The following is a 56,473-nucleotide window of genomic DNA, read 5'->3' as shown; positions in this document are numbered from 1 at the left end:
GCCCCGGCGACGGCTGGCTCCCCTGCGCGTGCGGGCGCGAGCACTGGGGCCTGCACGGGGCTGCCGGCCTCCTCCTCGCCCGCACGGTCGCCACGGGCGGCGGCGCGCCGCGCGTCGAGGTCGTCCTGCAGCACCGCGCGGTGTGGTCGCACCACGGCGGCACGTGGGGCATCCCGGGCGGAGCGATCGCTCCCGACGAGACGCCGACCGAGGGCGCGCTGCGCGAGGCTCAGGAGGAGGCCGGGATCGAGCCCGCGGACGTCGTCGTCCGGTCGACCCATGTCCTCGATCACGGCACGTGGGCGTACACGACGGTGCTCGCGACGCTCCGTCCGGGCGCGCCGGGCGCGGTCCGCGAGGCCGACGACGAGAGCCTCGAGGTGCGCTGGGTGCCCGTCGACGAGGTCACCGCGCTCCCCCTCCTGCCCGCGTTCGCCGACGCGTGGCCCGTGCTGCGGGCGAAGATCGAGGCCGGGTAGCGGGCGTCGACCGCGCGGACGGACCGGGCGACCCGGCCGCAGCAGGACACGGTGGTGTCCAATAGGCAACAAGGACGTGCGCTAAATGCCCTGACAGGAGTACGCTCTCGATCGTTCGGTAAGGCTTCCCTTAGAAGGCGCGCCGGCATCCCTGCCCCCGTCCGAAGGACAGCTCCCGTGCTCGCGAACTTCCTGATCGGCCTGCGCGAAGGCCTCGAGGCTGCGCTCGTCGTCAGCATCCTCGTCGCCTACCTGGTCAAGACCGGCCGGCGAGACCTCCTCCCCGCGCTCTGGACCGGGGTCGGCGTCGCAGTGCTCGTCTCGCTCGGCTTCGGCGCCGCGCTCACGTTCGGCCCGAAGGGCCTGAGCTTCGAGGCGCAGGAGGCGATCGGCGGAACCCTCTCGATCGTCGCCGTCGGGCTCATCACCTGGATGATCTTCTGGATGGGCAAGACTGCCCGCCACCTCAAGGCGAACCTGCACCACCGCCTCGACGACGCCGTCGCGGCGGGCAAGGGTGCTGTCGTCGTCATGGCGCTCCTCGCCGTCGGGCGCGAAGGCCTCGAGACCGCCCTCTTCCTGTGGGCAGGCGCGAAGGCGACGGGCGCGAGCACGAACCCGCTCGTCGGCGCCGTCCTCGGCCTCGCGGTCGCGGTCGCGCTCGGCTGGGCCGTGTACCGCGGCGCCGTCCGGCTCAACCTGCGCCTGTTCTTCGCGTGGACCGGCGTCCTCCTCATCGTCATCGCCGCCGGCGTGCTCGCCTACGGCGTCCACGACCTGCAGGAGGCGCGCCTCCTGCCCGGGCTGCACTCGGTCGCGTTCGACGTGTCGGCCCAGGTGCCGCCGTCGTCCTGGTACGCGACCCTGCTCAAGGGCGTCTTCAACTTCTCCCCCGTCACGACGTGGCTCGAGGCCACGGCCTGGGTCCTGTTCGTCGTCCCGGTCATGACGCTCTTCGTCCGCAGCGTCTGGTTCACGCCCACGCCCGCACGCGCCCCCGCGCCCGTCGGCGTCGCCGCCGCCGCGCACTGACCGAGACACGCACCCGAGGCACACCACCTGCGCGGTCGCGGCGGCAGAGCCGCCCGACCCGCCGCGCCCGCTCCACCCTCAGCACACCACTGCCCACCTGACGCCCCGCGCGGCCACCCGCCGACCGGCACGACCCGAAGGACAGCCATGACCCACCGCACCGGACGCCGCCGCGCCGCCCGCCTGCTGCCCGCGCTCGCCGCCGTCGCACTCGTCGCCCCCCTCTCCGCGTGCGTCGACAACGCACCGAGCACGGACGCGACCGGCACCGCGGGTGCGCCGTCGTCCCTCACGGTCGACTCGTCCGCAGACGCGTGCACGCTCTCCGCGACGACCGCGCCGTCGGGCAACCTCGTCTTCACCGTGACCAACACCGGCGCGGACGTCACCGAGTTCTACCTGCTCGCCGACGACGGGCTGCGCATCGTCGCCGAGGTCGAGAACATCGGCCCGGGCCTCTCCCGCGACCTCGTCACGGTCGCGAAGCCCGGCAGCTACTTCACCGCGTGCAAGCCGGGCATGGTCGGCGACGGCATCCGCGCGCCGTTCACCGTCACGGACTCCGGCGCCGACGTCGCGCCGACGGGCGAGCTCGCCGACCAGATCGCCGCCGCGACGACCGGCTACGTCGCCTACATCAAGGACCAGACCGAGCAGCTGCTCACCGGTACGGAAGCGTTCGTCACGGCGTACACCGCGGGCGACGACGACGAGGCGCGCGAGCTCTACGCCCCCACGCGCGTCCACTGGGAGCGCATCGAGCCCGTCGCCGAGTCGTTCGGCGACCTCGACCCGCGCATGGACCTGCGCGAGGCCGACCTCGCCGAGGGCGAGGAGTGGACCGGCTGGCACCTCCTCGAGAAGGACCTGTGGCAGCCCGACGCCGCCGCGAACGGCGGCGAGGAGTACGTCCCGCTCACGGACGCGCAGCGCCAGGAGTACGCCGAGCAGCTCCTCGCCGACACGCAGGAGCTGTTCGACCGCACCCACTCGGCTGAGTTCGCCGACGAGATCACCGCGGACTCCATCGGCAACGGCGCGAAGGGGCTGCTCGACGAGGTCGCGACAGGCAAGGTCACGGGCGAGGAGGAGATCTGGTCGCACACCGACCTGTGGGACTTCCAGGCGAACGTCGACGGAGCGCGCGTCGCGTACGACGGGCTGCGTGACGTCGTCGTCTCGAAGGACGCCGCGCTGACAGAGGACCTGGACGCACGCTTCACCGAGCTGCAGGGGCTGCTCGACGAGCACCGTGACGGTGACGGTTTCGTCCTGTACACCGACCTCGACGAGACTCAGGTCAAGGAGCTGTCCGTCGCGGTCGATGCCCTGAGCGAGCCGCTGTCGCGCCTGACGGCTGCCGTCGTCCTCTGACACCCTGCTCAGCCTCGAGGTGACCATGAACACGGAGAAGGACCCGACGCCCTCGGCGGACGAGTCGCCGTCGGCCCTGTCCCGGCGTGGCCTCCTCGGCCTGGCCGGGGCGGGGCTCGCCGCGGTGGGCCTCGGCGGTCTGGGCGGGTACGCCGTCGCGGGGGCGCGCACGGGTGACGCCGTCAGCACGACGGCGCCCGCCGGGCGGACCTACGCGTTCACCGGGGCGCACCAGGCGGGCATCGTCACGCCTGCCCAGGACCGGCTGCACTTCGCCGCGTTCGACGTCACGACGGCGAGCCGCACGGCGCTCGAGACCCTGCTGCGCCGATGGACGTACGCCGCGGACCGCATGGTCCGGGGTCTCCCGGCCGGCGACCTCGGTCCGTCGTCGGGCCCGTACGACGCGCCGCCGGACGACACGGGCGAGGCGGACGGCCTGCCGCCCGCGGGCCTGACGATCACGTTCGGGTTCGGCCCGTCCTTGTTCGTCGACGCCGACGGCCGGGACCGCTTCGGTCTCGCCGCACGGCGGCCAGCCCTCCTCGAGGACCTGCCGCACTTCCCCGGCGACACGCTCGATCCCGCTCGCACGGGCGGCGACCTGTGCATCCAGGCGTGCGCCGACGACCCGCAGGTCGCCGTGCACGCCGTGCGCAACCTGTCGCGCCTCGCGTTCGGCACGGCAGCGATCCGGTGGAGCCAGCTCGGGTACGGCCGCACGTCCTCGACGTCGACCGCGCAGACGACGCCGCGCAACCTGTTCGGCTTCAAGGACGGGACCGCGAACATCATGGCGGAGGAGACGTCCGAGCTCGCCACGCACGTGTGGGTCTCCCCGGAGGACGACCCCGCGGCGGCGTGGCTCGCGGGCGGCTCCTACCTCGTGGCTCGCCGCATCCGCATGACGATCGAGACGTGGGACCGGGCGCCGCTGCGCGAGCAGGAGACGCTCGTGGGGCGCACGAAGGGCTCGGGGGCGCCGCTCTCGGGCGGCGAGGAGCACTCGGAGCCCGACTTCACGCTCGCGGGTCGGGGCGGTGCGCCGCTCATCGACCCGGCGTCGCACGTCGCGATGGCCCACCCGAGCAACAACGGTGGCGTGCGCATGCTGCGCCGCGGGTACAACTACACGGACGGCTCCGACGGCCTGGGACGGCTCGACGCCGGGCTGTTCTTCGTCGCGTTCGTCCGCGACCCGGCGACGCAGTACGTGCCGATGCAGACGGCGATGGCGCGCAGCGACCTGCTCGTCGAGTACCTCCGCCACACGGGCTCCGGGCTGTTCGCCGTCCCGCCCGGTGTGCCCGACGGCGCGCGGCTGTCCCCGACCGACGGCGCGTTCGTCGGGCAGCAGCTCTTCGCCTGACCACCAGCCGCACGGTCGACGGCCGTGCCGTCCCGACCGGCGGCGCGGCCCCCGGTACGCTCGCGCCCATGACCTTCTCGCGCAAGGCCACCGCCACCTTCACGCTGCTCGCGCTCGTCACGGCGGTCGCCGTCGAGCTGGTCCGCGCTACCGGTCCGATGTTCGACCGTGCGTTCACCGCGGGCATCGTCGTCGTCGCGCTCACCGCGCTCGGGACGTACGTGGCCCCTGGCCTCGTCGCCGCTCTCCTCGTCCGGGGCCGGCCGGTGACCGGGCGAACGGTCGTCCAGGGTGTCGCGCTGCTCGCGGTCGCGCGGGCGGCCGTCCAGGTGCTCGACGGCGTCGCGCGCTACTGGGTGACGCTCGCGGCGGCGGCCCTCGCGATCGGTGTCCTCGTCGTCGTGCTGGTGCGGTCGGTCCGCGTGCTCGGCGCGGCGACTGCGGCGCTCGCCGTGACGACGGGCGGCGCGCTCGCGACGGGCGTCTCGCTCGTGCTCGGCACGTGGGACGCGATCTGGCGCGGCGGCGCGAGCGGCTGGGTGCCGACGGCGCTGACGCTCGTCGCCGCGATGGCGTGCGCGTGGGCGGTCCGGTCCGACGACGCGGCTGACACCACGGGCGCCCGCCCAGCCCGGGTGTGGGTGCTGGGCCCGTACCTCGGCGTCGCGCTCATGGTCGTCCTCAACCCTGCCTACCTGGCGTCGCAGCTCGGGCTCTCGCTGACCGTCGCCGCGAGCGCGCTCGCCGCGGGCGTGGTCCTCGCCGCGGCCCTGACGCTCTGGTCGTTGCCGCGCCAGTCGGCTCTGCTCCCCGCTGCGCTGCGGGCGGTCGTCCTCGTCGCGGCAGCCGCTCTCGTCCTGTTCCCGATCACCGCGGAGGGCGAGGATGCTGGCACGCTCCTCGCGGTGGGGCTCGGCGTCGTCGTGGCCCTGCTCGTGGCCGTGAGCACGACGTCGCTCGCGACCGCGTGGGACGCTCCGGCGAAAGACCGCGGCCCCCGCAGCGCGGGCGTCACCCTCGCTGGGACCGCGAGCGCGGTCGGTCTCGGCGTGATCCTGCCGCTGCTCGTCTACCAGGTCGACTACGACGTGCCGCTCGGCTTCCCGAACGCGTTCGTGATCCTCGCGGCGGTGGTCGCGGTCGCGCTCGGCGGTCTGCGTCGCAGCACGCCGCCGACGGCCGGCGACGCGGCCCCGCCTCGCGCGGAGGCGCGCGCCGCCTGGCTGCACGCCGTCCCCGCCCTCGCCGTCACAGCCGCGCTCGTCCTCGCGGGCGCCGCCGTCAACCGCGTGCAGGTCGAGGAGACGGTGCGCGTCGCGGGCGGCCAGCCGGACGCGCCGCTGACCCTGCTCGACTGGAACCTGCACTACGGCGTGACGCAGGAGCCCGGCCTCGACCTCGGTCGCATGGCCGACGTCATCAACGCGTCCGGCGCGCAGGTCGTCGCGCTCCAGGAGGTCTCCCGCGGCTGGATCATGGGCGGTGGCGCGGACATGGCGACCTACCTCGCCCGCGCGACCGGCATGCGCGTCGTCTCCGCCCCCGCGGCCGACCGCCAGTTCGTCAACGTCCTGCTCGTCTCGCCGTCGGTCGGCGAGCCGCAGCACGTCGTGCGCACCCGCCTCCCGTACGGGGACGGCCCGCAGCAGCGCTCCGCGGTCACCGCGACCGTGCGCAACGCCGCAGGGACGCCGTTCGTCGTGACGAGCGCGCACCTGCAGCACCGCGAAGAGAACACGCCGACGCGGCTGCAGCAGCTCGACGTGCTCATGTCTGCGGACGTCGCGTCCTCCCCTGCGGCCGTGATCGCGGGCGACCTCAACTCCGAGCCCGGCTGGGCGGAGATCGCCTACGTCGAGGCGGCGGGCTACGTCTCGGCTCAGGACACGGCGGGCGACCCGGCCCAGCGGACGTTCCCCGCGCACGCGCCGGAGGTGCGCATCGACTGGATGTTCGGGCGGGGCGTCACCTTCTCGGACGTCCAGGTCCTGCCCGACGGCGGCTCGGACCACCTCCCGATCCTCGCGACCGTGCACCCCGTGGTGGACTGAGACCATGTGGGTCACCGCACCGCTCGACGAGCTGCTGCACCTCGCGCTCCGGGGCGAGGGGCTGCCGCCGTTCGTGACGTCCGCCGAGCTCGTCGGCTCGCTCCTGCGGGCGGAGGTCGACGTCCGCGACCTGCCGGGCCTCACGGGAGCGGCGCGGCTCGCTGCGCGGGCGGTCGGGACGGTGCACCTGGACGTGGCTCTCGCGGGGTACCGGGATGGCGTCGCGCACCTCGCGGTCGAGGCGCACGCCCGCTCCGTGCCCGCGCACCGCCTCGCGGCGCTCTTCACCGGGCCGCTCGACGCCGTCCTGGCGCGGACGCTCACCGACCGCGGCCTGCCGCCGGGCCTGACGACGGTCGGCGAGTCGGGTGGCGTGCTGACGGTCGCGGTACGGGTCCAGGACGCGCTCGACGCGGCGCCGCTGCCGCCGTTCCTGCGCGGCGCGGTGGTCGACGACCTCACCCTCGCGGACTCGCAGGTCGCCGTGGCCCTCACGCTGCCCGCCTGATCGGTCGTCGCCCGCACCGCCGTCTTCTGCACCGCAGGCGCCCGCAGGACGGCGGCGCCCCGCCACCGCGACCTCTGGGAGCATGGGGATGTGCGACACGACCTCATCCTCCTCGACCTCGACGGCACCCTCATGGACTCGGCGGCCGGGATCATCTCGTCGATCCGGCACACGTACGTGACCCTGGGCGTTCCCGCGCCGCCCGACGACGACCTGCGCCGCTTCGTCGGGCCGCCCATCACTGAGAGCTTCCTTGCGCACGGCTTCACGCCTGAGACGCTGCCCGAGGCGATGCGCGTCTACCGGGCGGACTTCGCGGCGCGCGGCATGCACGACAACCGTGTGTTCGACGGCATCGAGGAGACTCTCACCGCGCTCGTCGCGGCGGGCGCGACGCTCGCCGTCGCGACGTCGAAGCCCGAGGTCTACGCGCGCGAGCTCACCGCGGAGTTCGGCCTCGACCCGTACCTCGCGGGCACGTACGGGGCGACCCTCGACGAGCACTCGCGTGCGTCGAAGGCGGCCGTCATCTCGTACGCGCTCCTCGAGCTCGAGGAGACGGCGTTCGCGGAGCGTGGCCTGCCCCCGCTCGAGCGGATCGTCATGGTCGGCGACCGGTCGCACGACGTCGACGGCGCGCGTCTCAACGGGCTCGCGTGCGTGGGCGTCGCGTGGGGCTACGCCGACGAGGGCGAGCTGGCCGCGCACGGCGCGTCCACCGTCGTCGAGACGCCGCACGACCTCGCGGACCTGCTCCTCGGCTGACCGCCGCCCGACCGCCGGGTGGCCGGTGTGCTGCGGCGGCCCGGCTCAGCCTGGCGCGCCGGTCAGTCGAGCCGGCGGTGGTGGCCCATGCGGGCGACCTCGCCGATCGAGCCCGTCAGCGACGGATAGATCGTGAACGCCTCCGCGACGTCGTCGACCGTGAGGCGGTGCTGGACGGCGAGCGTGATCGGGAAGATGAGCTCGCTCGCGCGCGGCGCGACGACGACGCCGCCCAGCACGACGCCCGCGTCCGGGTGGAAGAACAGCTTGACGAAGCCGTGGCGCATGCCGAGCATCTTGGCGCGCGCGTTACGGGCGAGCGGCAGCATCGTCACCGAGTACTTGGACTTCTGCGCCTGGAGCGCGACCTCGGAGTATCCGACCGTCGCGATCTCGGGCGTCGTGAAGATGTTGGCCGCGACCGTGCGCAGGCGGATCGGCACGACCGTGTCGCCGAGGACGTGCGACATCGCGATGCGGCCCTGCTGGGCCGCGACGGACGCGAGCGGGAACGTGCCCGTGCAGTCGCCGGCCGCGTAGATGCCGCGGACCGTCGTGCGCGAGACGCGGTCGACCTGGACGTGACCCGACTCGGAGAGCACGACGCCGGCCTCTTCGAGGCCCATGCCTGCTGTGTTCGGGATCGAGCCGACCGCCATGAGCACGTGCGACCCGGTCAGGACGCGACCGTCGGCGAGCGTCACCTCGACGTGCTCGTCGTCGCCCTCCCCCACGACCTGGGCCGCGACCGCGCGCGAGCGCGGCACGAGCTCCATCCCGCGGTCGCGGAACACCTCCTCGATGACGGCGGCGGCGTCGGCGTCCTCGTTAGGCAGGACGCGGTCGCGGCTCGAGACCAGGACCACGGGCACGCCGAGCGCGTTGTACGCGCCCGCGAACTCGGCACCCGTGACGCCCGAGCCGACGACGATGAGCTTCTCCGGCAAGACGTCGAGGTCGTAGAGCTGCGTCCACGTGAGGATGCGGCGCCCGTCGGGGCGCGCGGCCTCGAGCTCGCGGGGCGTCGCGCCCGTCGCGACGAGGACGGCGTCGCAGCCCACGACCGTCTCGGTGCCGTCCGAGCCCGCGACGACGACGCGCGACGCCGACTCGACGCGTCCCGTGCCGTCGAGGACGCGCACGCCCTCGCGCTCGAGTCGCGTGCGGATGTCCTGGGACTGCGCCTGGGCGAGCGAGCGCACCCGCTCGTTGACGACCCGGAGGTCGACGACAGGGCGCACCGCCCCGCTGCTCGTCCCCGGCACGTCGCCGGTCGGCAGGGAGATGCCGAGCTCCGCGGCACGCTCGGCGATCGTCATCCAGTCGGCGGTCGCGATGAGGGTCTTGGACGGCACGACGTCCGTGAGGACCGCCGCACCGCCGAGCCCGCGACGCTCGACGACGACCACCTCGGCGCCGAGCCGACGGGCCACGAGTGCGGCCTCGTACCCACCGGGACCACCCCCGACGATGACGATCGTGGTGGCCTGGAGATCGCGTGACTGAGTTTCCACGGTGCCCATCGTGCCACCATGCGGACAACCGCACGATCAGGGGCGGCCACCGCCCCGGAGCCGCCAACGCTCTCGGTAAACTTCGCTCATGACGGAACTCGACGCCCCTGGCACCAACCCCTTCGACGTCGCCCGCGAGGCGGCCGCACACATCGCCGAGGCGACCGGAGTCGCGAAGCACGACGTGGCCCTCGTCCTCGGCTCCGGCTGGGGAGGCGCGGCCGACCTCCTGGGCGAGACGGTCGCCGAGATCCCCAGCCACGAGATCCCCGGCTTCTCCGCACCTGCTGTGGCCGGACACGTCGCGACGACGCGATCGATCCGCATCAACGGCACCGACAAGCACGCGCTGGTCCTCGGCTCGCGCACCCACCTGTACGAGGGCAAGGGTGTGCGTCGCGTCGTGCACGGTGTACGCACCGCGGCCGCGACGGGCGCGACGTCCGTGATCCTCACGAACGGCTGCGGAGGCCTCAACCTCGACTGGGCGCCCGGCTCGCCGGTGCTGATCAGCGACCACATCAACCTGACCGCGACGTCGCCGCTCGAGGGCGCGACGTTCGTCGACCTGACCGACCTGTACTCGTCCCGCCTGCGCGACCTCGCCCGTGAGGTCGACCCCTCCCTCCCGGAGGGCGTCTACGCGCAGTTCCCCGGCCCGCACTACGAGACCCCTGCGGAGGTCCGGATGGCTGGCCGCATGGGTGCCGACCTCGTCGGCATGTCGACGACGCTCGAGGCGATCGCGGCGCGGCACGCCGGCCTCGAGGTGCTCGGCATCTCGCTCGTGACCAACCTGGCTGCGGGCATCTCCCCCGTCCCGCTGTCCCACGGTGAGGTCATCGAGGCGGGCCAGGCTGCAGGGCCGCGCATCAGCGCGCTCCTCGCCAAGATCGTCGAGAGGATCTGACCCATGTCCACGCAGGACTCGCTCGTCCCCGAGCTCTCGGACGAGCTGCGCGCCCAGGTCGAGGCGTGGATCGTCGACGACCCGGACGAGGCCACGAAGAACGAGCTGCAGGACCTGCTGTTCGTCGCGTCGGGCCGTGAGCCGAGCACCGGCCCGGTCGCCGACCCGGCTGCCGCTCAGGCGGCGGCCGTCACGGAGATCCAGGACGCGTTCTCGGGGCTGCTGCAGTTCGGCACCGCCGGGCTGCGCGGCCGCATGGCGGCAGGCCCGAACCGCATGAACCGCGCGGTCGTCATCCGCGCGGCCGCAGGTCTCGCCGCGTACCTCCTCGAGGCACGCGCCGCCGTCGGCGACGGCGGCCGCCCGTCGATCGTCATCGGCTACGACGCCCGCTACAACTCTGCGACGTTCGCCCAGGACACGGCGGCCGTCATGACGGCCGCCGGCGTCGACGCGCACCTGTTCCCGGGGCACTGCCCGACGCCGGTCGTCGCGTTCGCGGTGCGTCACCTCGGCGTGGACGCGGGTGTCGTCGTCACGGCGAGCCACAACCCGCCGCAGGACAACGGCTACAAGGTCTACCTCGGTGGCACTCTCGTCACGGACGAGGGTCAGGGTGCGCAGATCGTCCCGCCGTACGACGGGCTGATCGCCGCGAAGATCTCGGCCGTGCCGTCGGTCGCTTCGGTCGCCCGCGCCCACTCGGGCTGGCAGACCGTCGGCGACGACGTCGCCGAGACGTACCGTGCGACCGTGTCGAGCAACGCCCTGCCCGTCGGCCCGGAGGCGCCGCGCGACCTGCGCGTCGTCTACACGCCCATGCACGGCGTCGGCGCGAAGACCGCCGAGGCGGTCCTCGCCGCGGCCGGGTACACGGACGTGCACGCGGTCCCCGAGCAGGTCGAGCCTGATCCGGACTTCCCGACCGTCGACTTCCCGAACCCCGAGGAGCCCGGCGCGATCGACCTGTCGCTCGCGCACGCGCGCCGCGTCGGCGCGGACCTCGTCATCGCGAACGACCCGGACGCCGACCGTTGCGCTGCGGCGGTCTACGACCCGCGCTGGGAGCGCGGGGCCGACGGTGACACCCCGGCGCGGGACGGCTGGCGCATGCTGCACGGCGACGAGGTCGGCGCCCTGCTCGGGTACACGGTCGCGGAGCGTGCGGCGCGTCAGCGCATCGCTCCGGGGACGCTGCGCCTCGCCAACTCGATCGTGTCGTCGCGGCTGCTGGGCCGCATCGCCGCGCACCACCACCTCGAGTACTCGGCGACTCTCACGGGCTTCAAGTGGATCTCCCGCGCGAAGGGGCTCGTGTTCGGGTACGAGGAGGCGCTCGGCTACTGCGTCGACCCCGCCCAGGTGCGGGACAAGGACGGCATCAGCGCGGCGCTCATGCTCGTGCAGATCGCTGACGGTCTCAAGGCGCAGGGCCGCACGCTCGTCGACCTGCTCGACGACCTCGCGCGGCAGCACGGCCTGCACCTGACGGACCAGCTCTCGGCCAGGTTCACTGACCTGTCGCAGATCCCCGCGACGATGGAGCGGCTGCGTTCCAACCCGCCGGAGACCCTCGTGGGGTCGCCCGTCCTGAGCGTCGACGACCTCGCGGACGGTGTCGACGGGCTGCCTCCGACCGAGGGCCTGCGCCTGCTCATGCAGGACGGCTCGCGCGTCATCGTGCGTCCGTCCGGCACCGAGCCGAAGGTCAAGTGCTACCTCGAGGTCGTGTTCCCCGTCGAGATGGACGCGTCGTTCGACATGATCACGCGCGCTCGCGCCGAGGCGCGCGAGCACCTCGAGTCCATCAAGGCGGAGATGCGTACGGCGCTCGGCCTCTGAACCGGCTCGTCGCCCCCTCCCCTAGACAGATCGCCCGTAGGCACACGTCACGTGTGCCTACGGGCGATCTGTCGTTCCGGAGGGAGCGTGCGCGGCGGGCGCGAGCGCGCAGCGCGAGGGGCGGGTAGCGCCGGAGCGCTCAGGTGAGCGCGGCGTCGTCCTGCTCGACCGCGGCCTTCCAGTCGGCCTTCTCCGCGCGCCACGCCTCGTCGGCGCGCCCGAGGCGCCAGTAGCCCGACGCCGACAGGTCCTCGCGCGCGACCCCACGCTCCGAGCGCAGGTGACGGCGCAGCTCGCGCACCATGCCCGCCTCGCCGTGCACGAACGCCTGCAGGCGCCCGGACGGCAGCGGCGCGCGGCGCACCGCGTCGATGAGGGCTGCGCCGAACGACTCGCCGCGCACGACCCACGTAAGCTGCGCGCCGTCGGGCACCGGAAGGTCCTGACGCTCGAGCGCGTCAGCCACCTCGACGAACGCGAACGCCCGCACCCCGGCGGGCAGCCGCTCGAGGGCGACCGCGATCGCAGGCAGCGCCGACTCGTCGCCGACGAGCACGGTCGCGTCGCACGCAGGGTCAGGCAGGAAGTCGCCGCCCTGCCCGCGCAGGACGACCGGGTCGCCAGGACGTGCAGCGCGCGCCCACGGCCCCACGAGCCCGTCGTCTCCGTGCACGACGACGTCGAGCGTCACCTCGTGCCGGTCCGGGTCCCAGCGGCGCACCGTGTACGAGCGCGCCGCACCACGCACACCAGAGAGCGGGGGCACGCCAGCGGGCGCGTGCCCGCCGTCGGGCACCTCGACCTTGACGTAGTGGTCGACCCACGGCAGGTCGACGAAGTCGACGAGGCTGCTCCCGCCGAGCACGAGACGGACGAGCTGCGGTGTCACTCCTGTCGAGGACACCACGACCGCCTCGTGCTCGGCACGCACCCGGGTGGGCGCGGCAGCCGTCACTCAGTAACCGCCGGAGCCGTCGCCCGCGGCGTCGGCGGCGGACTGGCCCGCCGCGATGCCGTCGAGCACGGCAGCGGTGCCGGAGAGGCCGAGGCGGGTCGCGCCGGCCTCGATCATGGCGAGCGCCGTCGCGCCGTCACGGATCGCGCCGGAAGCCTTGACACCGAGGCGTCCACCGACCGTCTCCGCCATGAGCCTGACCGCGTGGACCGACGCACCGCCCGCAGGGTGGAAGCCCGTCGACGTCTTGACGAAGTCCGCGCCCGCAGCCTCCGCTGCGCGGCACGTGCCGACGATCTCCTCGTCGGAGAGCGCCGCCGACTCGATGATGACCTTGAGGATCTTGTCCGCGGGGACCGCGGCACGCACGGCGGCGATGTCGGCCTGGACCGCGGCGAAGTCGCCCGTCTTGGCGACGCCGACGTCGATGACCATGTCGACCTCGTCGGCACCGTCGGCGATCGAGCGGGCCGCCTCGGCAGCCTTGACCTCGCTGTGGTGCTTTCCCGAGGGGAAGCCGCACACGGTCGCGACCTTGAGGCCCTTGGCGTCGAGGGGAAGCATGGACGGCGAGACGCACACGGAGAACACGCCCAGGCGCACGCCCTCGTCGACGAGAGCAGCGACGTCGGCCGCGGTGGCCTCCGGCTTGAGCAGGGTGTGGTCGACGATCGCGGCGACCTCGGCAGGGGTGGTGGTGCTCATAGGGACTTGCGCTCCTCACGGACGACGGTGGCGCGCGGAAGAACGAGCTTCTCGACGAGCTCCTGGCGCTCGTCGAAGCCGATGAAGGCGTTCCACGCCGCCGTCAACGTTACGGCAAGGAAGTCGTCGAGGATCCAGTCGGCCTCGGTCGCGAGAAGGTGCATCTCACGGGTCATCGACGTACCCGACATCAGGCGGTTGTCGGTGTTGACCGTGACGGCGAAGCCGAGGTTCTTGAGCAGGGAGATCGGGTGCTCGCGCACGCTCGGGGCGGTCGCTGTCTGGACGTTCGACGACGGGCACAGCTCGAGAGCGATGCGGCGGTCGCGGACCCACGCGGCGACGGGGCCGACGACGAGCTCGCTCAGGTCCGCCTTGCCGCGCTTGCGCATGGCCTCCGCGGTGCCCTGGATGTCCTCGACGATGCGCGCACCGTGGCCGAGGCGCACCGCGTGGCCAGCCGTGATGGCATCCTCGATCGACGCGACGCCGTCCGCCTCGCCCGCGTGCACGGTGGCAGGCACGAGGTTCTTGTTGAGCATGTCGAACGCGGCGCTGTGGAGCGACGGCAGGAAGCCCTTCTCCGCACCCGCGATGTCGAAGCCGACGACGCCGTGCTTGCCCTTGTTCGCGAGCGTGAGCGCCGCGATCTCCTGGGAACGGTCGGCGTGGCGCATGGCGGTCACGAGCTGCCGCGCCACGATCGCTCCGCCCGCGTCGCGGACCATCTGCTCACCCTGGGCGAGGCCCCGGCCCACGGCCTCGACGGTCTCCTGGAGGCTGAGCCCGCCACGGAGGTGCTGCTCCGGCGCCCACCGCTGCTCGGCGTACACGACACCGTCGGCGGCGAGGTCGAGCACGGCCTCGCGCGCGACGCGCTCGAGGGCGTCGGCCGTCTGCATGACCGCGATCGTGTGGTCGAAGGTCTCGAGGTACTTCACGAGAGAGCCCGAGTCGGCTGCGTCGACGAACCACGTGCCGAGGGCGTCGGCGTCGTTCGCAGGAAGCTGGTGGCCGATCGGCTCGGCGAGCTCGAGGATCGTCTGCGGTCGCAGGCCGCCGTCGAGGTGGTCGTGCAGGACGACCTTCGGCAGCAGGCGGATCTCGTCGACGGTGGGCACGGGAGGCGTTGTCATGCGTGAAGGATAGCCGTCCGCAGCCCCGGATCTGCGCGCTTCCGTGGGCGCGTCACGGGTGATTGCGAACCCTTCGCGCGGGCGGACGCGGGCGCGGGGCGGGCACCGGGTGCCCGCCCCGCGCCCCTGGTCGCGGTCGCGCTAGAGCGCGTCCTCGGCGCCCTCCTCGCCACCGTCGGGGAGGCCGTCGCCCAGGTCGACGACGATCGCCTGGTCGGCGACGTCAGCCTCGGACGCCGCGCCCTCGACGTCGGCTCTCGGGATGCCCGGACGGTAGTCCTCCCCCTCGGCCTCCGGGGTCTCCCCGGCGCGCAAGAGATCGACGACCTCGCCCGGTTCATGCCCGTCCAGCCCGGTGTCCCGCCAGGCGTCCTCGCCAGGAAGCGTGCTCATGGCCCTGCTCCTCTCCTCGGGTAACGGTGCCCTCCCATCGTGCCCCGCGCCGCGGGGACCCGCCAGTGCCGCGTCGCGCGAGGTCAGCGAGGCAGGAGCACCCATGCCGGGACGGACCAGCCGCCGAGGGCGGGCCTGCGACCGGGGGCAGCGAGCTCGTCGCGGCGCAGCTCGAGCACCTCGCCGCGCGACGGCTCGAAGACGTGCCAGCCCGACGCCGTCGCACGGGTGACGAGGACGACGTGGCGCGGTACGGCGGTCGCGAGGCCGGTGCGGAGGGTGCCGCCGGTGAAGAGCGGCACGGGCACGCCCGTACGCAGGGCAGCGTCGACCGCGGCGACGGCGCGGGCGAGCCTCGCCGGGGACGCGGCGTCGACGACGGCGTGGCGGTAGGTGACGTCTGCGTACCGGGCCGCGCGGGCTGCACCCCACGGGGGTGTGCCGAAGCGGTCGGGCCAACGCAAGCCGAGGAGGGCGTCCTGCGCGGTGCGGCGCTTGAGCGCGCGCTGCAGCGCGATGAATCGCGTGTCGCCGGGCTGGCAGGCGCGCGCTGCGGCGGCGAGCTCGGGCGGCTGGACGGGGCCGATGCGGCTGCCGGTCTCGAGCCAGAGCGCGAGGACCGGGTCGCCCGCGGCGGCGAGCTGGGCGAGGACGGTCGAGCCGCACGTCGTCGGGTCGTGCTGCCGGGCGGGCTCCCCCGCCCAGCGGAGCGGGCCGAGGCCGCTCGCGGTCGTCGGGCTGAGGGGGTCGGAGATCGCGTGCCGGGCGGCCCCGACAGCCGACCATGCCGCCTCGAGAGCCGCGACGGTCTCCTGCGGGTACCCCCGGCGCCGGGCACGTACGGCGACGGCGTCGGGCAGCGCGTCGGTGAGTTCGATCGGCGTGCCGTGCACGGCCTCGGGATCAGCGGCGGACGCGGGCGGCAGCCGCCACGCGCCGACGGACGCGAGGACCCGGGACAGCGACAGGTCTGCGAGCACCCGCCCTCCTCCCTGCGGGACCTGGGGCGCCCGCGGAGGGCGCCCCAGGTCTGCCGGTCAGAACCCGCTGATGCGGTCGAGCACCACGTCGCTCGGCGTGAACGAGGTGCCAGGAGCGGCGACCTCGATGCCGCTCTCGAGCGCCTCGAGCGCACGGTCAAAGCGCTCCGGGGTGTCGGTGTGCAGCGTGAGGATCGGCTCGCCCTTGCGGACAACGTCGCCCGGCTTGGCGTGCATCACCACGCCGGCGCCCGCCTGGACCGAGTCCTCACGACGCGCACGTCCGGCGCCGAGGCGCCAGGCCGCGATGCCGACGTCGTAGGCGTCGAGCCTGGTGAGCACGCCGTCCTCCTCCGCGAGCACCTGCTGCGTGTGCGTGGCCCACGGCAGCTCGGCGTGCGGGTCGCCGCCCTGCGCGGAGATCATCGCGTTCCAGCGGTCCATCGCGCGGCCGTCCGCGAGAGCTGCGCGGACCTCGTCCTCGCCGACCGGGCGACCGGCAGCAGCGAGCATCTCGACGGCGAGCGCGACCGTGAGGTCGACGACGTCGGCGGGGCCGCCGCCGGCGAGGACCTCGACGGACTCGCGAACCTCGAGCGCGTTGCCCGCGGTCAGGCCGAGCGGCGTCGACATGTCGGTGAGGAGCGCAACCGTCCGCACACCTGCGTCGGTGCCGAGGTCGACCATCGTGCGAGCGAGCTCGCGGGCGCGGTCGATGTTCTTCATGAACGCACCCGAGCCGACCTTGACGTCGAGGACGAGCGCGCCCGTCCCCTCCGCGATCTTCTTGCTCATGATCGAGCTCGCGATGAGCGGGATCGCCTCGACGGTGCCCGTGACGTCACGCAGTGCGTAAAGCTTGCGGTCGGCCGGGGCGAGGCCGGAGCCTGCCTGGCAGATGACCGCGCCCACGTCGTCGAGCTGGGCGAGCATCGCCTCGTTCGACATCGCCGCCTGCCACCCGGGGATGGACTCGAGCTTGTCGAGCGTGCCACCCGTGTGGCCGAGGCCACGGCCAGAGAGCTGCGGCACCGCGACGTCGAACACCGCGACGAGCGGGGCGAGCGGCAGCGTGATCTTGTCGCCGACGCCGCCGGTCGAGTGCTTGTCCGACGTGGGGTTGCGCAGGGACGAGAAGTCCATGCGCTCGCCCGAAGCGATCATCGCGTTCGTCCAGCGCGCGATCTCGGCACGGTTCATGCCGTTGAGCAGGATCGCCATGTTGAGGGCGGACATCTGCTCCTCGGCGACGACGCCGCGCGTGTACGCGTCGATCACCCAGTCGATCTGCTCGTCCGTCAGGACGTTGCCGTCGCGCTTGGCGATGATGACGTCGACTGCTGCGAACTTCTCGGTACCGCTCATGACTTGCTCTTCTCTGCGTAGTCGGTGAGGTCGTCGGGCCCGAAGGCGTCCGGGAGGACCTCGCTCATGGGCTTGATGCCGCTCACGGAGTCGACGAGCAGCCTCGCCCCGCCGTGCTCCCACAGGAGCTGGCGGCAGCGGCCGCACGGCATGAGCGTGTTGCCCTGCCCGTCGACGCACGTGAAGGCGACGAGCCGCCCGCCCCCGCTCGCGTGGAGCTGGGACACGAGGCCGCACTCGGCGCACAGCCCCACCGGGTAGGACGCGTTCTCGACGTTGCACCCGACGACCACGCGCCCGTCGTCCACGAGGGCAGCGACGCCCACCGGGAACTTCGAGTACGGGACGTAGGCCCGGGTCATGACGTCGCGAGCGGCGGCCCGCAGCGCCTCCCAGTCGATCTCAGGCTGGTCCGTCACCGTCACTCCTTGACGTATGCCGTGCCGGACGCCGCCGGGCCCCGCGACCTACCGACCAGACCGGCGACGGCGAGCAGCGTGACGACGTAGGGCAGCATCAGCATGAACTGGCTGGGCACCGGTGCGTTGACGATGCTCATCGCACCGGACAGGGCCGAGGCGAACCCGAACAGCAGCGCAGCGAGCGCAGCCTTGATCGGGTCCCACTTGCCGAAGATCACCGCAGCCAGGGCGATGAAGCCTGCTCCGGCCGTCATGTTCTTCCCGAACGCGGAGACAGAGACGAGCGTGAAGTACGCCCCGCCCATGCCGACGACGGCGCCAGCGATCACGAGCGCGCGGTAGCGCACGCGGTTGACCTTGATGCCGACCGTGTCCGCGGCGAGCGGGTGCTCACCGACGGCGCGCAGGCGCAGACCCCAGCGGGTGCGGAACATCGCGAACCAGACGAGCGGGATCGTCGCATACATGACGTAGACGATGACCGACTGGTTGAACAGTGCAGGCCCGAGGACAGGAATGTGCGCGAGCCCCGGGATCTCGACCTTGGGGAAGAGCGTCGTCTTGTTGTACGACGCCGCCTGCGGGACGAGGACCTGCGAGTAGAGGAAGCTCGTCAGGCCGAGGACCAGGACGTTGAGCACGACACCGACGATGACCTGGTCGACGCGGTACGTGATCGTGAAGACGCCGAGCACGAGAGCGACGAGACCGCCCGCGACGATCGCAGCCAGGAGGCCCAGCCACGGGCTGCCCGTCACAGTTCCGACGATCGCTGCGACGAACGCCGAGGCGAGCAGCTGACCCTCGATCGCGATGTTGACCACACCAGCACGCTCACCGATCGTGCCGCCGAGAGCACCGAAGACGATCGGCACCGCGAGGAGAACCGAAGAGCTGACCAAGCGGACGACCGGGAAGTCGCTAGACGAACCGGCGCCGGCCCAGGACAGGAACGCCGTGAGGAACAGCAGGGCGAAGACGGCCCCGAGGTACCAAGGGGTACGCCGGTCACGGCGCCACAGGATCCACGAGAGCACGGTGAACGCGGCCATGAGTACGAGGCAGAACCACGCCGTGGGCATCGCGGGAGCCGACACCGCCGGGATCTCGACGAGATCGCCGGGCGACGAGAGCCGGAAGCTCGTGGAGCCGTCGCGCGGCGCGAGGCCGATAATCGCCAGCAGCAGGACGGTCACCGCTGTGAGCACGGTGGGGAACTTCTTGCTGACGACCGTGACCTGGCGAAGCTGCTCCGAGACCGGGGACTCGGGGGAAACTACCGTGGCGGCGCTCATGCTGCCACCTCCTTGCGGGCGGCGCGCGCGGCCTTCCGCGAGGCCCCGGGCTGAGGAAGCCTGAGGATCGCGCGGACGAGCGGCGGAGCGGCGATGAACAGGACGATGAGGGACTGGATGACCGTGACGATCTCGATCGGGATGCCTTCGGCAGCCTGCATCTGGGCGCCACCAGCCTTGAAGGCGCCGAACAGGATGCCCGCGCCAAGGACGCCAAGGGGTGAAGACCGGCCGAGCAGCGCGACCGTGATCGCGTCGAAGCCCATGCCTGCGTCGACGTCCGTGCTGAATCCGGTGGTCGCCGTGCCGAGGACCTGGGAGGCGCCCGCGAGTCCGACCAGCGCACCGGAGACGAGCATGACGTACACGGTCGCCCGCTTGACGTCGATGCCCGCGACCCTGGCCGCTGAGGGGTTCTCACCGACCGCACGGAACGTGAAGCCGAGGCGCGAGCGCTCCAAGAGCCACCACGTGAACGCGACAGCGATCAGCGCAAGGATGAAGCCGACGTGGAGCGGGAACGAGTCGCCGAAGATCCGCGCCATGATGGCGTTCTCGGCCATCGGCGGCGTGTTGGGGTTCGAGGAACCCTCCTGCTGGAGGAGCCCCGGCGTCGCCAGCAGGAAGAACAGCAGGTAGAAGCCGATGTGGTTGAGCATGATCGTCGTGATCACCTCGTGCGCACCCGTGAACGCCTTGAGCGCTCCCGCGATACCAGCCCACAGGGCACCCATCGCGATGCCGACGAGCACGGCGACGAGCATGTGCACCACAGGAGGAAGGTCGAGAGCGAAGCCGATCCAGCCCGCGCCGATGGCGGCGAGGATCATCTGGCCCTGCCCACCGATGTTGAACAGGCCTGCGCGGAAGCCGACGGCAAGACCGAGGCCCGCTCCGATGAGCGGCGTCGCATACGTCAGCGAGACAGCGAGGGGGCGGATGCCGGCGGCGAACGTGTCCGCCTTGTAGTTCCACACGGCCCCGCGGAAGAGCGCCACGTACGCGTTAGCGATGGCCTCCCAGGCGGCAGAGATGAGGTCGCCGGGACGCGAGAAGAAGTAGGCGGCGCTCGAACGCACGGTCTCGTCCGTGGCAGCGATCATGATCGACCCGGCGACGAGCGCGAGGAGGACCGCGCCGAGCGAGACTCCCCAGGATCCGCCGACGATCTCACGGAAGGCGTCGGACCAGCGGCGGTCCCCGGGCTCCTGGGCGGGAGCCGTCGGCGCAGGGGCCGCGGACTCGCCGGCGGCGGGCCGGAGGGCCGCCCCGTCGCTCGCGGGCTGCGGGTTTTCGGTGGTGCTCATGCGGCTTCATGCCCTTCTGCCGGGATGCCGGCCATCATCAGGCCGAGGACGTCACGCGGCGTGTCTGCGGGGACGATGCCGACGATGCGTCCGCGGTACATCACGAGGATGCGGTCGGCGAGCGCCGCGGCCTCGTCGAGCTCGGTCGCGACAACGATGACGGGGATGCCCGCGTCACGCGTCGCAACGATCCTCTTGTGGATGAACTCGATCGAGCCGACGTCGACGCCGCGCGTGGGCTGGCAGGCGACGAACAGCTCGAGGTCGCGTGAGAGCTCACGCGCGAGGACTACCTTCTGCTGGTTGCCGCCGGAGAGGCGACCAGCGTGCGTCTCGATGCTCTGGGTGCGGATGTCGAACTCCTCGACCCGCTGAAGTGCGAACTCGTCGCGCTGCTTCATCTGCAGCGAGCCCGCTCGCACGAAGGGCGGACCGTCGGTGCGGTTGAGGATGAGGTTCTCCGCGACCGAGAACGTTCCGACAAGGCCGTCGTGCCCGCGGTCCTCAGGCACGAAGCCGATGCCGGCGTCGAGGAACTGGCGGACGCTACGACCGACTAGGTCGGTCCCGTTGAGCTCGATGCGCCCGGCGGCGGGCGTCACAAGACCGAGGAGCGCGTCGGCGAGCTCGGTCTGGCCGTTGCCCTGGACCCCGGCGACCACGAGAACCTCGCCGCCGCGGACCTGGAACGAGACGTCGTCGACGAGCACGAGACCTGCCTGGTCGCGGATCTCGAGGTTCTCGACGGAGAGGAGTGCCTGCGAGTACTTCGGCGCGTCCTTGTGGACGGTCAGCTCGACCGCGCGCCCGACCATGAGCGAGGCGAGCTCCGCGTCGCTCGAGCCGGGCTTGGCCTCGCCGACGACGGCACCACGGCGCATGACCGTGATGCGGTCCGCCACCTCGCGGACCTCACGGAGCTTGTGGGTGATGAAGACGATCGCGGCACCCTCGGACTTGAGCTGGCGCATGATGGCCATCAGCTCGTCGGTCTCCTGCGGGGTGAGCACGGCGGTCGGCTCGTCGAAGACGAGCACCTTAGCGTCGCGCGAGAGAGCCTTGATGATCTCGACCCGCTGCTGCACGCCGACCGGAAGCTCCTCGACGATCGCGTCCGGGTCGACGTGGAAGCCGAAACGGTCTGCGATCTCACGGACCTTGGCACGCGCCTGGTCGAGGTCAAGACGTCCGCCGCCCTTGGTGGGCTCGTGGCCGAGCATGACATTCTCGGCGACCGTGAACACGGGGACGAGCATGAAGTGCTGGTGCACCATGCCGATGCCGGCGGCCATCGCGTCGCCGGGACCAGCGAAGTTCACAGGCTCGTCGTCCAGCAGCACCTCGCCCTCGTCGGCGGTATAGAGGCCGTACAAGACGTTCATGAGTGTGGACTTGCCAGCGCCGTTCTCGCCGAGGAGGCAGTGGATCTCCCCGGGAGCGACCGTGAGGTCGATATGGTCGTTGGCGACAAGCGCACCGAAGCGCTTGGTGATGCCGCGCAGCTCGAGCTTCATTGACCGATCTTTCTGGGTGTAGCGAAGAAGTCATGACACGCGTTCTCCCCGGGGAGAACAAGCTCCCCGGGGAGAACGCGGTGCGTCAGTTGAGGTACGACTTGACCTTGACCTTGCCAGCGATGATGTCCGCCTTGAGGGTGTCCACCTCGTCGAGCAGGGCGGCGTCGACCTTGCCCTCGAAGTTGTGCAGCGGGGCGAGGCCCACGCCACCGTTCTCGAGCGTGCCGACGTACGCCTCGGCGTCGAACTCGCCCCGGCCAGCGGCAACGACCGTGTCGTAGACGGAGACGTCCATCTTCTTCTCGATCGACGTCAGGATCACGTCGGCGGTGTTCGGGTCCGTGAGGAACACGTCCGCGTCGACACCGATGAGGGCGATGTCGCGACCGGACGCAGCGATGGAGTCGAGCGCGGCCATGTAGACCGGGCCGCCGACGGGGAGGATGACGTCGACGCCCTGGTCGATGATCGAGTCAGCAGCGTTGCGCGCGTCCTGGTTGTTGTCGAAGCCGCCGGTGAAGACGCCCTTGTCGCCGCCCTCGAAGCCGATGACCTTGACGTCCTTGCCCTTGACCTTGTTGAAGTGCTCGACGCCCTGCTTGAAGCCGTCCATGAAGATGGTCACGGTCGGGAACGGCATGCCGCCGTAGGTGCCGACCTTGCCCGCCTCGGAGTAGCCAGCGGCCAGGTAGCCGGCCAGGAACGCCGCCTGCGCCGTGTCGTAGAGCACCGGCTTGATGTTCTCGGCGTCCTTCTTGCCGTCGAAGTCGTTGTCTGCAGCGTCGTCGACGAGGACGTAGTTGAGGTCGACGTTGGCGTTGGCAGACACGACGGTGTCAGCAGAGAGCGCGAAGCCGACCGAGATGATCGTGGTGCAGTCGGTCGAGACGAGGGACTCGAGGTTCGTCTTGAAGTCGGCCTTCGAGGCGGACTCGACCTGACCGAAGTCGACCGCGAACTCGCCGGCAGCCTTCTTCAGCCCTTCGAATGAGAGCTGGTTGAAGCTCTTGTCGTCGAAGCCGCCTGCGTCGGAGACGATGCAGGGCTTGAAGCCGTCGACCGCCTTGAGCGCGGGGCCCGCGCTCGTCGTCGTCTCGCCGGCGGTGGGAGCCTTGGTCGGGTCATCGGCAGGCGCGTCACCGCATGCCGTCAGGACCAGTCCGGCCGCAGCACCGATCGCGGCAAGCTTGATCATCTTCTTCACAGAGCACTCCTACTTGAGTCCGAGGTGTGCGCCCGGCAGCAGGAGCCGTGCGTCTTTGCACGACGCCCGTCCTGCCGGACGGCTTTCGATGTGACGACTCTAGTCATCCCTAGATGACGCGAACGTTAAAACGGTGAGTCCCAGCCGAGTCGTTACGCACTCGTCACCGATGCGCAAGTGGACGGAACGGGACCATCCACATGGCGAGACCACCCGTGGTCAGCGGCTCGCTCGCCCCGACGCGACCGTCGCGAGCAGGCGGATCCCGACGCGCAGCGCCTCCTCGTCGACCCGGAAGTCCGCCTGGTGGATGTCGAACGTGCGCCCGCCCGGCAGACGCGTGCCGAGACGTGCGAGCGCGCCGGGCACCTTCGTGAGGTACCAGGCGAAGTCCTCTCCCCCGAGCGACTGCTCGGTCAGCTGCACCGACCGCGGGCCCACCGCCGCGCGGGCCGCGTCCTCGAGCGCTGTCGTGCACTCGGTGTCGTTCTCGACGGGCGGCACGCCCCGGTTGTGCTCGATCTCGACCCCGACGCCGAACGGCGCCGCGACCTGCTCGACGGCGTCGTGCAGCACCTGTGCCGCGAGCTCCCACGCGCGCACGTCCAGGCAGCGCAGCGTGCCGCGCAGCGTCCCGATCGTCGGGATGGCGTTGTGCGCTCGCCCCGCGTTGACGGCGCCCCACGTGAGGTTGACGCCCGAGCGCGGGTCGAGGCGGCGCCCGAGGATCGCAGGGACCTGGGAGATGACCTGCCCCATCGCGTACACGAGGTCGCCCGTGAGATGCGGGCGGGAGGTGTGCCCGCCACGCGACGTGAAGGTCAGCGTGACCTCGTCCGACGCCGACGTGATCGGGCCGATGCGCGTCCCGACGACCCCCGTGTCGAGCTTGGGCTCGCAGTGCACCGCGTAGATGCGCTCGACGCCGTCGACCGCGCCCTGGGCGATGAGGTCGAGGGCACCACCCGGCTGCACCTCTTCGGCAGGCTGGAAGACGAGCCGCACGGGTGCTTCGAGAGTCCCCTGCCGAGAGAGCCGGGCGAGGACGATCCCCGCACCGAGGACGACGGACGTGTGCACGTCGTGCCCGCACGCGTGCGAGACGCCCGGGACGGTCGACGAGTACGGCAGGTCCGTCGCCTCCTGCACCGGGAGCGCGTCGAGGTCGGCGCGGAGCGCGACGCGGCGGCGCGAGTCTGCGCCGGCGCCTGCAGGGATGTCGCAGACGAGGCCGCTGCCCGGCAGGAGCCGCGGCGTGAGGCCCTCGGCCGCGAGCCGCTCGGCGACGAGCGCCGTCGTGCGGATCTCCGTGCGCGCAAGCTCGGGGTGCGCGTGGATGTCGCGGCGGATCCCGACGATCTCGTCGAAGAGCTGGTCCGTGATGCGCACGATCTCCGCGACGACCGGGTCCGTCGCGACGGTGGGCGCGGCGACGCTGGCCGCGCCGTCCCGCGCCTGCGCGGCGGTCGCACCGGAAGGGGTCATGTCGTCGTCGAGAGGGCTCACCGTTCCACGGTATCCCTGCGAGACACTGAGCGGTCGTGACGCCCGCCAGCCGGGCACACGTCAGAGCAGGTCGTCGAGCCCTCGGTCGCGCACGGCGTCGACGACGGACTTGAGCTCTTGGGCACGCGCCCGCGTCGTGACGAGCACCGCGTCCGGGGTGTCGACGACGACGACGTCGTCGAGCCCGAGCACGGCGATCGTGCGGCCGCCCGCGGGCACGATGACCGAGCCCGCGCTCGCGAGCCGCACGACGCGGTCCTGGTCGCCGAGGACCTTCGAGCCAGCGCCGTCGACGGCGGGGAGGAGAGCAGCGAGCGAGTTGAAGTCACCGACGTCGTCCCACCCGAAGTTGCCCGGAACCATGGCGACGCCGCCCGCGGCGGCGACAGGCTCGGCGATCGCGTGGTCGATCGCGATGCGCTCGAGCCCTGGCCACACGGACGAGACGACCTCGTCGCGCTGCGGCGTGTCCCACGCGCGAGCGATCGTCGCGAGGCCCGCGTGGAGGTCAGGACGCTCGCGTGCGAGGTGGTCGAGGAGCACCGACGTGCGGGTGATGAACATGCCCGCGTTCCAGCGGTACTCACCGGTCTCGAGGTAGCGGCGCGCTGTCGCGGCGTCGGGCTTCTCGGTGAAGCCGAGCACCTGGCGCACCGACGGCGCGCCCTCGAGGCCGAGCAGGTCGCCCGACCGCACGTACCCGAACGCGACGGACGGCCGCGACGCCGCGATGCCGATCGTCGTGACGTACCCGGCACGCGCCGCCTCGATGCCCTCGCGGACCGCCGCGACGAACGTCGGGGTGCTCGTGATGACCTGGTCCGCAGCGAACGAGCCGAGGACGACGTCGCCGTGGCGCTCCTGCAGCACCGCTGCCGCGAGCCCGATCGCGGCCATCGAGTCGCGCGGGGACGGCTCGGCGAGGACGTTCGTCTCCGCGAGGGCAGGGAGCTGCGCGCGGACGGCCGTGACGTGCCGTGCACCGGTGACGACCATGACGTGGGAGCTGTCGGCGACCTCGCCGAGGCGGTCGACGGTCGCCTGGAGCAGCGAGCGGCCTGCCCCGGTGAGGTCGTGGAGGAACTTCGGCGTGCCGGAGCGGGACAACGGCCACAGCCGCGATCCTGCTCCTCCCGCCGGGATCACGGCGTAGAAGTCGGCAGCGTCATGGGCGTGCTGGGGCGGCGTCGCGGGCATGCGGACATCCTATGAGGTGGTGCTCAGACCACGTTCCGGCCGTGTGGGATGCGTCACACACGGCCGCTAGCACACGCCTGACGGCCCAGACAGGGACCGAAGGCCCAGGAGATTCACTACAGTGATCCCCAAGGAGCGGATCGTCCGACCCGCTCGCCGCACCTCCTCGACCGGGACGACGACGTCGCCGTCACGGCTGAGACGCCACACAGGAGGCTCCCCCGTGCCCAAGGCGCCAGTTGGGACTCTGTACCGCGGCCGTGAAGGCATGTGGTCCTGGGTCGCGCACCGGGTCACCGGTGTCCTGATCTTCTTCTTCCTGCTCGTGCACGTCCTCGACACCGCGCTCGTCCGGGTGTCCCCCGAGGCGTACAACGCGGTGATCGGGACGTACAAGAACCCGATCATGGGGCTCGGCGAGGCCGGTCTCGTCGCCGCGATCGTGTTCCACGCCTTCAACGGCCTGCGCATCATCCTCGTCGACTTCTGGGCCAAGGGTCCGCGGTACCAGAAGGTGATGCTGTGGGTCGTCGTCGGCCTGTTCGTCGTGACGATGGCAGGATTCCTGCCGCGGCACCTCTCCCACGTCTTCGGAGGCTGACCATGAGCACCGCCGCCTCGGCCATCGCCTCCCCGCGCGACCCGTACAAGCGCCGGAAGACCACCCGCTCGAACTATGAGCTGTACGGCTGGATCTTCATGCGTGCCTCGGGCGTCATCCTGATCGCTCTGATCTTCGGCCACCTGTTCGTCAACCTCATGGCCGGCGACGGCATCAAGGCGATCGACTTCGCCTTCGTGGGCGGCAAGTGGACGTCTCCGTTCTGGCAGGTCTGGGACCTGCTCATGCTGTGGCTCGCGATGATCCACGGCACCAACGGCGTCCGCACGATCATCAACGACTACGCCGAGAAGGACCGCACGCGCGGAATCCTCAAGGTGCTCCTCTACACGGCGACCGTCGTCGTGATCGTCGTCGGCACCCTCGTCATCTTCACGTTCGAGCCGTGCCCGGTCGGAGCGCCCGCAGAGCTGCTGCCGTCCGTCTGCTTCGACTGACCTTCCCACCAGAACTCGTCCCAGGAGGCATCGAGACCGATGCAGACCCACAGCTATGACGTCGTGATCGTCGGTGCCGGCGGCGCAGGCATGCGCGCGGCTCTCGAGTCCTCGGGCCGCGCCCGGACCGCCGTCATCTCGAAGCTCTACCCCACCCGCTCGCACACCGGCGCCGCCCAGGGCGGCATGTGCGCGGCCCTCGCGAACGTCGAGGAGGACAACTGGGAGTGGCACACGTTCGACACGGTCAAGGGCGGTGACTACCTCGTCGACCAGGACGCCGCCGAGGTCATGGCGAAGGAGGCCATCGACGCGGTCCTCGACCTCGAGCGCATGGGCCTCCCGTTCAACCGCACGCCCGAGGGCAAGATCGACCAGCGCCGCTTCGGCGGGCACACGCGCAACCACGGCGAGGCCGCCGTCCGCCGCTCGTGCTACGCCGCAGACCGCACCGGGCACATGATCCTGCAGACGCTCTACCAGAACTGCGTCAAGCAGAACGTTGAGTTCTTCAACGAGTTCTACGTCCTCGACCTCATCCTCGACCACGACCTCTCCCACGAGGACGTCCCCGAGGGTGAGGCCGTCTCGGTGGCCGGCGTCGTCGCTTACGACCTCGCCTCCGGCGAGATCCACGTGTTCCGCGCCAAGTCCGTCGTCCTCGCGACCGGTGGCGCCGGCAAGATCTTCAAGACGACGTCGAACGCCCACACCCTCACCGGTGACGGCATGGCGCTCGCGCTGCGCCGGGGCCTGCCGCTCGAGGACATGGAGTTCTTCCAGTTCCACCCGACCGGCCTCGCCGGCCTGGGCATCCTGCTCTCGGAAGCGGCACGCGGCGAGGGCGGCATCCTCCGCAACGGCGAGGGCGAGCGCTTCATGGAGCGGTACGCCCCGACCATCAAGGACCTCGCACCGCGGGACATCGTCGCGAGGTCGATGGCCAACGAGGTGCGCGAGGGACGCGGCGCCGGACCGAACAAGGACTACGTCCTGCTCGACCTGACGCACCTCGAGCCCGCGCACATCGACGCGAAGCTGCCGGACATCACTGAGTTCGCCCGCACCTACCTCGGCATCGAGCCCTACACCGAGCCCGTGCCCGTGTACCCGACCGCGCACTACGCGATGGGCGGTGTGCCGACGAACATCACCTCCGAGGTGCTGCGCAACAACACCGACGTCGTGCGAGGGCTGTACGCCGCGGGCGAGGTCGCGTGCGTGTCCGTGCACGGCTCGAACCGGCTCGGCACGAACTCGCTGCTCGACATCAACGTCTTCGGCAAGCGCGCGGGCGTCGCCGCCGCCGAGTACGCCGTGAACGCACCCTGGGTCGAGATGCCGGAGAACGCGGCAGCCCGCACCGTCGCCGAGCTCGAGGCCATGCGCCGTCGGCCCGACGGCGAGCGCGTCGCCGACCTGCGACGCGAGCTGCAGGAGGCGATGGACAAGGGCGCGCAGGTCTTCCGCACGCACGAGTCCCTCACCGAGACGCTCGACGTCATCAAGGACCTCCAGGAGCGCTTCTCCCACGTGTCGGTCCAGGACAAGGGCCGGCTCTTCAACACGGACCTCCTCGAGGCGGTCGAGCTCGGGTTCCTCATCGACCTCGCCGAGGTCGTGGTGCTGGGCGCCCTCGACCGCAAGGAGTCCCGTGGCGGTCACTTCCGCGAGGACTTCCCCGACCGCGACGACGCAGCTTACATGGCGCACACGATGGCGTACCGCCGCGTGAGCACCGCCGAGGCCGCGGACGCGGCCGGAATCCCCCCGCACGAGACCCGGCTCGACACGAAGCCGGTCGTCGTGACCCGCTACCAGCCGATGGAGCGTAAGTACTGATGACTGCCACCCTGGACGAGACCGCTCCTGCAGCGGCCGCTGGCGAGATCCCCAGCTTCGAGGTCACCATCCGGGTCCTGCGGTACTCCCCCGAGTCGGAGCACGGCACCTCGTCGTACTGGGACGAGCACACGCTCACGATGTACGGGACCGACCGGGTGCTCGACGCGCTCCACAAGATCAAGTGGGAGCAGGACGGCTCGCTGACGTTCCGCCGCTCGTGCGCGCACGGCATCTGCGGCTCGGACGCGATGCGCATCAACGGCCGCAACCGGCTCGCGTGCAAGACGCTCCTGAAGGACCTCAACATCAGCAAGCCGATCACGGTCGAGCCCATCAAGGGGCTGCCCGTGATCAAGGACCTCGTCGTTGACATGGAGCCGTTCTTCGCCTCCTACCGCGAGATCATGCCGTTCCTCATCACGACGGGGAACGAGCCGAGCGGCGAGCGGATCCAGTCGGCCGCTCAGCGCGAGGTCTACGACGACACGACCAAGTGCATCCTGTGCGCGGCGTGCACGTCGTCCTGCCCGGTCTTCTGGACGGACGGGCAGTACTTCGGCCCCGCGGCGATCGTCAACGCGCACCGCTTCATCTTCGACTCGCGCGACGAAGGAGCGGCGCAGCGGCTCGAGATCCTCAACGACAAGGAGGGCGTCTGGCGGTGCCGGACGACCTTCAACTGCACCGAGGCGTGCCCTCGCGGCATCGAGGTGACCAAGGCGATCCAGGAGGTCAAGCGCGCGATGATCACGCGCGCCTTCTGACGTAGCCCGTCGCGCCGCGGTCTCGGCCGCGGCGCGACGCCCGCCGCACCGCGCGCGACGCGGTCAGCCCCAGCAGCGGGAGACGCACAACCTCGACGGAGAGGTTCAGCCCCCGAGGGGGAACGTCTCGACCGTCCGCCACACGCCGTCGTCGCCGTGCTCGAAGAGGTCCACCGCAGCGACCTCGAACGTCGCCTCGAAGCCCGCAGACTCCTCGAACGCGCGGTCGAGCGCGTCAGCGTCGACGTCGTGCGCGATCGTCACGTGCGGGTGGTAGTTGAACCGCAGGTCCTGCTCCAGGATCCCCGCCCTCACGACGCGCTCGAGCTGCTCGCACTCCGCGATGCCCTGCGCCACCTGGATGAAGACGACCTCGGACACGGGCCGGAACGTGCCCGTCCCGCGCAGGATCATCGTGAACGCCTCGGCCGCTGACGTGACCGTCACGAGATGCTCGGACACGGACCCCATCGCGGACTGGTCGACGACCGTGGGCCCCAGCAGGGTCACGTGCGGAGGGATGAGGTCGGCGAACCCGTCGCCGCTGCGACGCCGCGCCTCAGACAGGATCTCGGAGTAGGGAGCCGGGACGGGGATGGCGACCCCGATCCTCGTCTGGCCCTCGCCCCGCTCAGGGAGCCTCATGCCGGTACCAGCTCCGCACCGCTCCCGGCGACACCAGGCCTGCCACTTCGAAAGCGCTCACACATCGCACCATTGTGGCAGTTGCGCGCACGCGTGGGAAATCTCGTGGCGTGCGCCACGAGCCGTCAGGTGGCTTCGTCGTCGAACGGGGTGACGTCAGGGCGCGGGCCGCTGACGACTCCCGCCGCGGGCGGCCTCAGCCCGCGCGGAGCCCCCGCGGCGGCGGCAGCGGTGGCTGCAGCGGCGCCAGCACGGCCGGGCAGCGGGACAGGCTCGGGATCGAGCAGCGCATCGCGCACGATGCGCCGCGGGTCGTACTGGCGCGGGTCGAGGCTCGACCAGTCGACCTCGCCCAGGCCCTCCCCGACCTCCTCGTCGACGCGCTCCTTCGCCTTGCGTGCGTAGTCGCGCGCACCACGCACGAAGCGCGCAAGCTGCTCGGCGTACTGGGGCAGGCGGTCCGGACCGACGACGAGCGCGAGGACCAGCAGGATGACGACGAGCTCGCCGCCGTTGACGTTGAAGAGGCCGTTCATCAGCTGCTGGTCACCTCGTCGAGGACCATGCGCACCGTGCGCTCGCCGTCCTCGCCCTCACGCAGCGTCAAGGTGACCACGTCCCCCGGCGCGTGTGCGCGGATCGCGACGATCAGATCGTCCGGGCGGGTCACCGGGCGGCCGTCGATCGCGACGATCACGTCGCCCGGCAGGATCCCCGCCTTCGCGGCAGGGCCGTCCGGGGTCACGGGGTCCTGGTCCCCCTGCGCCTGCTCCATGACCCGCACGCCCTGGCCCGTGTACGTCCGGTCGAGCAGGACGCCGATGATCGGGTACGTCGCGCTCCCGGTCTCGATGAGCTGCGTGACGGTCCGCAGCGCCTGGTTCGACGGGATCGCGAACCCCAGCCCGATGCTCCCGGCAGCGCGCGCGACGCCGGGCGGCTGAGCGATGGCCGAGTTGATGCCGACGACCTCGCCGGACGAGCTGACGAGGGGACCTCCCGAGTTGCCCGGGTTGATCGACGCGTCGGTCTGCACCGCGTTGATGAACGCGGCGTCGTTCGCACCGCCCGCGACCACGGGCCGGTTGAGCGCCGAGACGATACCGGTCGTGACCGTGCCCGCGAGGCCGAGCGGCGCGCCGAAGGCGGTCACCGGGTCCCCGACGACGAGCGCGTCCGAGTCGCCCAGCACGAGCGGGACGAGCCCGTCGGCGTCGACCTTGACCACGGCGAGGTCATAGCTGGCCGTGCTCCCGACGACCTCACCGTCGAGCTGGGTGCCGTCCGCGAGCACGACGACGACGCGCCCCGCCTTGCCCGCCGTGACCGCGAGCTCGACCACGTGATAGTTCGTCACCACGAAGCCGTCCTCGCTGAAGACGAACCCCGACCCCGTGGACTCTGCGTCGGTGCCCTTCACCTCGAGCGAGACGACCGAGGGGGTCACCCGGGCTGCGACGTCGGCGACGGAGCCCGCCGGGCGGTCGGCAGGCTCCGCGGCGGGCGACGCGACGACGACGTTGACGACCGGACGCGACGCAGGGAGCTGTTGCCCGACGTACGCGCCCGTGCCGCCGGCGACGATCCCGAAGACAGCGAGGGAGATCCCGGCGGCGAGCGTGCGTCCGCGACGCTGAGCGCGACGCGTCGTCGTCAGCGGCGCACCGGGCCAGGACGAGCCGCCCATACCGTCCGCACCTCCCGGCATCCCCTGCGCGGCGTCGCGCACCGGGGCCTGCCCCGTCGGCGACGGTCCAGGAGCTGACGGCGCCGGTGCGAAGGCTCCGTGCACGGGCGGGCCGTACGGCGACGCGGGGACGCCCTGACGCTGCGGGCCGTAGGCCGACGCCCCTGCCGCGGGAGGGCCCGCGTACGGCGACGCCGGGACAGCGCGCCCCTCGCCGTCGCCCGCGGCCTGCACGGGGCGACGCGGCGCCTCGCCGCCCGGCGTCGCGAACAGGCCGCCGCCCTGGACGTCGCTCATCGACCGCTCACCACCGTCGTGATGCTCTGCCAGCCACGCATGATCCGACGCCCCACGGCGACGGGTGCCGGGGCCTCGGCCCCAGGGGCGGCGACGATGCTCTCGGCGAGCGGGTTGGACTCGGCGCAGTACGCCTCGAGGACGAGGTCGCCCGACTGCCAGGTGACGTGCCACGGAGACTGCGACAGCACGTACAGCGTGCGGCCCTCCGCCTCGAGGACGGTCGCACCCGAGAGCGCGTCGATGTCGAGGCGACCGACCTGCTCGCGCAGCACGAGCGCCCCCTCGGTCGTCGCGACCTCGAGCTCGAGCCTGCCCTCGCCGTCGACGCGGTGCGCGACGACCTGGGCGCCTTCGACGAGCCTCGGCACGTGCCAGCCCTCGTCACGCAGCGCGGCGAGGGTCGGGTCCGACTCGGCAGGGTCGGTCGTCGACGCGACGCCCACGCTCCCACCGAGCCCGGCGGTCGCCACGCGGCTCGAGCCGACGGTGCGCGCGAGAGTCGTGAGCGCCTCCGCTCGGTGCGCAGACGGCACGACCCGCGGAGGGGCGCCGAGAGCCGCGAGACCGCCCGCTCCGAGCCCCAGGCCGACAGCACCGACGACGACAGCCGCGACGACGCTCCGACGAGCGCGCAGGTCTCCCGTGAGCGCCGGGAACGTCGGCGACTCGCCCGGCCGCAGCGTGCGGAGCTCGGCGGGCCTCTGGCCGCGGCCCGCCGCAGCGCGTGCACCGGGCCGCACCCGCCCCGCGGGCTGCTCCGCCTGGTCCGCCTCGTCCTGGCACGCGAGCGCAAGGAGACGCTGCGTCAGCGCCGCGCTCGGCTCGGCCTCCGTCGCCGCGAGCAGCAGGCTCCGGGCCTCCTGCTCCGCCGCGAGAGCCTCCGCGCACGCGGCGCACTGCAGGAGATGAACCTGGAGACGCGCATCCTGCGCCCGCGACAGCTCCCCGTCGAGGTGCGCGCTGATCCACTCCCCGTAGTGCCCCGGACCCGTGACCGTGCTCATGACGCCGTCCACAGCGTCGCCGCGGACCCCAGGTCCGTTTCCCCCTGCCCCGCCGGGACGCCCCCGGGCGCGGGGCGACGGTGCGCGAGCGACGCGCGCAGCTGCGACCGCGCGCGGTGGATCCGGGAACGCACCGTGCCAAGCTTCACGCCGAGCGTCACCGCGATCTCCTCATAGCTGAGACCCTCGATGTCGCACAGCACGACGGCGGCCCGGTAGTCGGGCGGCAGCGCGTCGAGCGCGCGGCGTACGTCGAGGTCGAGGTTCCCGTGCTCGAAGCCCCGCTCCGGCTGCGCCTCGACCGAGCCCGCCAGCTGACCGTCGTCGTCGCCCATCGCATCCATGCGGATGCGCTTCTTGCGGCGGGCCGAGTCGAGGAAGAGGTTGGTCGTGATGCGGTGCAGCCAGCCCTCGAAGTTGCCCGGCTCGTAGCGGTCGAGAGAGCGGAACACGCGGACGAACACGTCCTGGGTGAGGTCCTCGGCGTCGTGCCGATCACCCGTGAGCCGATAGGCGAGACGGAACACGCGCGGCGAGTGCTCGCGGACGATCTCCTCCCACGACGGCCCCGGCGCCGTGCCCTGCACGGTCGACCCTGAGTTCCCGTTCTCGCTCACCGTGACATTCTCGCAGAACGGGGCCTTCGTGCCGACCGTGTGCGCCGCAGGCGAACAGTCGCGGCGGTACGATGCGGCAGGGACGGCCGCCGTCCCCGCCGCGTCGTCAGACCGGTCGCCCGCACGCGAACGACAGCCCCGGAGGCCATCATCTCCAGCGACAAGACCCTCAGCTGGGACTACTGCGAGGACTTCCGTCCCGAGGACGAGGTCCTGCTGCGCGCGCGCGAGCGCGCCGCGCAGTACGGCTGCGCGGCCGTCGCCCCGGGAGCAGGCGCCGTGCTGCAGCTCCTCGCCGCGTCGGTGCAGGCGCGCACGGCCGTCGAGGTCGGCACGGGCACCGGCGTCGCGTCCCTGTGGATCCTGCGCGGCATGGCACCCGACGGCGTCCTGACCACGATCGACATCGAGGCGGAGCACCAGCGCGCCGCCAAGGCCGCGTTCGCGGAGGACGGCATCAAGCCGACGCGCGTCCGTGCGATCACGGGCCGAGCGCTCGACGTCCTGCCGCGCCTCGCGGACGCCGCGTACGACCTCGTGCTCGTCGGCGCCGACAAGGCGAGCTACCCCGAGTACGTCGAGCAGGGCCTGCGGCTGCTGCGCCCGGGTGGTGTCCTCGTCGTCGACGACGCCCTCGCGCGCGACCGGGTCGCGGACCCGGCCCGACGGGACGAGCTCACGACGACCGTCCGCGAGGTGGGTCGCCGGCTGCGGGAGGACGAGCGCGTCGTCCCTGCCCTCATCCCCTCGGGCAGCGGGCTGCTCCTCGCCGTCCGGCGCTGACGCGACGCCAGGACGTCGCTCCTCAGGTCAGAGCTGGTCGAGAGCGTCGAGCAGGAGCCTCACGCCGAAGCCTGTCGCACCCGCCGGGATCTCGTGCTTGTCCTTCTCGGCGATCGACGGCCCCGCGATGTCGAGGTGCGCCCACGGCTGCTCCCCCGCGAAGTGCTGGAGGAACAGAGCGGCGACGATCGAGCCGCCGCCGACGGACTCGACGGGCACGTTGCGCAGGTCGGCGACCGCCGACGACGTCACGGCGGACTCGTAGTCCGCGACGAGGGGCATGCGCCAGACGCGCTCCCCCGTGCGTCCAGCGGCGGCCTCGAGCGTCGCGGCGAGGGCGTCGTCGGACGCGTACAGCGCCGCGTGGTGCGGGCCGAGGCCCATGACCGCCGCGCCCGTGAGGGTCGCGACGTCGACGACCACGTCCGGGGCGAGGCTCGTGCCGGCGTACGCGAGCGCGTCCGCAAGGACGAGCCGTCCCTCGGCGTCCGTGTTGCCGACCTCGACGGTCGTGCCGTCGTAGAGCCGCAGGACGTCGGCGGGGCGGTACGAGGCTCCGTCGACGTGGTTCTCGGCGAGCGGCAGGACCGCGGTGACGCGGTGCGGACTGCGGCTGCGAGCCGCGCCGAGCACGGTCGCGAGCACGACGGCGGCGCCCGCCATGTCGGTCTTCATCGTCACCATCGAGGTGCGCGGCTTCACGTCGATGCCGCCCGTGTCGTAGGTGATGCCCTTGCCCACGAGCACGACGTGCCGGGCGTCCGCGACGACCGTCCCTGCGTCGTCGACCGGGCGGTAGCTCACGGTCACGAGGCGCGGCTCGCTCGCAGAACCCGAGCCGACGGCGAGGATGCCGCCGAAGCCGTCGCGGCGCAGCGCGGCGACGTCACGGACCTCGATCTCGAGGCCTTCCTCGGCACCGAGGCGTGCGGCGACGTCGGCGATCCACGCGGGGTTCGCGGTGTTCGCCGGGGCGTTGGTGAGGTCCCGCGCGAGCCACGTGCCGCGGGCCGCCAGGACTGCGGCCTCGACCGCGGCCTCGTCGTGGTTGCCGAGCAGCACGAGCTGCTCGGCGGGCGCGGGTGATGGTTCACCGGTCGCCTGGGTGGGCGACCGGTACGCGCCGAGGAGGTACCCCTCGACGAACGCACGCTGGTGTGCGGGCGTGTCCGTGCCCGTCGCGGTGGTCAGGACGCGGCCGCGACCGCGGGTGCGGCGCGCGAGCGCTGCGCCAGCCTTGCGCATGTCGCCGACGGTGCCCCGCCCGAGCCCGAGAAGGACGACACGCTCGGGCAGCCCGGCCCACGGGAGCTCGGTTCCCGCCCGCTGCGGGCGGGGAAGGTCGATGACGTGGGCCTGGCCGGCCCGTCCGTCGAAGTCGGCGCGCTCTGCGAGCTCGGCCAGGTCGATCCCGTACCTGACGGCCGCGTCGATCGTGCCGTGACGCGGCTCGAGGCCGTCCTCCTCCTCGGGCCCGGGGGCCACAGGGAGGACGACGACCTCGACCTCGTCAGCGTTCAGGAAGGTGCAGTCGGCGAGACGACCCGAGGCCACGACGACCTCAGGGAGCGCGCGCTCGGTGCGCCACGCGCTCGCCGCGTCCTGGTGCGACGACCTGAGCGAGGCCGTCGCCGTGCCGGTGCGAGCCAACTGAGTCAGCCCACGACGCCGTTCAGCGCAGCGCCCAGGTCGGACGCCTCCTGCGCGGTGAGCTCGACCACGAGCCGACCACCACCCTCGAGCGGGACGCGCATGATGATGCCGCGCCCTTCCTTCGTCACCTCGAGCGGTCCGTCCCCGGTCCTCGGCTTCATCGCAGCCATCGGTGGCATCCTCTCCTCAGTCGTGCCGTCACGTCGATCGTGGACCGCCAGGCAGCCGTACGCCGCGCTGCCCAGCAGCGAGGCGCGATCGGCCCCGTACGCAACGGGTGTCGACGGACATTCTAGGTCATCGCAGGCCCCTGGGGCGCAGCCGTCCCACCTGGGACGACCTCGCCGCACGTGCCGCGACCTGCGCTCAGACCGTCACAGGCCGCGGACCGGCGCGCGCGGCGGCAGCTCCCCGCGCACAGCAGCGACCATGTCGAGCACCCGGCGCGTCGCGCGCACGTCGTGCGTACGGAAGACCCGCGCGCCCTGCCATGCGGCGAGGGCCGTCGCGGCCAGCGTGCCCTCGAGCCGCTCGTCGACCGGGAGGTCGAGGGTCTCACCGACGAAGTCCTTGCGGGACAGCGCCATGAGGACCGGGTACCCGAGCGCGACGAGCGCCGCGGTGCGCCGGACGAGCTGGAGCGAGTCGACCGTGCGCTTGCCGAAGTCGTGCGTCGGGTCGACGAGGACCGAGCGTTCCGGGACCCCGCACGCGATCGCCCGGCGAGCGCCCGCGCTCAGCGTCGCCACGACGTCGGCGACGACCGCGTCGAGCGGGTCCGCGTCCGCGGGAGCGTCAGGCGGGAGGCTGAAGCGCACGTCGACGGGATCCGTGCGGGGCGCTGCCCCGCCCGTGTGCGAGCAGACGACGCCGAGCCCCTGCTCCCCCGCGACCTCGACGAGGTGCGGGTCCGCGCCGGCCCACGTGTCGTTGATGAGGTCGGCGCCTGCGGCGGCGACCTCCCGGGCGACCTCGGCGCGCCACGTGTCGACCGAGACGATCAGGTCGGGGTGCTCGGCGCGCACGCGTGCGACGAACGGCGCGACCCTCGCGATCTCCTCGGCGGTGCCGACCTCGGGGCCTACGCCGGCCCGGACGCCTCCGACGTCGACGATCTCGGCCCCGTCGGCGACGGCGCGGGCGACGGCATCCATCGCGGCCTCGTCGTCCGCGTAGCGCGCGGGCGCGTAGAACGAGTCCGTCGTGCGGTTGACGATCGCCATGACCGCGCCGCCCGCAGCCCCGACGGCTCGTCCGCGCAGCACGAGGTCCGGCGCACGCGGCGGGACGGGGGCGAACGACGACGTGAGCGCCTCCCACGTCGTCGCCACGGCGGGTTCGTTCACGCGGGAGCGGTCCCGCGCTCGGCGGCGGAGGCCGCCTGCGCGGCCGCCACGTCAGCGGCGTAGGCCTCGGCGGCCCGCCGCTCCTCGTCGCGCAGCTGTGCGTCGCGGTCGACGACCGTCCGCACCGCCTCCTCGGCCGTGTCGACGACCTTGAGCAGGTCGATGTCCGCCTCGCGGATCATCCCGCGCTCGAGGACCGGGCCGCGCAGCCACTCGATCATCGGCCCCCAGTAGGACGAGTCGACGAGGACGATCGAGAAGCCCGTCACCTTGTGCGTCTGGACGAGCGTGAGCGCCTCGAACAGCTCGTCGAGGGTGCCAAAACCGCCCGGGAGCACGACGAAGCCTGACGCGTACTTGACGAACATCGTCTTGCGGGCGAAGAAGTACCGGAAGTTCACACCGAGGTCGACGAACGGGTTCATGCCCTGCTCGAACGGCAGCTCGATGCCGAGGCCGACGGACACGCCGCCCGCCTCCTTGGCGCCCTTGTTGCCGGCCTCCATGATGCCCGGGCCGCCGCCGGTGATGACGGCGTAGCCTGCCTCGACGAGCCCGCGCGCGACGTCGACCGCGAGCTCGTAGTCCGGGTGACCCGGCTGCGTGCGTGCGGACCCGAAGATGCTCATCGCAGGGCCGAGCTCGGCGAGCGCGCCGAAACCTTCGACGAACTCGCTCTGGATGCGCATGACGCGCCACGGGTCGCCGTGCACCCAGTCGGCGCCGCCGCCCTTCGCGAGCAGCCGCTGGTCGGTCGTCTGGGCGGGGATCTGGTCGCCGCGCAGCAGGACAGGCCCCTTGCGGTAGCCCTTGCCCGGTTCGAAAACTCCGTCGTCGCTCATGGTCCTCACCCTAGGACGCGGAGGTGTCCTGCGTGAGCCAGGAGAGGAGCGCGTCGTAGCACGTACGGATCTGGGTGACCGGGCACCGTTCGTCGTCCTTGTGGGCGAGCAGCGGGTCGCCGGGGCCGAAGTTGACCGCGGGGACGCCCAGCTCGGCGAAGCGGGCGACGTCGGTCCAGCCGAGCTTCGCGGTCGGGACGCCGCCGGCGCGCCCGAGGACGGACTCGACGAACTGGGCTGCGAGCGGGTGCGTGAGCCCCGGCCGCGCTCCCCCGGCGGCGTCGGTCACCGTCACCTCGTACCCGTCGAAGACCTCGCGGACGTGCGCCTCGGCCTGCGCGAGCGTCAGGTCTGGCGCGAACCGGTAGTTGACCGTGACGATGCACTCGTCCGGGACGACGTTCCCGGCGATGCCGCCCCGGATGCCGACAGCGTTGAGGCCCTCGCGGTACTCGAGCCCGTCGACGTCGACCGTGCGGGGCTCGTACCCGGCCAGGCGCGCGAGGACCGGCGCGGTGTCGTGGATCGCGTTGCGCCCCATCCAGGCGCGCGCAGAGTGTGCGGTCACACCGGGGACGCGCACGTCGACGCGCAGCGTGCCGTTGCAGCCGCCCTCGATCCCGGCGGCCGTCGGCTCGCCGAGGATCGCGAAGTCTCCCGCGAGCCACCCGGGGTGCTCCCGGACGAGCCGCCCGAGCCCGTTGAGGTTCGCGGCGACCTCCTCGTGGTCGTAGAACACCCACGTGACGTCGGCGGCCGCGGGCAGGTCCCCGCCGACGCGCGCGGCGAGCGCGAGCGCGACCGCGACACCGCCCTTCATGTCGACCGTTCCGCGACCCCACAGGACCTCGTCGTCGCCCTCGCCTGTCCGCCACGTCGGCACGTTCGCGACGCCGGGCCGGCCCGGGCGGTCGGCGACCGGCACCGTGTCGAGGTGCCCTGCGACGACGACACGGCGCGGCAGGCCGAGGTTCGTCCGAGCGACGACGGCGTCGCCGTCGCGCAGCACCTCGAGGTGGTCGAGGGCGCGCAGCGCGGCCTCGACGGCATCGGCGAGCCGGGTCTCGTCGCCGCTCACGGACGCGACGTCGCACACCGCGGCCGTCAGGTCGACGACGTCGGCGCGCAGGTCGAGAGGTGCGGGGACGGCGTAGGGGTCGGGTGCGGCGGTGCCGAGAGGTGTGGTGTCGTGGGTCACGTCCCGACACTAGACGAGCGCGGCGTTCGTCGTACGAGACGTCTCGCCCACGGGCGGGGCCCGCACCATAGGCTCTCCTGCATGACTTCGCGCGCAGCCTGGGGCCTCGGACTTGCCTCGATCCACTCTGACGGAACCGTCCTCGACACGTGGTACCCGCAGCCCCGCCTCGGGTCGGCCCCTGCCGAGGAGGACCCGCTCGCAGCAGAGCTGCGTGCGCTCGAGGCGACGGACGACGCGCGCGGCGTGCGTCGCGTGCTCGTGACGACCGAGATCGACCTCGACGCCGCGCCTGCCGACGCGAGCGACGTCTACCTGCGCCTGCACCTGCTGTCGCACCGCCTCGTCCGTCCCCACGGCCTCGACCTGACCGGGATCTTCGGCCACCTCGCGAACGTCGTGTGGACCAACCACGGCCCGTGCTCGACCGTCGACTTCGAGACGACCCGCCTGCGCCTGTCCGCGCGCGGTCCGGTCGTCGTCTACGGCGTCGACAAGTTCCCCCGCATGGTCGACTACGTCCTGCCGACCGGCGTGCGCATCGCCGACGCCGACCGTGTGCGGCTCGGCGCGCACCTCGCCGACGGCACGACCGTCATGCACGAGGGCTTCGTCAACTTCAACGCGGGCACGCTCGGCCACTCGATGGTCGAGGGGCGCATCTCGGCGGGCGTCACGGTCGGTGACGGCTCGGACATCGGCGGCGGCGCGTCGATCATGGGCACGCTGTCCGGCGGCGGCACGCAGGTCGTGACGATCGGCGAGCGCTCGCTCCTCGGCGCGAACGCGGGCATCGGCATCCCGCTCGGCGACGACTGCGTCGTCGAGGCCGGGCTGTACGTCACGGCGGGCACGAAGGTCACGCTCGTCGGCCGCACGGACGACGACGGCGCTCCCGTCACGGTCAAGGCGCGCGAGCTCGCAGGCCGCGACAACCTGCTGTTGCGGCGCAACTCGGTCACGGGTGCGGTCGAGGCGGTCGACCGGGTCGGCACGGGCATCGTCCTGAACGCGGCCCTGCACGCCAACTGACGTGACCGGTCGCGCAGGGGGCGCCACGTCGGTACGTCCCCGACCTGCGGCGGGCCGGCCCGCCGCGCGCGGGACGGTGCGGCGGCCGACCGCGCGCCGTCGGGTCGCGCGAGCGCTCGTCGTCGTCGGCATCGTCGTGGGCCTGCTCGCGGGCGCGATCGGCGCCGTGATGATCATGCTCGACAAGATGCGGCCCGTCCCTGAGGCCGCGCACCGCTGCTACGCGGAGCTCGACGGCACCCCGTGGTCGCTCGATCCCGAGCAGGCGCAGAACGCCGCGCTCTTCGCCGCGATGGCGGCTGAGCGCGGCCTTCCCGCACGGGCGGTGACGATCGCGATCGCGACCGCCCTCCAGGAGTCGCGGATGATCAACATCGACTACGGGGACCGGGACTCCGTCGGGCTGTTCCAGCAGCGGCCGTCCCAGGGCTGGGGCTCTGTCGAGGAGATCATGGACCCGGTGTACTCGACAGGGAAGTTCTATGACGGGCTGGTCAAGGTCGACGGGTACACCGACCTCGAGGTCACGGTCGCGGCGCAGGCTGTCCAGCGCTCGGGCTTCCCCGACGCGTACGCGCAGCACGAGACGCGCGCCCGGGCCTGGGCGTCCGCGCTCACCGGCCAGAGCCCCGAGACGCTCACGTGCGAGCTGCGCGATGCGCTGCCCGGTGGGGACGTCGCGCGGCTCGCCGCGCGCGCGGACCGCGACCTGCCGTCCGCGGAGGTCTCGACGGACGCCGCCCGACGGACCGTGTCCCTCGCTCCCGGCGGTCTCGCCACGGGCGACGGCAGCGCAGCGAGCCGCGTCCGGACGGCGCTCGCGAGCTGGGCGGTCGCCGTCGCCGACGAGCAGCAGGTCGAGTCCGTCAGCCTCGACGGTCGGACGTGGCAGCGCGAGTCAGGAGCCTGGACGGACACGGACGCCGTCAAGTCCGCGTTGCGCGGTCCCGACGGCGTCGTGGTGGTCACCGTCGCGCGGTGACCTGTGTCAGCGTGGCCCCGGTCGAGCGTGTCGTCAGCGGTCGGCGGCCGGCACGTAGTCCCGGGACGTCGCGCCGGTGTACACCTGGCGCGGACGACCGATCTTGGTCTGCGGGTCCTTCATCATCTCGCGCCACTGCGCGATCCAGCCGGGCATGCGGCCGAGCGCGAACAGCGGCGTGAACATGCTCGGCGAGAAGCCCATCGCCTTGTAGATCAGGCCCGTGTAGAAGTCGACGTTCGGGTAGAGCTTGCGCTCGATGAAGTACTCGTCGTTGAGGGCGATCTCCTCGAGGCGCAGCGCCATGTCGAGCATCTCGTCCTCGACGCCGAGCGCCTCGAGCACGGCGTGCGCCTTGTTCTTCACGATCGCGGCGCGCGGGTCGTAGTTCTTGTAGACGCGGTGGCCGAAGCCCATGAGCCGGACGCCCTGCTCCTTGTTCTTCACGCGCGTCATGAACGTGTCGACGTCGTCGCCCGAGGCCTGGATCTCGGTGAGCATCCGCAGCACGGCCTCGTTGGCGCCGCCGTGCAGCGGGCCGGAGAGCGCGTTGATGCCAGCACCGACCGACGCGTAGAGGTTCGCGTGGCTCGAGCCGACCATGCGCACCGTCGACGTCGAGCAGTTCTGCTCGTGGTCGGCGTGCAGGATGAGCAGCTTGTCGAGCGCGTCGACGACGACCGGGTCCGTGTCGTACTGCATGTACGGCACGGCGAAGGTCATACGCAGGAAGTCGTCGACGTAGCCCCGCGAGTAGTCCGGGTAGAGCAGCGGCTCGCCGACGGCGCGGCGGTGCAGGTAGGACGTGATCGTGCGGGTCTTCGCGAGGAGGAGCACGGTCGCGAGCTCGACCGTGTCGTCGTCGAACGGGTCGAGCGACTCCGGGTAGAACGTCGACAGCGCGTTGATCGCGGACGCCATGACGGCCATGGGGTGCGCGTTGCGGGGGAACGTCCCCATGAAGGTGCGGAAGTCCTCGTGGACGAGGGTGTGCCGGTTGACGCGGGTGATGAATGCGTCGAGCTCGGTCGGGCTCGGCAGCTCTCCGTTGATGAGCAGGTAGGCGACCTCGAGGAACGTCGACTGCTCGGCGAGCTGCTCGATCGGGTACCCGCGGTAGCGCAGGATACCCTCGTCGCCGTCGATGTAGGTGATCTGGGACTCGCACGACGCGGTGTTCATGAAGCCTGGGTCGACCGTGACCTTGCCGGTGGTGCGCAGGAGCGAGGAGACGACGATCCCGTCGTTGCCCTCCGTGGCGCGCACGACGGGCAGCTCCTGGGAGACGCCGCCGACCTCGAGGGTCACGGCGTCCGATGCGGTGTCAGTCATGGCTTCCTTCCTCGGTGCTGCGTGGCATGTGCCTGCGAGCATCCCTGCTGTGCCTGTGGCCATCGCGGCAGCTCCCTGTGCAGCACCGGGTGCGGCGGGCTACGTCGGCCGTCCTCTCCCGAGGCTAGCCGCGCCTCACCCCGGACCGCCATCTGCACAGGGTCACGGGGACCTATGATTTCCGTGATCCCCGTCACAAAAGAGGACCGAAGGCCCAGGGATGCCTCGCGCGGGAGTGCTAGGCGCCCGCAGACCCCCGGAGGCGATCGGCCGCCGCGCGAACCCTCTCGTCGCTCGCCGTGAGGCTTATCCGCACGTGACGGGCCCCGTCCTCGCCGTAGAACGCGCCTGGCGCGACGAGCACGCCACGCTCCGAGAACCAGTCGACGAGCCCCCGGCAGTCGCCTGCCCTGTCCGGGCGACGCGTCCACAGGTACAGCCCAGCCTCAGAAAGGTCAATGACGAACCCGGCGTCGGTCAAGGCAGGGACAAGGATCTCCCGTCGCCGGCGATAGGCCTCGCGCTGCTCGGCGACGTGCGCGTCGTCCGCGAGCGCCGCCGTCATCGCCGCCTGGACGGGCGCCGGGACGATGAGACCGATCTGCTTGCGCAGAGCGAGCAGGTCGCGCACGACCGCCGGGTCGCCAGCGACGAACGCAGCACGGTAGCCCGCCATGTTCGACTGCTTCGACAGGGAGTAGGTCACGAGCAGGCCCGTGACGTCGCCGTCGCACACGCGCGGGTCGAGCAGGCTCGGCACGCCGTCACGCACGAAGGGCTCGGCCCAGGGCAGCTCCGCGTAGCACTCGTCGCTCACGACGAGGGCACCCGTGCGCCGCGCCGCAGCCACGACAGCACGCAACTCGTCGACGGTCGCGACAGCGCCGTGCGGGTTCCCCGGGGAGTTGACCCACACGAGCTTCACGTCCGGGCGGTCGGCCCAGTCGGCGACGTCGTCCGTCGCGAGCATCTCCGCCCCCGCGAGCCGCGCACCGATCGCGTACGTCGGGTACGCGACGCGCGGCAGCACGACCGTGTCACCTGCGCCGAGACCGAGCATCGCGGGCAAGAGCCCGACGAGCTCCTTCGAGCCGACGGTCGGCAGGACACCGGCCGGGTCGACGGTTGCGGAACGGCGCCGCGCGAACCAGTCGGCGACCGCCTGGCGCAGGGCGGGGGTGCCGTACGTCTGGGGGTAGCCGTGCGCGTCAGACGCGTCCGCGAGGGCACGGCGCACGACGTCGGGGGTTGCGTCGACAGGCGTGCCGATCGACAGGTCCACGACGCCGTCGGGGTGGGAGCGCGCTCGCTCGCCGTACGGTGCGAGCAGGTCCCACGGGAAGTCGACGCCCGCGAGGCTACCGAGCCCCACGCGTCACTCGCCCTGGGGCGGGAGCGCAGCGACGAGCGGGTGGTCCTTGTCGATCAGACCGAGCTTGGCCGCGCCGCCCGGCGAGCCGAGGTCGTCGAAGAAGTGGACGTTCGCGTCGTAGTAGTCCGACCACTCGGCGGGGACGTCGTCCTCGTAGTAGATCGCCTCGACGGGGCAGACGGGCTCGCACGCGCCGCAGTCGACGCACTCGTCCGGGTGGATGTACAGCGACCGGTTGCCCTCGTAGATGCAGTCGACGGGGCACTCCTCGACGCACGCCTTGTCCTTGACGTCCACGCAAGGCTGGGCGATCACATAGGTCACGGTCGGTCCTTCCAGATGAGCGAGGGGTCTGGTGCCACTCTACGACGGTCACCTGCCCCGTCGTGCCGCGTCGCACGTGCGTCTCACAGGGCGATTCCTGAGGGCGGGCGTACCCCGCGAGCGCCCCAGAGTCGACCTTGTCCCGCGATACGGACCACGTTGACGAGGGGTGAGACGGCTCCTACGTTCGGCCCCATGGCCCGCCTCGACACGACGCTCCCCCGCCCCACGGCGACCCCGCGTCTCGTCATGCCCGGCCGCCCGCGCACGTGTCGCTGTTGTTGACCCGCGCCTGACGAGGCCGCCCCACCGGCGGCACGAGCCCAGGTGCGCGACCGGCCTGGAGACTCCTCCCCGCACCGGAACGCGCACGCCCACGCCATCACCGAGACGCGAGGAACTTGATGGTCAGCCCGGCCCCCGCCAGAACCGCAGCACCGACCGGCACCGCACGGCCACCGCGCAGCGCCCGCCCCCACGGCCAGTGGAAGATCGACGGCACCACGCCGCTCAACGCGAACGAGGTCCTCAAGCAGGCCGACGACGGCCTCAACGTGCGCACGCGCATCGAGGAGATCTACGCCAAGGAAGGCTTCGCGTCGATCCCGAGCGAGGACCTCCACGGCCGCTTCCGCTGGTGGGGCCTCTACACCCAGCGCAAGCCCGGGATCGACGGCGGACGCACCGCCCAGCTCGAGCCGCACGAGCTCGAGGACGAGTACTTCATGCTGCGCGTCCGCGTCGACGGCGGCGCCCTGACGACCGAGCAGCTCCGCGTCATCGGCGAGATCTCCGTCGCCTTCGGTCGCGACACCGCGGACATCACCGACCGCCACAACATCCAGCTGCACTGGGTCCGCGTCGAGGACGTCCCCGAGATCTGGCGACGCCTCGAGGCCGTCGGCCTCCAGACGACCGAGGCGTGCGGCGACGTCCCGCGCGTCGTCCTCGGCAGCCCCGTCGCGGGAGTCGCCGCCGACGAGATCATCGACCCCACGTGGGCGATCACCGAGGTCGTGCGCCGCTACGTCGGCGACCCGACGTTCTCCAACCTGCCCCGCAAGTACAAGACGGCGATCACCGGCCACCCGAGCCTCGACGTCCTGCACGAGATCAACGACCTCGGCCTCGTCGGGGTCGTGCACCCCGAGCTCGGACCGGGGTTCGACCTGTGGGTCGGCGGCGGCCTCAGCGCGCAGCCACGCCTCGCCGAGCGCCTCGGCGCGTTCGTCCGCGAGGACCAGGTCCCCGACGTGTGGGTCGGCGTCACGTCGATCTTCCGCGACTACGGCTTCCGCCGGCTGCGGAACAAGGCCCGCCTGAAGTTCCTGCTCGCCGACTGGGGGCCCGCCCGCTTCCGCGAGGTCCTCGAGACCGAGTACCTCGGGTACGCGCTCGCCGACGGCCCCCCGCCCGCCCCCGCGCCCCGCTCCGGAGACCACGTCGGGGTGCACGAGCAGAAGGACGGCCGGTTCTACGTCGGTGCCGCCCCCTACGTCGGCCGCGTCTCCGGCTCCACGCTCGTCTCGGTCGCCGACCTCGCCGAGGCCCACGGCTCGCACCGCGTCCGCCTCACCCCGCACCAGAAGCTCCTCGTGCTCGACGTCCCGAAGGACGAGGTCCCCGCGGTCGTCTCGGGCCTGCGCGAGCTCGGCCTCGAGGCCGAGCCGAGCCCGTTCCGCCGCAGCACGATCGCCTGCACCGGCATCGAGTACTGCAAGCTCGCGATCGTCGAGACGAAGGCGCTCGCGCGCGACGTCGTCACGCAGCTCGAGCAGGGTCTCGACCGCGGCGGCCGCACCCCGATCGCGCTCAACATCAACGGCTGCCCCAACGCGTGCGCCCGCACCCAGGTCGCTGACATCGGCCTCAAGGGACAGCTCGTCACGACCGACGACGGCGTCCAGGTGCCGGGCTTCCAGGTGCACCTCGGCGGCGGTCTGAGCGCGCACGAGCGCGACGAGGCGGGCCTCGGCCGGACCGTGCGCGGGCTCAAGGTCGCAGCCGACGACGTCGCGGCGTACGTCGAGCGCGTCGTGCGCCGCTACGACGATCAGCACGTCGGCGACGAGACGTTCTCTGAGTGGGCGCTGCGCGTCGACGACGAGGACCTCGCGTGACCGCCCCGACGAGCCCGCTCGCCGCGGGCCGCGAGCGCGCGCTCGCCCACCGGGCCGCACGCGAGCAGCACGCAGCCGAACGTCTCGCCCGCGCCGAGGCCGGGCGCGCGCGCCGTCCGGACGACGAGCTGCGACAGGTCGTCACCGACGGTCTCGCCCTCCTGACGACGCCGTCGGGCGCCGAGGCCGGGGCCGACGAGGTCGCCGCCTGGGCCAGCGAGCAGTTCGGCGACCTGCTCGCCGTCGCGTGCTCGATGGCCGACACGGTGCTCCCCCACCTCGTCGCGACGTACGCACCGTGGGTCGACGTGCTGTTCCTCGAGACCGGCTACCACTTCCCCGAGACCTCCGGCACGCGCGACGCCGCCGAGCTGCGGATGCCGGTCACGATCGTCGACGTCCTCCCGGAGCAGACCGTCGCGGAGCAGGACGCGACGCACGGCCCCCGGCTGTACGAGCGCGACCCGGCCCTGTGCTGCCAGCTGCGCAAGGTCGACCCGCTCAGCCGCGTCCTCGGCGGGTACGAGGCCTGGGTCACCGGCGTGCGCCGCGACGAGGCGCCCACCCGCGCCGGCACTCCGCTCGTCGCGTGGGACTCCAAGAACGGCCTCGTGAAGATCAACCCGCTCGCCGCCTGGAGCTTCGACGACCTGCTCGCCTACGCCACGCGCCACGGCGTGCTCCTCAACCCGCTCCTCGACGACGGGTACCCCTCGATCGGCTGCGCGCCGTGCACCCGCCGGGTGGCCCCCGGCGCCGACCCTCGCTCCGGCCGCTGGGCCGGCCTCGACAAGACAGAATGCGGGCTCCACACATGACGTCGACCGCCTCGACCATCACGCCGACCGCGGCTACCGCCGCGCCCCGGCGCCTCAGCCACCTCGACCTCCTCGAGTCCGAGGCGATCCACATCATCCGCGAGGTCGTCGCCGAGTTCGAGCGCCCCGGGCTGCTCTTCTCCGGCGGCAAGGACTCCGTCGTCATGCTGCACCTCGCGACGAAGGCCTTCTGGCCTGCGCCCGTCCCGTTCCCGGTGGTGCACGTCGACACCGGGCACAACTTCCCCGAGGTGCTCGCCTACCGCGACGGCGAGGTCGAGCGGCTCGGCCTGCGGCTCGTCGTCGCCGCCGTGCAGGACTACCTCGACGACGGCCGCCTCCGCGAGCGCGCCGACGGCACCCGCAACCCGCTGCAGACGCAGCCGCTGCTCGACGCGATCACCGACAACCGGTTCGACGTCGTGTTCGGCGGCGGGCGCCGCGACGAGGAGAAGGCGCGCGCCAAGGAGCGCGTGCTGTCCCTGCGCGACGAGTTCGGCCAGTGGGACCCGCGCAACCAGCGCCCCGAGCTGTGGAACCTCTACAACGGTCGCCACCGCCCGGGCGAGCACGTTCGCGCCTTCCCGCTGTCCAACTGGACCGAGCTCGACGTGTGGCGCTACATCGAGCGCGAGGGCATCGCGCTGCCCGGCCTCTACTACGCCCACGAGCGCGAGGTGTTCGACCGCGACGGGATGCTGCTCGCCGTCGGCCCCTACTCGCAGCCGCGGACCGACGCCGAGGCGGCGTCCGTCCGCACCCTGACCGTGCGCTACCGCACCGTCGGTGACATGTCCTGCACGGGCGCCGTCGAGTCCGGCGCCACGACCGTCGCCGACGTCATCACCGAGGTCGCCGCGACCCGCATCACCGAGCGCGGCGCGACCCGTGCCGACGACCGGATCTCCGAGGCAGCCATGGAGGACCGCAAGAAGGAGGGCTACTTCTGATGGCCGCCTCCCCCACGACCACCGCGGCCCGCACGAAGGAAGACCAGCCATGAGCGCCACCACCACGACCGGGACCTTGCTGCGCCTCGCGACCGCAGGCTCCGTCGACGACGGCAAGTCGACCCTCGTCGGCCGTCTGCTGTTCGACTCGAAGTCCGTCCTCGCCGACCAGCTCGACGCCGTCGAGCGAGTCAGCCGCGACCGCGGGCTCGAGGGCGCCGACCTCGCCCTCCTCACCGACGGCCTGCGCGCCGAGCGCGAGCAGGGCATCACGATCGACGTCGCCTACCGCTACTTCGCGACCGCGCGGCGGTCGTTCATCCTCGCGGACTGCCCGGGCCACGTGCAGTACACACGCAACACGGTCACGGGCGCGTCGACGGCTGACGTCGTCGTGCTGCTCGTCGACGCGCGCAAGGGCCTGCTCGAGCAGACCCGCCGGCACCTCGCGGTCGCGTCGCTCCTGCGCGTCCCGCACGTCGTCGTCGCGGTCAACAAGATCGACCTCGTCGGCTTCGCGCAGGACCGCTACGACGAGCTCGCGGCGCAGATCCGTGCGGCGGCCGCCGACCTCGGCGTGCCCGCGGTCCACACCGTCCCGGTGAGCGCGCTCGACGGTGACAACGTCGTCGAGCGTTCGGCACGCACCCCCTGGTACGACGGACCGAGCCTCCTCGAGCTCCTCGAGGACCTGCCGACGGCGGACGACGTCGAGACGCAGCCCTTCCGGCTGCCCGTCCAGACCGTCATCCGGCCGCAGAGCGCCGCACCCGCCGGGTACGAGGACTACCGCGGGTACGCCGGCCAGGTCGCAGGCGGCGTCGTGCGCGTGGGTGACGAGGTCGTCGTGCTGCCGTCAGGTCGACGGTCGACGATCGAAGGCATCGACACCGCCGACGGCTCGCTCGCCGAGGCGTACGCGCCGCAGTCCGTCACGGTCCGCCTCTCGCACGACCTCGACGTCGCGCGCGGCGACATGATCGTCGCGGCCGAGGACGCACCAACGCCCGTCCAGGACGTCACCGGCACCGTCGCGTGGTTGTCCGACCGGCCGCTGCGCCCGGGCGCGCGCGTCCTGCTCAAGCACACGACGCGCGTCGTGCAGGCCGTCGTGCGCGACGTCGTCGGGCGGCTCGACCTCGACGCCGCCGCGCTCGCGCCCGCCGAGGAGCTCGGGCTCAACGACATCGGGCGAGTCCAGCTGCGCCTCGCGGCGCCCGTCGCGGCCGAGGAGTACGTGACGTCGCGGCGCACAGGAGCGTTCCTCCTGATCGACCCGCAGGACGGGTTCACGCTCGCGGCAGGTATGGTCGGTGACGCACTCGCGGCCGCCCGCTTCCCGGGCGACCGGCCCGTCCAATACACGATCTGAGCCGCCCATGAGCACCTCGGCCCCCGCACCCGAGACCACCGGGACCGACCCGTCGTACCCGCTCACGCTCCGCGTCGCCGGGCGCCGCTGCGTCGTCGTCGGCGCCGGGCCCGTCGGTGCGCGCCGCGCGCGCTCGCTCGTCGAGGCGGGGGCTCAGGTCGTGGTCGTCGCGCCGGTCGCGTGCCCCGAGGTCGTGGCGGCGGCCCGGGACGGCCGCCTCACGTGGATCGCCCGCGACTACCTCACGGGAGACCTGGACGGCGCCTGGCTCGTGCACGCGGCGACGGGTGTCGCAGCCGTCGACGACCAGGTGTGCGACGACGCCGAGTGGCAGCGCGTCTGGGCGGTGCGGGCGTCCGACCGCGACCGTTCGAGCGCATGGACGCCCGCGGTCGCGCGGGTCGACGACGTGCTCGTCGCGGTCAACGCAGGCGGCGACCCGCGCCGCGCCGTCGCGCTGCGCGACCACGTCGCCGCGGACCTGCGCGCACAGGTCGCGCGGGAGCACGCGCCCGACGGCGTCGAACGGCGCGGCGGGGACGGGGCGCCGCCCGCTCAGTCCGTCCACCCGTCGGGCAGGACGACGACCAGCGGGGACGCGCCGCGCGGCACCGTCGCCCTCGTCGGCGGCGGTCCCGGCGACGACGGCCTCCTGACCGTGCGGGCACGCGAGCTGCTCGCGAGCGCGGACGTCGTCGTGATCGACAGGCTCGCCCCGCAGGGCGTCCTCGCGGACCTGCCCGCGCACGTCGAGGTCGTCGACGTCGGCAAGTCCTCCGGGTTCCACCCCGTGCCGCAGGAGGAGATCAACGCGACGCTCGTGCGGCACGGGCTCGCCGGCAAGCGTGTCGTCCGCCTCAAGGGAGGCGACCCGTACGTGTTCGGCCGCGGCGGCGAGGAGCTCGACGCGTGCGTCGCGGCCGGCCTCGAGGTCGAGGTGGTCCCGGGCGTCACGAGCGCGATCTCCGTCCCCGCCGTCGCGGGCATCCCGCTGACGCACCGCAGCCTCTCGCGCGGGTTCACCGTCCTCACCGGGCACGCCGACGTCGGACGCGTCCCCGAGGCGACCGACCACACGCTCGTCCTGCTCATGGGCGTGCGCCGGCTCGGCACGACGTGCGCCGAGCTCATGGAGCGCGGACGCGACGCCGACACTCCTGTCGCGGTGATCGAGGACGGGTTCGGGCCGCGGCAGCGGACGACGGTCGGCACGCTCGCGACGATCGCGGCACGCATCGCCGAGGCAGGCGTGCAGCCGCCGGCGATCGCCGTCGTCGGCCGTGTCGTGACGCGCGCCCCCGAGTGGTCCGCCTGGACGGACCGGCCCCGCACGCAGGACGACGACGCGGCAAGGTCCGCGACGAGCGACCCCGCGGACGCCTCGTGAGCACCGCAGAGCCCGCGCCCTGGCGGGCGTGGACGCCGGGTACCCGGGTCATGGTCCGCCGCCGGATCGACGACCCCGACCACCCCTACACCGACGTCCTCGGTGACGTCGTCACCAACGACGGGTCGGGTCTCGTGCTGCGGACCCGTCGCGGGGACGTCCACGTCCCGGGCGACGCGATCGCGATCGGCAAGCCGATCCCGCCCGCTCCGGTGCGGAAGGCGCGTCCGGCTCCGGCGTCTGGCGACTGAGCGTCCGAGGAGCGGAGCGCAGGCGCCGTCAGGCCGCGAGGCGCTTCGCTCCTGGCCCGGGCGATCGCGTCGTGGTGGTCAGGCAGGCGGGTACGTGACCCGCAGGGTCGCGGCGGCCGTGTCCGCGCCGACGACGAGCCCGGTCCGGGTCTCGCCGAGCAGACGCTCGCGCCAGCCGTCGCCGTCCAGCGTGACCACCGTGGCAGGGTCCTCGGGGGCTGCGACCCGCGCCCCGGAGCGCACCTCGGCGGCCGCGTCGAAGAACCCGCTCACCGGCTCGCCCTCCTCGAGGGCGTCGGCCAGGGCCGTGAGGTCGGCGACCGCGCGCCGCAGGACGGGCACGACGCCTCCCGCGTTGTCGACGACCATCGCCTCCGTGCGGCGCGGATGCGTCCCCGCGACGCGCGTGCCGTCGCGGAACGAGCCCGCGGCGAGGGCGAGCGCGAGGTCGCGCACGTCGGCGCTCCCGACGAGGCCGAGGAGCTCGGTCGCGAGGACGTGCGGGACGTGGCTCACGAGCGCGACCGCGGCGTCGTGCACCGCGGGCGTGGCGACGCGCGCGACGCCCCCGAGCGGTCCCGTGACGAGCGCGGCGACGCGCAGGAACGCGTCTCGGTCCGTGTCGGGCTCGATCGTGAGCGCCCAGCGCGCCCCGTCGAGAAGGCTCGGGTCCGACGCCGCGTAGCCCGCCTGCTCGGTGCCGGCCATCGGGTGCGCGCCCACGAAGCGCGAGGACAGGCCCGCCGCGCGCACGGCGTCGACGACCGCGACCTTGACGCTGCCCGCGTCCGTGACGACCGTCGCGCCGCGCACGTGCGCGGCGACCTCGCCGATCACGTCAGCCATCGCGCGCAGCGGCGGCGCGAGCAGCAGGACGTCCGGCTCGGCGGCGCACAGGGACTCGATCGACGCGTGCGGCACGACGCCGTCGCGCTCCGCCGCCTCGAGCGCAGGCGCGCTCGGGTTCCAGGCGTGCACCTCGAGGCCCTGCGTGACGAGCCGTCGGGCGACCGAGCCGCCGATGAGCCCGAGGGAGACGACGCCGACACGCCGCGCCGGGCCGGTCACCACAGCAGCCCCCGGTCCGCGTCCGCAGCGGACGCCCCGCGCTGGACCGACGCCGCGGGCACGCGCGAGTCGTCGAAGCCCGCGTCCGACGACGTACGGTCCGGGAAGACGCCGAGCGTCTTGAGCGAGTCCCCCGCCTCGAGGAGCTGCTCGAGCAGGGTGCGGACGTGCGGCTCCCACGGCGCGCCGTCGAGCGTCACGACGAACACGTACGTGCCCTCCTGCGCCTTGAGCGGTCGCGTGATGAGGCTCGACATGTTGACGCCACGCTCGCCGAACGCCGCCGTGATGCGGGCGAGGACGCCCGGCCCGGTGACGTGCGGGGTGATCGCGAGCATCGTCCGCCACCCGGCCACCGCGCCCGAGGCGCGTGCTGCCGCGAGCTCGGCGCGTGCGACGTCGCGGCGCGTGAGCGCGAGGAAGCGGGTACGCCCTCCCGCGAAGTCCTGCACCGCCGACGCGAGCGTCTGCAGGCCGTACAGCTCGGCGCACAGCGACGGACCGAGCGCGACCTGGTGCGGCTCGACGTCGCGGCACGCGGCCGCGTTCGACGACGCCGGGACGGGCCGCAGGCCGCGCGCCGCGATCCACGCAGCGCACTGCGCGAGGCCGTGCGGGTGTGCCGTCACCTCGGTCAGGTCGGTCGCGCCCGGACGGGTCAGCGCGTCGAAAGAGATGTCGAGCGTGACCTCGTCGACGGCGACGACGTCGCGCGCGGCGACGATCGCGTCGAGCGACGGCACGACGTACCCCTCGACCGAGCTCTCGATCGCCACGACCCCCGTGCTCACCGCGCCCGACGCGACGGCCTCGTACACGTCGGTCACCGTCGCGAGGGGCACGGGCGCCCCGCGCTCCCCGAGCGCGATCGCCGCAGCGTGCGTGAACGTGCCCTCCGGACCGAGGTACGCGAGACGAGCGGCCGCCGTGGCCACGGTCGCGGAGGCCGCGACGGTCACAGCGGTCGCGCCCAGCGCGGCTCGACCGCGTCCGCACCCGGCGCGAAGTCGCTGCCTGCCATGACCGCGAGCACGCGGTGCGCGACGCCGTGGTCCTGGAGCGCGGCTCGCAGGCCCCGCAACGCCGCGGAGCCGTCGCACCGGAACGACGCGAGGAAGAGGTGCGGGCCTGCGACGGACTGCTGCGAACGCAGGTGGTCGAGGTCGAACCCGGCCTCGGCGATCAGGCCGAGCGTCGACTGCAGGGAGCCGCGGTGGTCGTCCCGCGGACCGAACGCGAGCCACACCTGCGCCGGCTCGGTGAAGTCGACGGGCGTGCTGACCGGCTCGACGAGCCCGAACCAGAGCGGGGGCAGCTCGGCGAGGCGCTCAGACCCGGGCACCTCGTGGAAGCCCGCGGGGATCAGGGCGCGCTCGGCGACCGACCGTTCGACGACGATCGACCCCGCCTCCCCGGCGAGAGCGACGCGCTCCTCGAGCGGGGTGCGCGTCGGCACGAGGTGCGGGCTCGCGCCCATCGACCGGACGACGTGCCGGCAGTCGCGCATGGCCGCCTCGTCGACGACGACGTGGTCGCTCACCTCCGCGGCCCGGCTCACCCACACCCACTCCGGGGTGACCGCGACCGCCGACGTCACGCGCAGCTCGGGGGCAGCCGCGAGGAGCGCGCGCTCGAGCCCGTGGTCCGGTTGCGCCGGGTGCCCGATGTGCATGATCGCCCGCAGGTCGCTGATCCGGCCGACGGTCGCGAGGGCGGCAGTCATCGCCCCGAGGTCGAGGACGTCGCTCAGCTCGTCGCGGTTGTGCGGGACGTCCCAGCCACCGATCCGTGCCGCGGCGAGCACGTGCGCAGCCGACTCCCGTTCGCTCCGTCCGAGCATGAACGTCCTCCAGTTCGTGGGTCGCGCAGAGTCTAGCCTCGCGCGCCCTCAGTCCTTTTTCTTGTCCGAGGGCGCCTTGCCGCACACGACCGCGTTCTGCGGGTTGTAGCGCCACGTGCGCGGCTCGTCCTTGACCAGCTCGTCCCCGAGGTACACCTTGCGCGTGACCGTCACGGTGAACCCGGGGCTCCCGGCGCCCTGCGCGATGCAGCCGGGCGACGTCGAGTACTTCGTCGTCGGGCTCACGACGCCGCTACGGGGTGTCGTCGTCGACTCGACCCGGTAGTGCGGCGTGCTCCACGCACGGACGGTGACCTGACCGTCCTTGACGTAGGCCTGCAGCAAGATGCCGTAGGGCGTGTCGTTCTTGAAGCGCATGTCGATCGACCCGACGTAGATCGTCGCCTCGCGCCCTTCCGGGTACCGGGAGAAGTAGTAGCTGTGCGGGCGGTGCTCGACGTCCTCGAGGCCGAGCAGGTACCCGACGTTGTACGTCGTGGTCGCCATCTGCGACAGGCCTCCCCCGACACCCTCGGTCAGCTGCCCGTTGTTGACGATGCCTGCGGCCTGGTAGCCGCCCTCGGCCGTGATCGGGCTGAGCGTCTCGGTGAGCGACCAGGTCTCGCCCGGGAGGACGAGCTGGCCCGTGACGCGCTCGGCGCCGAGCTTGAGGTTGTGGATGCGCGCCGCGGAGCTCACCCCGAGCGGGGTCGAGAACTTCGCGACGACCTCCTTGATGCCGAGCGCCTCGAGCTTCTCCTTGCTCTCCTGCGCGTCGACGGGGACGAGCTCGACGCGCGCCGTGCGGTCGCCTCCTGTCGTGGCCGCCGTCAGGACGGCGGCAGCGAGGCCCTCGCGGTCGAGGCCGAGGCCGGAGTCACCGCCCTCGATCACAGGCTTGCCCTTGACGAACACGAACTTCGCGTCGGCGGCCTTCTTCTCGAGGTCCGTCGTCCGGTCGATCACCGCCTCGGCGACGAGGTCCTTGTCGAGCTGCAGCTGAAGGTTGCCGTCGGCAGGGACGAAGCTTGCGGAGGACGCGAGCACGGAGATCGGCAGCTCGGCCTGCTGCCCGGCAACCTCGACGCGCACGGGCGCGGAGACGAGGCTGCGGCCGAGGGCGAGAGCGGCGTCCGTCTCCTCCTGCGTGACCGTCGGCTCGCTCGTGACGACGGGGAGGGCCAGGGGGCCGTCGGCCGTGAGCCAGCCCGTCACGAGAACCTCGCGCGCAGCCTCGACGTCGACGTCGGAGCCCGACGCGGCTGGGGTCGCCGAGACCTGGCCGTCCGCGAAGACGACCGCACCGTCGACGGGCTCGACGCGGAGCGCCTCGGCTGCCGCCGTGAGCTCGGCGTCGAGCGCAGCGTCGTCGACCGTGGTGCGCGGCGTCACGTCGTCGCCACCGACGAGGGTGTGCCACAGGTGCGCGGGCGACAGCCCGAACCCGACGAGGCCGTCGACCGTGCCCGCCGCGTCGAGCCCGAGACCCGCACTCTCCGGGTCGATCTCCGCGGCGTTGCCCCCCGCCTCGACGGGGATGGGCGCGGTCAGGCGTTCCGCGAACCCGGCTTCGAGGGCCGCGGTCGCATCGTCCGCGCTCTTGCCGCCGATCTCGACGCCAGCGACGGTCGTGCCACGCGGGACCTTGTCCGCGACGGCCCACTGGCCGGCGACGTACAGGCCGACGAGCACGACCAGACCGATGCCCGTCCACATGAGGACCTTGGGGGTGCGGCTGCGGCGGGGCTCCTCCGGCTCGAACCCGTCCAGCGGGGACGCCTCCGGCCTGGTCGTCTCGTCGCTCTTCGCCATCACACGCGCCCCACTATCTGCTAGAACGTCCGCGGCGCGACTCCTGGCTCCCCGCAGGTACCGACGGACGTGTTACATCGTAAGGGCGCGCGGCGCCCGTTCCTCACGCGTCTTGCTGTGCGTCGCGATCTCGCCACGGGACCTCCGCGAACCATCTCCGGGGGGCGAGCAGCGGGGCGAGGACGGCGGCGAGACCGCCGTAGACCCAGACGTAGCCGATCGTCGCGGCCGGCACGAGGACGTC

54 protein-coding genes (2 of these 54 cut by a window edge) are annotated in these 56,473 nt (G+C 72.5%); 22 read left to right on the top strand and 32 right to left on the bottom strand.

Annotated features, from left to right (window positions below):
- The 7 genes from AC4F3Q_RS02495 to AC4F3Q_RS02465 all read left to right on the top strand — a co-directional run.
- Window positions 1–479 carry the 3' portion of an NUDIX domain-containing protein gene (locus tag AC4F3Q_RS02495; protein ID WP_491038595.1) on the top strand. 22 nt of this gene lie to the left of the window's left edge, so 479 of the gene's 501 nt are visible here — the last part of the coding sequence; its start codon lies beyond the left edge, outside the window; the stop codon is at window positions 477–479.
- A gap of 177 nt (window positions 480–656) precedes the next feature.
- The gene (gene efeU, locus AC4F3Q_RS02490; RefSeq protein ID WP_491038594.1) at window positions 657–1,511 is read left to right on the top strand and encodes an iron uptake transporter permease EfeU; all 855 of its coding nucleotides are present in this window, start codon (window positions 657–659) and stop codon (window positions 1,509–1,511) included.
- Window positions 1,512–1,658: 147 nt separating this feature from the next.
- The gene (gene efeO, locus AC4F3Q_RS02485; RefSeq protein ID WP_491038593.1) at window positions 1,659–2,885 is read left to right on the top strand and encodes an iron uptake system protein EfeO; all 1,227 of its coding nucleotides are present in this window, start codon (window positions 1,659–1,661) and stop codon (window positions 2,883–2,885) included.
- A gap of 25 nt (window positions 2,886–2,910) precedes the next feature.
- On the top strand, window positions 2,911–4,254 hold the full coding sequence (gene efeB / locus AC4F3Q_RS02480; protein WP_491038592.1) for an iron uptake transporter deferrochelatase/peroxidase subunit: 1,344 nt from the start codon (window positions 2,911–2,913) through the stop codon (window positions 4,252–4,254).
- A gap of 68 nt (window positions 4,255–4,322) precedes the next feature.
- Window positions 4,323–6,305 carry an endonuclease/exonuclease/phosphatase family protein gene (locus AC4F3Q_RS02475; RefSeq protein WP_491038591.1) on the top strand — a complete coding sequence of 661 codons (1,983 nt, stop codon included), beginning with the start codon at window positions 4,323–4,325 and terminating at the stop codon, window positions 6,303–6,305.
- A gap of 4 nt (window positions 6,306–6,309) precedes the next feature.
- On the top strand, window positions 6,310–6,813 hold the full coding sequence (locus AC4F3Q_RS02470) for a hypothetical protein (protein ID WP_491038590.1): 504 nt from the start codon (window positions 6,310–6,312) through the stop codon (window positions 6,811–6,813).
- 90 nt (window positions 6,814–6,903) lie between these two features.
- A complete protein-coding gene (locus AC4F3Q_RS02465; protein ID WP_491038589.1) occupies window positions 6,904–7,578 on the top strand; it encodes an HAD hydrolase-like protein in 675 nt (224 codons plus the stop codon).
- A gap of 62 nt (window positions 7,579–7,640) precedes the next feature.
- Here AC4F3Q_RS02465 and AC4F3Q_RS02460 read toward each other — a convergent pair whose 3' ends face one another.
- The gene (locus AC4F3Q_RS02460; RefSeq protein ID WP_491038588.1) at window positions 7,641–9,101 is read right to left on the bottom strand and encodes an NAD(P)H-quinone dehydrogenase; all 1,461 of its coding nucleotides are present in this window, start codon (window positions 9,099–9,101) and stop codon (window positions 7,641–7,643) included.
- 79 nt (window positions 9,102–9,180) lie between these two features.
- On the opposite strand from AC4F3Q_RS02460, the gene AC4F3Q_RS02455 reads away from it, so the two are divergent.
- Together AC4F3Q_RS02455 and AC4F3Q_RS02450 are read left to right on the top strand one after the other, a co-directional pair.
- The gene (locus AC4F3Q_RS02455) at window positions 9,181–10,002 is read left to right on the top strand and encodes a purine-nucleoside phosphorylase (RefSeq protein ID WP_168446069.1); all 822 of its coding nucleotides are present in this window, start codon (window positions 9,181–9,183) and stop codon (window positions 10,000–10,002) included.
- Between the two features lie 3 nt (window positions 10,003–10,005).
- A complete protein-coding gene (locus AC4F3Q_RS02450; RefSeq protein ID WP_491038587.1) occupies window positions 10,006–11,844 on the top strand; it encodes a phospho-sugar mutase in 1,839 nt (612 codons plus the stop codon).
- 139 nt (window positions 11,845–11,983) lie between these two features.
- On the opposite strand, the gene AC4F3Q_RS02445 is transcribed toward AC4F3Q_RS02450, so the two are convergent.
- From AC4F3Q_RS02445 to AC4F3Q_RS02385, 13 genes are all read right to left on the bottom strand, one after another.
- Window positions 11,984–12,799, bottom strand: coding sequence for a siderophore-interacting protein (locus tag AC4F3Q_RS02445; protein ID WP_491038586.1), 816 nt, complete (start codon window positions 12,797–12,799; stop codon window positions 11,984–11,986).
- Entirely contained in the window at window positions 12,800–13,504 is a 705-nt protein-coding gene (deoC, locus tag AC4F3Q_RS02440) for a deoxyribose-phosphate aldolase (RefSeq protein ID WP_491038585.1), read from the bottom strand.
- A complete protein-coding gene (locus AC4F3Q_RS02435) occupies window positions 13,501–14,640 on the bottom strand; it encodes an adenosine deaminase (protein ID WP_168446072.1) in 1,140 nt (379 codons plus the stop codon). The genes deoC and AC4F3Q_RS02435 overlap by 4 nt, the downstream gene beginning before the upstream one ends.
- Before the next feature lie 141 nt (window positions 14,641–14,781).
- On the bottom strand, window positions 14,782–15,033 hold the full coding sequence (locus tag AC4F3Q_RS02430; protein WP_491038584.1) for a hypothetical protein: 252 nt from the start codon (window positions 15,031–15,033) through the stop codon (window positions 14,782–14,784).
- An 83-nt stretch (window positions 15,034–15,116) separates the two neighbouring features.
- On the bottom strand, window positions 15,117–16,013 hold the full coding sequence (locus AC4F3Q_RS02425) for a hypothetical protein (protein WP_491038583.1): 897 nt from the start codon (window positions 16,011–16,013) through the stop codon (window positions 15,117–15,119).
- A 57-nt stretch (window positions 16,014–16,070) separates the two neighbouring features.
- Entirely contained in the window at window positions 16,071–17,378 is a 1,308-nt protein-coding gene (locus AC4F3Q_RS02420; protein WP_491038582.1) for a thymidine phosphorylase, read from the bottom strand.
- Window positions 17,375–17,797 carry a cytidine deaminase gene (locus tag AC4F3Q_RS02415; protein WP_491038581.1) on the bottom strand — a complete coding sequence of 141 codons (423 nt, stop codon included), beginning with the start codon at window positions 17,795–17,797 and terminating at the stop codon, window positions 17,375–17,377. The genes AC4F3Q_RS02420 and AC4F3Q_RS02415 overlap by 4 nt, the downstream gene beginning before the upstream one ends.
- Window positions 17,798–17,799: 2 nt before the next feature.
- The gene (locus AC4F3Q_RS02410; RefSeq protein WP_491038580.1) at window positions 17,800–19,095 is read right to left on the bottom strand and encodes an ABC transporter permease; all 1,296 of its coding nucleotides are present in this window, start codon (window positions 19,093–19,095) and stop codon (window positions 17,800–17,802) included.
- Window positions 19,092–20,402 (bottom strand): ABC transporter permease, encoded by a 1,311-nt coding sequence (locus tag AC4F3Q_RS02405; RefSeq protein ID WP_491038579.1) that lies wholly within the window; start codon window positions 20,400–20,402, stop codon window positions 19,092–19,094. Before AC4F3Q_RS02405 ends, AC4F3Q_RS02410 begins: the two co-directional genes overlap by 4 nt.
- The gene (locus AC4F3Q_RS02400; protein WP_491038578.1) at window positions 20,399–21,916 is read right to left on the bottom strand and encodes an ABC transporter ATP-binding protein; all 1,518 of its coding nucleotides are present in this window, start codon (window positions 21,914–21,916) and stop codon (window positions 20,399–20,401) included. Before AC4F3Q_RS02400 ends, AC4F3Q_RS02405 begins: the two co-directional genes overlap by 4 nt.
- An 85-nt stretch (window positions 21,917–22,001) precedes the next feature.
- Window positions 22,002–23,123 (bottom strand): BMP family lipoprotein, encoded by a 1,122-nt coding sequence (locus tag AC4F3Q_RS02395; protein ID WP_491038577.1) that lies wholly within the window; start codon window positions 23,121–23,123, stop codon window positions 22,002–22,004.
- A gap of 219 nt (window positions 23,124–23,342) precedes the next feature.
- A complete protein-coding gene (locus tag AC4F3Q_RS02390) occupies window positions 23,343–24,629 on the bottom strand; it encodes an amidohydrolase (protein ID WP_491038576.1) in 1,287 nt (428 codons plus the stop codon).
- Window positions 24,630–24,689: 60 nt separating this feature from the next.
- Entirely contained in the window at window positions 24,690–25,826 is a 1,137-nt protein-coding gene (locus AC4F3Q_RS02385) for a mannose-1-phosphate guanylyltransferase (protein ID WP_491038575.1), read from the bottom strand.
- Window positions 25,827–26,049: 223 nt separating this feature from the next.
- Here AC4F3Q_RS02385 and sdhC point away from each other — a divergent pair, with 223 nt between their 5' ends.
- From sdhC to AC4F3Q_RS02365, 4 genes are read left to right on the top strand one after another with little or no spacing between them, the layout of a single operon-like run.
- On the top strand, window positions 26,050–26,427 hold the full coding sequence (gene sdhC / locus AC4F3Q_RS02380; RefSeq protein WP_168446081.1) for a succinate dehydrogenase, cytochrome b556 subunit: 378 nt from the start codon (window positions 26,050–26,052) through the stop codon (window positions 26,425–26,427).
- Between the two features lie 2 nt (window positions 26,428–26,429).
- Window positions 26,430–26,885: a succinate dehydrogenase hydrophobic membrane anchor subunit gene (locus AC4F3Q_RS02375; RefSeq protein WP_491038574.1), complete on the top strand. Its 456-nt coding sequence runs from the start codon at window positions 26,430–26,432 to the stop codon at window positions 26,883–26,885.
- Window positions 26,886–26,924: 39 nt separating this feature from the next.
- Window positions 26,925–28,727 (top strand): succinate dehydrogenase flavoprotein subunit, encoded by a 1,803-nt coding sequence (sdhA, locus tag AC4F3Q_RS02370; RefSeq protein WP_491038573.1) that lies wholly within the window; start codon window positions 26,925–26,927, stop codon window positions 28,725–28,727.
- Entirely contained in the window at window positions 28,727–29,494 is a 768-nt protein-coding gene (locus AC4F3Q_RS02365; RefSeq protein WP_491038572.1) for a succinate dehydrogenase iron-sulfur subunit, read from the top strand. Before sdhA ends, AC4F3Q_RS02365 begins: the two co-directional genes overlap by 1 nt.
- 105 nt (window positions 29,495–29,599) lie before the next feature.
- Here AC4F3Q_RS02365 and AC4F3Q_RS02360 read toward each other — a convergent pair whose 3' ends face one another.
- The 5 genes from AC4F3Q_RS02360 to sigE form a co-directional block, all read right to left on the bottom strand.
- A complete protein-coding gene (locus AC4F3Q_RS02360; RefSeq protein WP_491038571.1) occupies window positions 29,600–30,139 on the bottom strand; it encodes a 2'-5' RNA ligase family protein in 540 nt (179 codons plus the stop codon).
- Window positions 30,140–30,264: 125 nt separating this feature from the next.
- Window positions 30,265–30,675, bottom strand: coding sequence for a twin-arginine translocase TatA/TatE family subunit (locus AC4F3Q_RS02355; protein ID WP_491038570.1), 411 nt, complete (start codon window positions 30,673–30,675; stop codon window positions 30,265–30,267).
- Window positions 30,675–32,123, bottom strand: a complete 1,449-nt coding sequence (locus tag AC4F3Q_RS02350) for a S1C family serine protease (protein WP_491038569.1) — start codon at window positions 32,121–32,123, stop codon at window positions 30,675–30,677. Before AC4F3Q_RS02350 ends, AC4F3Q_RS02355 begins: the two co-directional genes overlap by 1 nt.
- Complete coding sequence (locus tag AC4F3Q_RS02345; protein WP_491038568.1) at window positions 32,120–33,130, bottom strand: zf-HC2 domain-containing protein; 1,011 nt, start codon at window positions 33,128–33,130, stop codon at window positions 32,120–32,122. Before AC4F3Q_RS02345 ends, AC4F3Q_RS02350 begins: the two co-directional genes overlap by 4 nt.
- A complete protein-coding gene (sigE, locus tag AC4F3Q_RS02340; RefSeq protein WP_491038567.1) occupies window positions 33,127–33,747 on the bottom strand; it encodes an RNA polymerase sigma factor SigE in 621 nt (206 codons plus the stop codon). Before sigE ends, AC4F3Q_RS02345 begins: the two co-directional genes overlap by 4 nt.
- 150 nt (window positions 33,748–33,897) lie before the next feature.
- Between sigE and AC4F3Q_RS02335 the strand changes: the two genes are divergently transcribed.
- Complete coding sequence (locus tag AC4F3Q_RS02335; RefSeq protein ID WP_491038835.1) at window positions 33,898–34,530, top strand: O-methyltransferase; 633 nt, start codon at window positions 33,898–33,900, stop codon at window positions 34,528–34,530.
- A gap of 27 nt (window positions 34,531–34,557) precedes the next feature.
- Here the strand turns inward: AC4F3Q_RS02335 and AC4F3Q_RS02330 are convergent, their stop codons facing one another.
- The 5 genes from AC4F3Q_RS02330 to dapE all read right to left on the bottom strand — a co-directional run bounded on the left by AC4F3Q_RS02330 (window position 34,558) and on the right by dapE (window position 39,569).
- Window positions 34,558–36,180, bottom strand: coding sequence for a leucyl aminopeptidase family protein (locus tag AC4F3Q_RS02330; protein ID WP_491038566.1), 1,623 nt, complete (start codon window positions 36,178–36,180; stop codon window positions 34,558–34,560).
- Window positions 36,181–36,185: 5 nt separating this feature from the next.
- A complete protein-coding gene (locus AC4F3Q_RS02325; protein WP_098457354.1) occupies window positions 36,186–36,353 on the bottom strand; it encodes a DUF3117 domain-containing protein in 168 nt (55 codons plus the stop codon).
- Between the two features lie 204 nt (window positions 36,354–36,557).
- The gene (folP, locus tag AC4F3Q_RS02320) at window positions 36,558–37,529 is read right to left on the bottom strand and encodes a dihydropteroate synthase (RefSeq protein WP_491038565.1); all 972 of its coding nucleotides are present in this window, start codon (window positions 37,527–37,529) and stop codon (window positions 36,558–36,560) included.
- Window positions 37,526–38,371: an LOG family protein gene (locus AC4F3Q_RS02315; RefSeq protein WP_491038564.1), complete on the bottom strand. Its 846-nt coding sequence runs from the start codon at window positions 38,369–38,371 to the stop codon at window positions 37,526–37,528. The genes folP and AC4F3Q_RS02315 overlap by 4 nt, the downstream gene beginning before the upstream one ends.
- 10 nt (window positions 38,372–38,381) lie before the next feature.
- Window positions 38,382–39,569 carry a succinyl-diaminopimelate desuccinylase gene (dapE, locus tag AC4F3Q_RS02310; RefSeq protein ID WP_491038563.1) on the bottom strand — a complete coding sequence of 396 codons (1,188 nt, stop codon included), beginning with the start codon at window positions 39,567–39,569 and terminating at the stop codon, window positions 38,382–38,384.
- Between the two features lie 81 nt (window positions 39,570–39,650).
- On the opposite strand from dapE, the gene dapD reads away from it, so the two are divergent.
- Together dapD and AC4F3Q_RS02300 are read left to right on the top strand one after the other, a co-directional pair.
- Entirely contained in the window at window positions 39,651–40,601 is a 951-nt protein-coding gene (gene dapD, locus AC4F3Q_RS02305; RefSeq protein ID WP_491038562.1) for a 2,3,4,5-tetrahydropyridine-2,6-dicarboxylate N-succinyltransferase, read from the top strand.
- A 1-nt stretch (window position 40,602) separates the two neighbouring features.
- Complete coding sequence (locus AC4F3Q_RS02300; protein ID WP_491038561.1) at window positions 40,603–41,583, top strand: hypothetical protein; 981 nt, start codon at window positions 40,603–40,605, stop codon at window positions 41,581–41,583.
- A 33-nt stretch (window positions 41,584–41,616) separates the two neighbouring features.
- Here the strand turns inward: AC4F3Q_RS02300 and AC4F3Q_RS02295 are convergent, their stop codons facing one another.
- The 3 genes from AC4F3Q_RS02295 to fdxA form a co-directional block, all read right to left on the bottom strand.
- On the bottom strand, window positions 41,617–42,915 hold the full coding sequence (locus AC4F3Q_RS02295; protein ID WP_168446093.1) for a citrate synthase: 1,299 nt from the start codon (window positions 42,913–42,915) through the stop codon (window positions 41,617–41,619).
- Window positions 42,916–43,153: 238 nt separating this feature from the next.
- Window positions 43,154–44,287, bottom strand: coding sequence for a succinyldiaminopimelate transaminase (gene dapC / locus AC4F3Q_RS02290; protein WP_491038560.1), 1,134 nt, complete (start codon window positions 44,285–44,287; stop codon window positions 43,154–43,156).
- A gap of 3 nt (window positions 44,288–44,290) precedes the next feature.
- A complete protein-coding gene (gene fdxA, locus AC4F3Q_RS02285) occupies window positions 44,291–44,611 on the bottom strand; it encodes a ferredoxin (protein WP_168446095.1) in 321 nt (106 codons plus the stop codon).
- A 404-nt stretch (window positions 44,612–45,015) separates the two neighbouring features.
- On the opposite strand from fdxA, the gene AC4F3Q_RS02280 reads away from it, so the two are divergent.
- The 6 genes from AC4F3Q_RS02280 to AC4F3Q_RS02255 are packed head-to-tail and all read left to right on the top strand — an operon-like array spanning window position 45,016 to window position 51,509.
- Window positions 45,016–46,731: a nitrite/sulfite reductase gene (locus AC4F3Q_RS02280; RefSeq protein WP_491038559.1), complete on the top strand. Its 1,716-nt coding sequence runs from the start codon at window positions 45,016–45,018 to the stop codon at window positions 46,729–46,731.
- A complete protein-coding gene (locus AC4F3Q_RS02275; protein ID WP_491038558.1) occupies window positions 46,728–47,549 on the top strand; it encodes a phosphoadenylyl-sulfate reductase in 822 nt (273 codons plus the stop codon). The genes AC4F3Q_RS02280 and AC4F3Q_RS02275 overlap by 4 nt, the downstream gene beginning before the upstream one ends.
- The gene (cysD, locus tag AC4F3Q_RS02270; protein WP_491038557.1) at window positions 47,546–48,499 is read left to right on the top strand and encodes a sulfate adenylyltransferase subunit CysD; all 954 of its coding nucleotides are present in this window, start codon (window positions 47,546–47,548) and stop codon (window positions 48,497–48,499) included. The genes AC4F3Q_RS02275 and cysD overlap by 4 nt, the downstream gene beginning before the upstream one ends.
- Before the next feature lie 49 nt (window positions 48,500–48,548).
- Entirely contained in the window at window positions 48,549–49,871 is a 1,323-nt protein-coding gene (locus AC4F3Q_RS02265) for a sulfate adenylyltransferase subunit 1 (RefSeq protein ID WP_168446099.1), read from the top strand.
- 7 nt (window positions 49,872–49,878) lie between these two features.
- Window positions 49,879–51,258, top strand: coding sequence for a uroporphyrinogen-III C-methyltransferase (gene cobA, locus AC4F3Q_RS02260; protein WP_491038556.1), 1,380 nt, complete (start codon window positions 49,879–49,881; stop codon window positions 51,256–51,258).
- On the top strand, window positions 51,255–51,509 hold the full coding sequence (locus tag AC4F3Q_RS02255) for a putative acetyltransferase (protein WP_491038555.1): 255 nt from the start codon (window positions 51,255–51,257) through the stop codon (window positions 51,507–51,509). Before cobA ends, AC4F3Q_RS02255 begins: the two co-directional genes overlap by 4 nt.
- A 78-nt stretch (window positions 51,510–51,587) precedes the next feature.
- Here AC4F3Q_RS02255 and AC4F3Q_RS02250 read toward each other — a convergent pair whose 3' ends face one another.
- The 5 genes from AC4F3Q_RS02250 to AC4F3Q_RS02230 all read right to left on the bottom strand — a co-directional run.
- A complete protein-coding gene (locus AC4F3Q_RS02250; protein WP_491038554.1) occupies window positions 51,588–52,577 on the bottom strand; it encodes a prephenate dehydrogenase in 990 nt (329 codons plus the stop codon).
- The gene (locus AC4F3Q_RS02245) at window positions 52,574–53,536 is read right to left on the bottom strand and encodes a prephenate dehydratase (RefSeq protein WP_491038553.1); all 963 of its coding nucleotides are present in this window, start codon (window positions 53,534–53,536) and stop codon (window positions 52,574–52,576) included. Before AC4F3Q_RS02245 ends, AC4F3Q_RS02250 begins: the two co-directional genes overlap by 4 nt.
- Window positions 53,533–54,417, bottom strand: a complete 885-nt coding sequence (locus AC4F3Q_RS02240; protein WP_491038552.1) for a hypothetical protein — start codon at window positions 54,415–54,417, stop codon at window positions 53,533–53,535. Before AC4F3Q_RS02240 ends, AC4F3Q_RS02245 begins: the two co-directional genes overlap by 4 nt.
- A gap of 48 nt (window positions 54,418–54,465) precedes the next feature.
- Window positions 54,466–56,229, bottom strand: coding sequence for a VanW family protein (locus AC4F3Q_RS02235; protein ID WP_491038551.1), 1,764 nt, complete (start codon window positions 56,227–56,229; stop codon window positions 54,466–54,468).
- A gap of 103 nt (window positions 56,230–56,332) precedes the next feature.
- Window positions 56,333–56,473, bottom strand: the 3' portion of a protein-coding gene (locus AC4F3Q_RS02230; RefSeq protein WP_491038550.1) for a DUF6113 family protein. The gene runs 288 nt beyond the window's last position; only the last 141 of its 429 coding nucleotides appear in the window; its start codon lies off the right edge, out of view — the gene reads right to left on this strand; its stop codon occupies window positions 56,333–56,335.

The organism is Flavimobilis sp. BM9 (assembly GCF_058313055.1).
Note: the sequence above shows the minus strand (reverse complement) of the source record. Positions and strands in the feature narration are given on the sequence as shown.

Excerpts from the sequence above, each read along its gene's own strand:
- efeO (WP_491038593.1), top strand. The coding sequence starts at position 1,659 with ATGACCCACCGCACCGGACGCCGCCGCGCCGCCCGCCTGCTGCCCGCG.
- efeB (WP_491038592.1), top strand. The coding sequence starts at position 2,911 with ATGAACACGGAGAAGGACCCGACGCCCTCGGCGGACGAGTCGCCGTCG.
- AC4F3Q_RS02475 (WP_491038591.1), top strand. The coding sequence starts at position 4,323 with ATGACCTTCTCGCGCAAGGCCACCGCCACCTTCACGCTGCTCGCGCTC.
- AC4F3Q_RS02470 (WP_491038590.1), top strand. The coding sequence starts at position 6,310 with ATGTGGGTCACCGCACCGCTCGACGAGCTGCTGCACCTCGCGCTCCGG.
- AC4F3Q_RS02460 (WP_491038588.1), bottom strand. The coding sequence starts at position 9,101 with ATGGGCACCGTGGAAACTCAGTCACGCGATCTCCAGGCCACCACGATC.
- AC4F3Q_RS02455 (WP_168446069.1), top strand. The coding sequence starts at position 9,181 with ATGACGGAACTCGACGCCCCTGGCACCAACCCCTTCGACGTCGCCCGC.
- AC4F3Q_RS02450 (WP_491038587.1), top strand. The coding sequence starts at position 10,006 with ATGTCCACGCAGGACTCGCTCGTCCCCGAGCTCTCGGACGAGCTGCGC.
- deoC (WP_491038585.1), bottom strand. The coding sequence starts at position 13,504 with ATGAGCACCACCACCCCTGCCGAGGTCGCCGCGATCGTCGACCACACC.
- AC4F3Q_RS02435 (WP_168446072.1), bottom strand. The coding sequence starts at position 14,640 with ATGACAACGCCTCCCGTGCCCACCGTCGACGAGATCCGCCTGCTGCCG.
- AC4F3Q_RS02430 (WP_491038584.1), bottom strand. The coding sequence starts at position 15,033 with ATGAGCACGCTTCCTGGCGAGGACGCCTGGCGGGACACCGGGCTGGAC.
- AC4F3Q_RS02420 (WP_491038582.1), bottom strand. The coding sequence starts at position 17,378 with ATGAGCGGTACCGAGAAGTTCGCAGCAGTCGACGTCATCATCGCCAAG.
- AC4F3Q_RS02410 (WP_491038580.1), bottom strand. The coding sequence starts at position 19,095 with ATGAGCGCCGCCACGGTAGTTTCCCCCGAGTCCCCGGTCTCGGAGCAG.
- AC4F3Q_RS02405 (WP_491038579.1), bottom strand. The coding sequence starts at position 20,402 with ATGAGCACCACCGAAAACCCGCAGCCCGCGAGCGACGGGGCGGCCCTC.
- AC4F3Q_RS02400 (WP_491038578.1), bottom strand. The coding sequence starts at position 21,916 with ATGAAGCTCGAGCTGCGCGGCATCACCAAGCGCTTCGGTGCGCTTGTC.
- AC4F3Q_RS02385 (WP_491038575.1), bottom strand. The coding sequence starts at position 25,826 with ATGCCCGCGACGCCGCCCCAGCACGCCCATGACGCTGCCGACTTCTAC.
- AC4F3Q_RS02375 (WP_491038574.1), top strand. The coding sequence starts at position 26,430 with ATGAGCACCGCCGCCTCGGCCATCGCCTCCCCGCGCGACCCGTACAAG.
- sdhA (WP_491038573.1), top strand. The coding sequence starts at position 26,925 with ATGCAGACCCACAGCTATGACGTCGTGATCGTCGGTGCCGGCGGCGCA.
- AC4F3Q_RS02365 (WP_491038572.1), top strand. The coding sequence starts at position 28,727 with ATGACTGCCACCCTGGACGAGACCGCTCCTGCAGCGGCCGCTGGCGAG.
- AC4F3Q_RS02360 (WP_491038571.1), bottom strand. The coding sequence starts at position 30,139 with ATGAGGCTCCCTGAGCGGGGCGAGGGCCAGACGAGGATCGGGGTCGCC.
- AC4F3Q_RS02355 (WP_491038570.1), bottom strand. The coding sequence starts at position 30,675 with ATGAACGGCCTCTTCAACGTCAACGGCGGCGAGCTCGTCGTCATCCTG.
- AC4F3Q_RS02350 (WP_491038569.1), bottom strand. The coding sequence starts at position 32,123 with ATGAGCGACGTCCAGGGCGGCGGCCTGTTCGCGACGCCGGGCGGCGAG.
- AC4F3Q_RS02345 (WP_491038568.1), bottom strand. The coding sequence starts at position 33,130 with ATGAGCACGGTCACGGGTCCGGGGCACTACGGGGAGTGGATCAGCGCG.
- AC4F3Q_RS02325 (WP_098457354.1), bottom strand. The coding sequence starts at position 36,353 with ATGGCTGCGATGAAGCCGAGGACCGGGGACGGACCGCTCGAGGTGACG.
- AC4F3Q_RS02315 (WP_491038564.1), bottom strand. The coding sequence starts at position 38,371 with ATGAGCGACGACGGAGTTTTCGAACCGGGCAAGGGCTACCGCAAGGGG.
- dapD (WP_491038562.1), top strand. The coding sequence starts at position 39,651 with ATGACTTCGCGCGCAGCCTGGGGCCTCGGACTTGCCTCGATCCACTCT.
- AC4F3Q_RS02295 (WP_168446093.1), bottom strand. The coding sequence starts at position 42,915 with ATGACTGACACCGCATCGGACGCCGTGACCCTCGAGGTCGGCGGCGTC.
- AC4F3Q_RS02280 (WP_491038559.1), top strand. The coding sequence starts at position 45,016 with ATGGTCAGCCCGGCCCCCGCCAGAACCGCAGCACCGACCGGCACCGCA.
- cysD (WP_491038557.1), top strand. The coding sequence starts at position 47,546 with ATGACGTCGACCGCCTCGACCATCACGCCGACCGCGGCTACCGCCGCG.
- AC4F3Q_RS02265 (WP_168446099.1), top strand. The coding sequence starts at position 48,549 with ATGAGCGCCACCACCACGACCGGGACCTTGCTGCGCCTCGCGACCGCA.
- cobA (WP_491038556.1), top strand. The coding sequence starts at position 49,879 with ATGAGCACCTCGGCCCCCGCACCCGAGACCACCGGGACCGACCCGTCG.
- AC4F3Q_RS02240 (WP_491038552.1), bottom strand. The coding sequence starts at position 54,417 with ATGCTCGGACGGAGCGAACGGGAGTCGGCTGCGCACGTGCTCGCCGCG.
- AC4F3Q_RS02235 (WP_491038551.1), bottom strand. The coding sequence starts at position 56,229 with ATGGCGAAGAGCGACGAGACGACCAGGCCGGAGGCGTCCCCGCTGGAC.